Raw genomic sequence first — 57,671 nt, 5'->3', positions numbered from 1 at the left:
ACGCCAGGGATCGCTTTGTCCCACATGTCCGCAACGCAAGTCAGATCTTTCCCGGTCGCGGAGGTCCGATAAACCGTTGAATAGGCTGATATCGAGTCGGGCACAAAACCGGCGAGGTTCCTCAGCTCCACCGGAAGGTCGTCATACAGGTGTTTTGGAAGGGTGATCTTTTCAACCAAATCCAAAGCCAAATATCGAACTGCTTCGTCCATGCCTGCGCCAATGCAAGCATCGAAGATATAATTCTTCGTGTCGACCATCGACTGCATCTGGGGCAGCGGCTGCGCGGCTCGCACCACGGGAACGACCGTGATGCCGGTAGCCTCCGTGAAAGGAGTGTAAAAGAGCTCCTTATAAATCTGAGATACGGAGCCACCAGCATCTGCAATGTAGAGAGTTTCGCCCGCTGCCGAAGCGCGACCCATGATCGCGGGTGCTGCTAACGTTGCGCCCGCCAGCATTGTGGTCTTAGTAAACTTTCTTCTGTTCATTTCTGGCCTTCCGTTAGCGACTTACGCCGACCGCGGATTTCATCGAATGTCGTCGGAGGCAATCATCCCGGGGCGTTCAAAGGGATGGTCGTTGCCGATAGTGCCGATCATCATTCGTCATTTCACAAGCCACTGATTGAACAGCTCATTCGATTTCGTGAGATTCTCTCCCCAAAAAGCCACGTCCAACGGGACCATCTGCTTGAAATTATCTGGTTGCGTCGGGACGTACTCGAGCACCTTCTTGTCGATAAATTCGAAGGCACTTTTCGAGGCGCTTCCTTGCATCAACTCGGAAGCAAGCGCGGCTTGACGCTTCGGATCCAATGAGAACTCGATGAGCTTCTGCACCAAATGGACCTTTGGATTGCCTTTTGGGATGACGTACCCATAGGCAGTGTAATAACCTTCGTTCCAAAGCACTTTGAGGTTCTCACCTTGCCGGATCAGCGTTGCAGCCCGGTTCGCATACGTCGCTGTAATATCGATCTCCTGAGCTTGCAGAAGCTGAGCGCTTTGTGGGGCCGTACTCCACCAAGTCAGGATTTTCGGTTTGATCTCATCCAATTTTCGAAATGCGCGCTCCCACCCGGCTTTTGTTTTCAGCTCATTGATAATGGCCGGTCCCGCGGGAACGCCATCCGCTCGAAGCGCCCATTCTATGTTGTCGCGACCGCCAGTACGCAGCGAGCGAACTCCCGGAATGGACATGTCCCAAATATCGGCAACTCGTTTCAGATCCCGTTTTGTCGCTAACGGCCGATATACCGTCGCAAACGCTGCAACGGAGTCCGGATAGAAGCCCGGAACATTTCTGATGGAGTCAGGAAGGTCGTCATATATTGACCTCGGCAACTCAATTCGTTCGCTGAGCCCCTCAGCATCGTAGCGGACACCTTCATCGAGACCGGCGGCCCCATGCACATCGAACGTATAGTTCTGCGTTTCCACCATGGTCTTCATCTGAGCCAGCGCTTGGGCTGGCCGAACGACCGGAACGACATCAATTCCCGTGCTTGCAGTAAAGGGCGTATAGATAACCTTCTTGTAGGACTCGGTGTACGCACCGCCCGCATCCGCAACATAGAGGGTCTCACCGGCCGCCGATGCGCGTCCGACGATGGCGGGTAGTGGGAAAGTCGCGCCGGATAGCGCAGCTATCTTGACGAATTGCCTTCTATTCATTGTTGGCCTCCTCACTAACCATTGCCTCGAACTGACGGCTCTAATGTCGGCCCATCCAACCGATGCAAGCGCTACACGCGTCTGGACGTCCCGCCAACGGAATTGGCTATGAGCATAAATCCGAGAATTAACGCCAGGAGTAGCGTCGACACTGCTGCCAACTCCGGTGACGCCCCGTACACTGCCTGTTGGTATAGCTGCTTCGGAAGCGTGGTGAAGCTGCCTCCCGTGACAAACAGAGAAATCGTCACTTCGTCAAACGACTGGATGAATGCGAAAAGAAACGCGCCATAAACTCCAGGCTTGATGATCGGCAGCATGATATATCGGAAGGTCTTGAATTTTGACGCGCCCATCGTCCATGCGGCATAGTCCAACGAACGATTGTAATTTTTGAGCACGGCCATCAGTGACATCGTGGCATAGGGCAGCGCAAACACCATATGCCCCATGATCAATCCGACCCATGTGCCAATCAGCCCGAAGCGGGCATAAGCGTAGAACAGCGCGACCGCCGTGATGATATGAGGCAGAAAAATCGGAATGGTCAGCAGCAGAATTATCAGGAACTTTGCCCTCGTCTTTTGACGAACGAGAAATAGTGCCGCCGGAATAGCGATGGCAATGGCCATCAAGCTGGTGATGGCGGCGATGCCAACCGATCGCCAGAAAGCCAATACCCAGATTGGTGAGCTAAGGACCGACGTGTACCATCGGAGTGAGAAACCCTGGGGCGGCCAGCCGAACAGAAGGCTGTTAGAGAATGAAATCGGAACGATACAGAAGATCGGAAGTATCAAGAACAACGCAATTGCCAGCGAAACCATCGACAGAATGGGTCTACTCACCCTTTGCCTGAGCTTCACCGTCCGTCCCGTCAGTTTTTCGGCGACCAATCCGAAGCTGGCGGTAATCCATGAAATTCCGTTGATTAGTTTCATTCCGCCACGGCGGAGCATTCGGTTCAGTCTCGACGGATGCTGGTCGCCCTCTTCTCCGGTCAGAATGTGCATTCCAACCACCCGATCAAACAGAAAGAAGGAAATAAGTGTTGCCAGCAACAGCATGGCGGATATCGCCGCAGCGAAGTTCCAGTGCAACACCTCGGTAACTTGTTCGATGATCAATTGAGCGATCATCGTTTCCCGAGGACTCCCGAGCAGCTGCGGCGTGATGAAAAACCCAAGAGCACTCACAAAGATCAAGATACCGCCGGCCGCCACTCCCGGTAACGACAGAGGAAAATAGACCCGCCAAAAACCATGGGAGGGGCGGGCACCCAGCGTGCTCGCCGCTTTTTCCAAGTTCGGCTCGATGCCCTCCATTACGGAGTACATCGTAATAATCGCCAAAGGCAAAAGCGAGCTGCTCAGGCCGATCATCACGCCGTTCCAGTTGTAGAGGAAGGCGATCGAATGATCGAGCCAGCTCAACTTCAAGCCGGTTACGTTGATCAAACCGCGGCGACCGAAGATAATAATCAGTGACAGATTGCGGATCAGAAAGCTAGTCCAAAGCGGCACCAGAACGGACGTCAGGATTGCTGCTCGAACCCCTGCATTTGCTTTGGAGAGTGCATATGCAACGGGGTAACCGAGCGTCAGGCAGATCCCGGTGGCCCAAGCAGCGGTTTGAATCGTTCGCACGAGCACGCTAACGTATAGATTGGTCTTAAATACTCGCGAAAAATTCTCTAGCGTCAGCGCACCGTGAGCGTCAAAGAGGCTGAGAACAAGAATTCCGCCGACAGGCAGTACAAATACGACGGATAGAAACGTCAGCAGCGGTGCTATCTGAAGAAACGGCCAGCGCGCTAGCAATTCGCTCAGAGGTAGGCGCCGATCTGATCGCGGCCATGATCCCGGGATGGTCGTCCGATCTGTCACGTTCCTACATCCTTTATTTCTACCGACCGGGAGGCGGCCCAGCTCAAGATGCAACGTTGACCGTTCTCGATATCGTGAGGAGCCTGTGCATTCAGAACAAGGGCTGAAAGGACGCGATCGGACGCCGACTTGAAGAAGTACCGGGTTGTCGGCCCAATATTGATGCGCTCAATAAACGTCGCTTCGGTCCGGTGGTGCGCGGGAACGACGTCGGCGTTGACGCGAACGTATTCAGGTCGAACCATCAGTCGCGTTCCCGCCTGCATGGGCGTCACGTTGCCGCTTGCATCGCTCACTTCGCCAGCCGCCATGATATTGGACTGTCCGATGAAGTTAGCGGCGAAGACCGTCGAGGGGCGATCGTAAATTTCGTTCGGTGGTGCCAGTTGCTCGATCTCGCCACCGTTCATCAGACAGATCCGATCTGACATGGCCAACGCTTCTTCTTGGTCGTGGGTCACGTAGATGATGGTCGTCTTTAATCGCTTATGCAGATGCTTGATTTCGATCTGCATCTGCTCGCGCAAGTTCTTATCCAGCGCGCCCAAAGGTTCGTCCATCAGTACGATCGACGGCCGGTAGACCATTGCGCGTGCGAGAGCCACGCGTTGTTGCTGACCACCCGATAGCTCCTTGGGCACACGCTCGGCAACGTGAGGTAAGCTGATGATCTCCAACATCGACTTTACCCGGTCGCGTATATCAGCCTCCGGCATCTTCCGCATGCGCAGCGGAAATGCGAGGTTTTCCGCGATACTCAAATGAGGAAACAAGGCATAGTTCTGAAAGACCATGCCAATATCCCGATAAAACGCGGGCTCGTTGGTAGCTCGACGACCGTTGATGTAGATCTCGCCGGAGTTTGGAGGGGTTAGTCCGGCGATCATGGTTAGGAGCGTCGTCTTTCCGGAGCCAGAAGGGCCCAATAGAGTCAGAAATTCTCCTTCGGCCACATCGAGAGACGTCGGCTTCAAAGCGTCGAACGCACCGTACCGTTTCGAGAGGTTTTCGATCTTGAGCTTCATTCGTATGCCCGCTCTAACGATGCGCAGGAACTGAGTTGCGGGGCGGTCCCGCCAGGAATGAAATGCTGCGTACAATCGTGTAGTTCAACAACCCCTCAGCCCCACCCTCACGCGCATACCCCGAGTCCTTTGTTCCCCCAAAAGGCGTCTCCGGCAGCGATGACGTGAAGTGATTGATCGCAAGGTTTCCGACCTGCATGTGGTCGGCGATGTAGCCGGCGTAGTCAGCCGAATGAGTCATCGCGTAACCCGCAAGCCCATAGGGCAGTTCGTTGGCGCGCTTGATCGCGTCTGGCAGCGAAGTAACCGAATTTACGAGTGCGACTGGGCCAAACGGTTCTTCCTTCATAATACGCGCATCCGCGGGCACGTCGGCCAATACCGTAAGAGGCCAATAGTAGCCGTTATTCTTGATGCGCTCCCCACCGGCAACAAGCCTGGCACCTTTCGCGATCGCCTCGCTGACGAGTTCCTGTATCGCAGCAAGGCGCCGTGAATTGGCTACGGGCCCCATCTGCGTGGCCGGATCGAGGCCATTGCCGACCTCAATTTTTCGAGCCGCCTCGCCCATGTTGTTGACAAACTCTCCATAAATGGAGTCGTGGACGAACCAGCGTGTCGGTGATGTACAGATTTGGCCCGAGTTGCTGGCTTTAGCGGCAACCGACCTGCTCGCTGAATCGAGCGGATCGACATCGTCACAAATTATGACCGGCGCATGCCCGCCCAATTCCATAATGCAGGGCTTCATATGCATTCCGGCTTGCGCGGCAAGTCCCTTGCCAACTGGAACGGAGCCAGTAAACGCAACCAGTCTGATTGACGGGTGTCCTATCAAATAGCGCGAGATATCTGCGGGAATGCCGAATACCAAATTCAACACGCCATCTGGCAGTCCGGCTTTCACAAAGGCTTCCGCCAGATGCACGGCAGCCGCCGGTGTTTCCTCAGAAGCTTTCAGGACGAGACTGCAGCCTGCCGATAGCGCACCGCCAACCTTCCGGGCGACTGAACTTAAGGGATAGTTCCAAGGACTAAAGGCCGCTACAGGGCCAATCGGATAGAGTTGCACGGTGTTTCGATACCCGGGCTCGGACGGAATGGTCCTGCCGTAAAGTCGGCGTCCTTCTTCCGCATCCCATTCCAACACCTGACATGCCCGCCGAACTTCGGTCTGCGCGTCGCGTAGCGGCTTGCCTTGCTCCAGAGTGATATCGCGGGCCACCACATCGGCATTCGCACGCAGGTTCGCCGCGGCTTGACGAATTATCTCGGATCGCCGGGCCGCTGAGGTCAGTGACCAAACGTTGAAGCCGTTCGTTGCAGCATCGACGGCAGCGGCAAGATCGGCCTCCCTTGCCATAGGAACGATCCCCAGCACGGCTTCGTTTGCGGGGTTCAATATCGGAGCGCCGTTACGTTCGATCCATTTTCCACCGATAAACAGCCTTATTGGGGTGTGCCCAGTCATCGGGTCACTCCGAGGAATTTTCGTGTGTCGGCCACCACTTTTGCCGGACTACGCTTACGCCACGGCGCGCGCTGACCTGGCGGACGGTTTTCGATTTCTGGGTGGATCTTATTCCAGACGAAGACGGGCCCGTCCTTCGCCAGGATTTCTGGCAGGGCGGCAGTATATGTGGCTAGATCATCGAAAAAATAAGTGCGATTGATGCCACATCCGCGAGCCACAAGGTCATAAGCAACGTTCTTCGCGTTCGGTACGGGCTGTCCACCAGTTGTGGCATAGCATTCGTTGTCCATCAAGAAGTAGTAGTAGTTTCGAGGCGCCTTTTCGGCGATCGTTGTCAAGATGCTGAGGTTCATTAGTAGATCGCCCTCAGAATCGAAAACGACTACCGGCTTCTCAGGTTGGGCCAATGCGAGCCCAAAACTAAAGCCGGCATGACCGCCCATGGAAGGATCACCGACTGGAAGGTCCGCACCTCCTTCGCTGATGTCCAACCAATATTGACCCGAGCGACCCGAGACGACGAGCGCATTCCTGCGATGAGGTGCGAAAGCGTGGACAAGATCTTTTGTGTAAATCATCGACCCGCGCCTCAATTAAAACCGTGAAATTCGTCGGCGATCAGTACGACGACTGGGCGCTGAGTTAGTTCAGACTCGGTGAAAGCGAGCGAGATGCGATCGGCGTCCGCATTACTTTCCACCATGTAGAACTTGATTCCGAAAGCGAGCAGGAAGCGTTCTGTATATTCGGCCGCGCTATCGTGATTGACGCCGTGCCGCGTGTAACCGCGGTAACCAACCAAGAAGACGACCGGAACGTTCAGATTGAGCAGCCAGCCGCGCATGGAATCTCCCGATTCCATCATGCCGGTATTCTGCACCAACACGATCGGCTTTGCTCCTCCTGCGAAAAGTCCGGCCGCTATTGAGCAGGCATGCCCTTCGCGGGCGACGCCGACCAAGCTCAGCGATTGCTCCTCCTGCATTTTCAAGAACAGCCAGTTCGTCTCGCTATCTGGCAGCCAAACAACATGCGACACGCCGTTTTGCTTCATTTGCGCAACGACCGATTCGGGACTCAGTGCCGCGGCTTGCTCGTCACTCATCATCGTCCTCTTTTCGCCGGCCGCCATGGGAGCGAGGGCCCGCGGCCCAATTTGTATCCGAGACGTTAATTTAGGATACGATTAAAGGGCCTCCGGCACATTCGTGTCAACCTGAATGTGACGAAATCGTAATTTCCGAATGGAATCCTCATTTTCAGAAAGCCACGAACAATGCCCGAAACTCGGCAAGCCCCCCAAAAGGGCTCGGTCTGCGACAAGTCATTGGGGGGATCGCGAACGGTTTCATATGTATCCGGGAGGGATTGCTACGGCGCCCCCTCGTTCGCGGTCAAACGCTTGCGCAATCCGGAAGGCCGTTGCATCACCAAAACGGCGGACGGTAATTTGCAGACCTACCGGCATAAGGGCTGCGAGCCCCATGGGTATCGATATAGCGGCCAAGTCCATTAGATTGGCTATACGGGCGAGGAGACCAAAAGGTGCGGTTTGCTCGTGCGCCCCCTCGATCTCTGGAGTCACGATCGGAGCCGAGGGCAAGAGAAACGCTGCTGCGCCTTCCAGATAACGATCGAATTCCACCTGCATTTCGCGGCGGGTTGTAAGCAGGCCGAAATAGTCCCTCGCGCTGATGCCACTGCTTTTGCGCATTCGCTGCGCTATCAAACGATCAACTCGACTGTCGAGCCCCTCGATGTATTGCGATAGCCCATTCCAGCCTTCGGTCCCCGTGATACCGGATGCGTGAGCCGCATATTCTTCGTGACTCCGAGGCATGGGACGCACATCTATGTGAGCGCCTAGTCTCTTGAGGTCGCCCAGTGCCTTATGGAAAAGGTCCATAATTCGGGGGTCGACGAATTTGAGCTGAGAGTCAGTTGGCGCTCGCAAGATCAAGCCCTCGACGCCAGCCGTTAACTCGCCAAGAGGATTTATGCGCCCAATTCCGTAGGTCGAGGGATCCTGGGGATCCCGCCCTTGCAAGGCATCGAGTACCAACGCGGCATCCCGGATGCTGCGGGCCAACGGACCCACAGTGTCAAATGTCGGCGCCAATGGAAAGACGCCGCCCCGGCCGACCAAGCCGAGCGTACTCTTGTGGCCAACAATTCCACAAAGCGATGCGGGGGTACGAATTGAGCCGCCGGTATCGGTCCCGAGCGCAACCGGCACGAGCCCCGCCGCGACCGCGACTCCCGATCCGCTGGATGATCCGCCGGGTACTCTCGCAACCGAGGTATCCCAGGGATTCACCGGCGTACCGCAGACGGGATTGCACCCCCAACCACCAAAAGCGAATTCAACGGTGTGCGTTTTCCCGATGAGAACCATTCCTCGATCGAGGAGGCGCTGAACAGCGTGGGCTGTGTTCTCCGCAGGGGTCGATGCGGTCGCAAGCGATCCGGCCCGGGTCGGTCTCCCCTTGACATCAAATAGATCTTTGACCGCGAAAGGTATCCCGTCCAGCATATGCAAAGCGTTGCCGCCCGCACGCCGTGCATCGGCGGTCTTGGCAGCTACGCGAGCCGAATCCGCGTAGATTGCGACGAAGGCATGGAGCTGCGGGTCGAACTTCGCAATCCGCGCCAGAAAACGCTCCGTGATCTCGAGCGACGTGACCTGCTTGGTGGCCAATGCGCGCGAAAGCTCCCCGATCGTAGCGAACGCGACGTCACCAAGGGGCAATGTATGGCTGTCACTCATCGGAGTTCCCAACTAGTCCAACGCTAGGCGCGTATCTCTCAAGCAATGCATCAATCGGTCGGGCGCAGACATCAAAGCAGCCCCGCGCCCACCGAGCCCAGATCAGGGATCAACGAAGGATCCGTGAACCTGTCCATTGTGAAGACAGCCGATCCGGGCAACGGCTTATCCGCAACCCATGCGGCCGTTTGCTCTCCGACAGCGCAAGCCATCATCGTGCCAAAGCCGGAAAGACCGACGCACATATAGGAGCCTTCCGGTCCCATGGGCCCGACCAGCGGCCAATTGTCGTGGGTCCGCGTATACCAGCCGCTATAATGATGCAGACCGCGCGTCAGCCGTCCGATATAGGTCCTGAGTCCGGGGTTGAGCCTCGAAGCCCCTCGAAGCACAATTTCGGGAAAGCGGTCGTCCAGCGGAACGTCCCAGGTCGCGTTTACCTGCGCCCTCTCGTTGTAGGCCCATCCGAGCCGTAGCCAGCTGCCGCCGTCTCCTCCGTCGGGACGGCAATGAATTGCGCCGGTCATTGGTTGTGTGAGCCAGGCAGTGTCTGCACTGGCCCGAAGCAGGCTAGCTTCTTCTTCCGTCCAATTGATCATTTGATCATCGAGGTCGATCGAAAACGGCATGTCCCGAGGAATGACCTTGTGAACATCCTCGAAGGCGATTTTCTGCTGCATCACATTGAATAGGGGCAACTCGACGTCGAGCATGGCGGCAATGTCGTTCGCAAAGGGACCCGCACAGTTAATTAGCTTGACCGCTCGGAGAGTCTTAGAGGTCCCCTCGTCCTTAAAAGCGATAGTAAACCCGCCTTCTCGCTCCGCCTTAATGCCGTCGACCATGCCCTGCATGCGGTGCGCGCCGACGCTGCCCGTGTATTCCAGCATGAAGGCTCCCATCTGCTGCCCCGAAATGTCGCCGGCTTGGCGTACATGCAGGATTGTTCGCAGGTCGCGATCATAATTGGGAAACAGCGATTGGATCAGCTCGGGATTGCGAAGCAGATCGAAGCCTCGTGGCGCCAGCGTCCAGTCAGCGTCTGCGGGTCGTTGATAACTGCGGCTCGTGGTACCCTCATGGATCCGTACCTGCTCATCGAATTCCGCACCCAAGCTGAAGCGCAATCCCTCGATCAGCTCGGAGGCATCTGTCTTTCGCGACGCCAAGACATATCCGCGTCGAGTCATGTTCAGCCGATTGCCCGACTCTCGCGCGATGTCTTCCATGAGCTGGATGGAACGATCAGAGAGACGAACCATCAGTGGATGGGTCCACCAATTTCGATAATTCTCGCCAGACTGAGCGGACGTGAAGGCCATCGGAGGGCCTTGGTCGATGAGCGCGATATCAGTGATGCCGTGGTGTTTGGCCAGATAGTAGGCGACCGCGATACCAATCGTACCGGACCCGATGATAGCGACCTCGGCGCTTTTCACGCTCGCCATATTTTGCATCCCTTCTATTGTTTTTGGATACATTTTATATTGCCACACCGCAACTGATTTCGCATCGCCGATCGCGTTTTACGGAAGGGTTCCAAAGCGCCGTTTCGAGGTCACACGGTCCGTGGCGCGTGGCGCCTCAAGGAGAACGGCCTCGCGGTCACATCGGAAGGTCTTGGAAGGCAAAGCTCCCAAATCCCACAGGCAGGGGAAAGCGTTGAAACTATATGATGCCGCGCTCGGGCAGAGGGGCGTCGTCGATCAGTCGCTGCCAACCGAAACGAGTTAAATCCAGCGTTTCGTATCGTCCCTTCAGGATAAGTTCGGAAATCGCCAGACCACAGCCGGGCGCATGCATCAGGCCGTGACCTGAGAAGCCCGCCAGCATGTGGAAATTGCCCAGACCATCGGCCCCCGGCCCGATGATGACATTGCCGTCGAAGTCGTTCTGATCATAGAGACCCGGCAAAGTTGAACGGCATTTCGTCCGTTCGAACTGCGGGAAACGGTGCGCCAATGCTGGCCACACAACTGATTCGAAATAGTCGTAGTCGACCTCGAAATTATAGCCCCGCGGTTCCGCGAGCGTCGGAACACCGCCTGAATAGCCGGCGCCTTCGGGACGGAAAGCTAATCTTTCGGGGTCTTTGAGGTAAGGCAGCGGCTCGATGGGTTCTTGCGTTTCGAAGTAATGTTCGAAACGCCGCAGCGGGGTGATTGGAACATCGAACCCCAGTTGCTTGCAGATTTCCTTTGCCCACGCTCCTGCGCAATTGATGAATTGATCCGCTTCAATCTGAGCGCCGGATGCCACTCGGGCATGCGTTACAGCATGAGCGGCGCGGTCCATCCCCACCACATCGTCGGCAAGATATTTGACGCCGAGAGATTGCGATTTCTTACGAAAACCCATCAGCACACTATGCGGATCCAGCCAGCCGTCATCGGGAGAATGGACGCCGGCGCCAAGGTCCGAAACGTTCATCGAAGGGAATTTCTCTTTCAGACCGTCCGGCGTCAGCCATACGACATTGCAACCTTGATCTCGTTGAGCGTCGTAATTTTGACGCAACATCCCCGTCGCACTAAGGGGCACGATGAAGAGGTAGCCATTTTTCTTAAAGCCGATCTCGGCATCCACGCCTTCGATCGCCATCGTCTTCGGAAATGACTCAAAGAAGGGGATTGAGAAATTTGAAAGCTGGATATTCTCGGAAAGCGCGAAAAGACGTCGGACGCCACCAGACGCCCGTGGCGTCGAGGCTATCGCATAGGTCGGATCGCGCTCTATCACTATGACATCTGAAGCCGGCGCCATGAGCTTGAGAAAATAGGCAGCCGCGGAACCGATGGCTCCGCCCCCAATAATTGCGACATCATATTTCATTTTCCTACCTGCCCGAGTAGAGTAGATGGTGTGATACTATGCCAACGCCGTGCGCCGATGCCGTTCGTAGATGCCGCCTACTCCACGTCTACCGGAAGGATCTCGAACAAGGGCGCGCCGTAACTAACCGCGGCGCCTTCTTCGATAAGAATTGTGACCAACCGCCCCCGCTGCGGCGTTCTGATCGGGATTAGAATCAAATCATCCTGTAGGTAGCCGAGGATATCATCCGAGTTTAAAGACGAGCCCATCGGCACCGCCGCTGAAGCCGCCGCGGGATGCCTTGGTAAGAATCTTCCCGGCCCAACCGCGCGAACAACAATATTTGCCGTAGCCGGCGGCGCCGCTCGCACCTTCTCGTCGGTCGTCGCCGCAAGCTCAATGTTTATAAACTCGCCGCCTTCCTCATATTCCAGCCGGATCAAGCCATGGCGCCTCATGATGGCAGTCAATTGCGGAATGTAATCGCAAAGACCCGTCATGATGCCACCGCAGAAGTGGCTCTCTTCAGCCTCAGCCCAGCGGCCAACCAATTCTTCAGAAACCGGATGTCCGCGCTGCCGGCTTTGAACGCTTCAATGGCACCGCAGGCGCGCTCCATTCTAACGGCTATTTCCCCACGGTTGGCGATCAGCACCTTGTCAAACATTTGCTCACTCGAGAACGAGAAGAGTGTCACCCGCGCAAACCACCTGGCCGTCGTCGGGTAGGATTGCTCGCACCGTCCCCGCTCTGTCAGCTTCGACACGGAACAGTGTTTTCATGGACTCTACGACAGCAACGATCTGCCCCTTGGTGATTGTCTGCCCTACTTCAACCGCAGGAGAACCACCCTGGACATCCGAGCGATAAAACACTCCGTCGGTCAAAGCTCGTATCTTATGACCTTCTTGATTCGAACCGAGACTGTCAGCTTTTTGCAGTGACAGCGGCGCGCTGGTGAAAGCGGATGTCACTTCAGCGGCGGCGATCAGCAGCAGCCGAATGTCCCCTCTTTTCAGCTCAATCTTCTGCAAATTGAGCTCAGCCGCCTTCCGGCAAAAAACTTCGATCTGCTTCAGGTCCATGAAGGCCGCGGTCTCCCGAAGAACGAACTAATCGGCAACCGAAGACGGGGCTGACAGCATCAAACTGCGCCGGGCCGTTTGCGCCGATCGCGAGACAATGAGCACGACGCCCATAACAGTCAAGCACAATGTATTCTATTGCGGCCCTTTTGGATACATCATCATGTTGCGATAGATGCTGGCCGGACATATCGACCACCCAATGTTACTCAAGGATGGCATTCACGGCTTCATCAAGAGCTTTAGCGGCGCGTTCGCGAACACAACGCAGCTTTTCCTGCTGCTCCGCATCTCTGGTCTGGCTCTCGCGAGCGAGCTTTATCTGCGCGCACACATTGGCGGGCGCCGGGCTGCCGTAAGTCGAACGTCGGCCAACGAAAGCGAGTGGACTAAGGCTTTCCCGAAACAGTTGGGGGTCAAGGCTTGGTGCAGGAAAACCGAGCTGATTTGCTGCTGCATCCAAGTCGGCACTTGTCACCGTGTTTGGCATCATTCCGCAATTGAAACAGTGCGCCACGAATCCGGCGACCAATTCATGCGCTTTACGCCACCCCAACGCAGTCTCGCGCGCTATGGCCGCAGCAAGGTCCGTTGCGGTGCACCAGTTGGCACCCGCCAAATAGCTCATTCTCGCGACATCAAAGCGCACATCGCCCACAAGGCGCGACAGAGTATCCAGTCGTGCGGGAATCATTTCACCAATGGCCTTGAGCTGACTGTCCGTATTGACCCGCTCCATGGTGGTAAAACCAGTAGGTCCGCGTTCGGACATGCTTACAGCCAGGAAGGCCGATGATGCTTGCGTCGCCAAACTCTTGATGTCCTCCAGCCCATCAGGATTTTTCTTCTGCGGCATGATCGAGCTAGTACCACACAGATAATCCGGCAATTCGACATAGCCATATTCAAATGTCGACCATAACTGCAGATCATCGGCCAAGCGAGCGAGCGAATGCGTTAAACCTGCCATGAGACCGGCATATTCGATCTCCATGTCGTGGCTGATGATCGCATCGAAAGTGTTGGGCAAGGGCCCATCGAAGCCGAGGAGCTCTGACGAGCGCCGACGATCGATCGGAAAATCGCTCCCAGTCATGATGGCAGCGCCAGCAGGCGACTGATTGATGCGAGCATGAGCTTCTTGATATCGCTGCTGATGCCGGGCTGCGACCAGTTCAAACATCAGAGCCCAATGCGCCAGTGTTGTTGGCTGGGCGTGCTGGCCATGCGTGTTGCCCGCCATGACGGTCTCGATGTGTTTCGACGCCAATTCTATGAGAGAATGGCGCAGCTTCATCATGCCATCCAAGGCTGAACAGATCTGAGCCGCAAACGCCCTCCTTCGAGAAACGGCATTCAGATCTCCCGAACTGCGCCCGGTGGCGATCTGCCCACCAATTTCACTGCCATAAAGCTTTGTTAGATATCGTTCGCCCGCGTGCAGGCCCGAGTTCATCTTAGAATGAACATTTAGAACACCTTCTGCCTCCATCTGTCGCAGGCCGGCTAGAAGTTGCTGTCCGATTTTACGCTTAATTGCGCCCCCTTCGGTTAGCGCAACTAGATGGGCCTTGTCGAACGCATGAATATGCGGAGCCGTTATCGCATCGAACCGAGACTTGTAGTTGTCAAGATAATCTAGAGGAACTTGCTTCAAACGCGCTCCGGGGTTGGCGGCGCTGCGATAAGTTTGCGGAGCGTGGGTTTCCATTTAAGGATCTGCCTTAGCTTCGGGCCCGAACGAGCCGGTTTGCCGGCCACCGACACAACCAAGCAAGCCTGATGTATGCATATTAATTATACTGTATCCAGTCGCGCTGCCTGTCAATAACATGACACTGGGCGTGGCCGATAGCCTCCGGCGAAGCGGACGAAAAATCGATGGCGAGGTGGCCGCTGAGGTGACGGGTCAGAAGACAAATGGCTTGAGACGAGTTGTGCTGCGTGTTCACTTCAGTCATTGTCATTGATGCCAAGCTGCTTCTCGACTGCCGCCAGCAGAATTGAGATTGCAATTGCCTCAGCTGCAATCCGCACGTCTTCCAACGATGCAAAACTTGGCGCAATGCGGATATTGCTGTCCTTGGGATCATGCCCGTTTGGAAAAGTCGATCCTGCTGCAGTGAGAGAGATTCCCGCGTCGCCCGCCAGCCTGACAGCTCGTTGCGCTGCGCCTGCAATAGTATCGACGCTGATGAAATAACCGCCCTCAGGCCGAGTCCAGACGGCAGCACCTTTGCCTGCGAGACGTCTTTCGAACGCTTGGAGCACTGCGGAAAACTTGGGAGCAAGAATAGCGCGGTGTCTTTTCATGTGTCGTGTCACGCCCCCTGCGTCCTTGAGGAAACGCGCGTGACGAAGTTGATTAAGCTTGTCTTGACCAGCTCCACGCCGCTTGGCGCAGTCAAGAAACCAACGAACGTTCGCGGGAGAAGCTGCGAAGAAGCCGATACCGGCTGTGGCGAAGGTAATCTTTGAGGTAGACCAGAACATAAGCGGTCGATCCGCATTCCCGGCGGCCGCGCAAGCAGGCAAGATCCGTTTAGCTGGCTTGCTGTTATCGGCTAAGTGATGGACGACATACGCATCGTCCCAGAAGAGCCGAAAATCTGTGGCCGCAGCCTCCATCGCAGCCAGTCGATCAATTACTTCATCGGACCATATTTCGCCCGTCGGATTGGCATAAGTCGGCACGCACCACATGCCCTTCACACGTGGATCCCGCACATGATGCTCCACCACCTTCATGTCTGGCCCCTTGGGCGTGACAGGGACCGGAATCAGATCGATGCCATACTCGATGCACATGTTATGATGCAGTTCATAACCAGGCACGGGGCTAAGGAACGCGATTCTTCCCTGTTTCATCCAAGGGGTCGCAATTGCTGTCACACCCTTTAGAAGAGCCCACACAATTACATCATGCATGATCGCAAGGCTGGAGTTACCTCCTACCACGACTTGCTCCACTGGAACGTCTAGGATGGGAGCGAATATGCGGCGGAGTTCGACAAGTCCCTTCGGATCGCCCCCGTAATTTCGTGCATCGTCCCCAGCTTCCGTGATCCAATCATCGGGTTTCGGTAGCGAAAGCAGTTCGTTCGACAGATCGAGCTGCTCTTCTCCCGGGCGCCCGCGCGCGATGTTCAGCTTCAATTTGCGCGCGCGAATAGCATCGTATTCCGCCCTCACGTGGCGGAGCATCTGCTGAAGTTCGTCGGCGCTCATCTCGGCAAGCCGCATCATGATCCTCTCTCGCACCTGGCGAAGATGAGGCCTGTGGGACGATCCGATCCCGAGGTCTTGCATCATCGCACGTACGGCTTAGCTCTTCGCACTAATGCCATTTCGACGCCTGAGCCGATCTACTGCTCGCCTCTTGGCCATCATCGCGTGGTCTCATCCAGTTGCAGGCGAAACCCAGATCGCGCGTCACCACCAACATGGTCACGCGCTTGTTCCTCCGCATGGTCCATCCGTCGCCTCAGGCCAAAACGCAGCACTTCTGGTCGTGGCGGAGACACGGAGTTTCGGGAAGCACCCAGTTGCTCCAGCCGGCCCACAGCCGCCGCATCTTGCCGGAATTCCACCTGGAGGATTCGATCTCAGAAGCTCGGCAAAGCTGTTGATTATACACTTGACGGTGTTTGGATACGAAAATAGCGTCTGGTAGTCAAGCAGCGCTGGCGACCGCGAAGCGGAATGCCAGACTTGCGCGCCAACAGCAAGAAACCCGGAGAAGGTTGGCGATGGCAGCTCCCGTAACACGGCAACTCACAAAAATCTGCGCCTCACGGCGGCACCTTCGTCGCACTGCCCAAGCAGCTTTGGGAAGAAGCGATTTACCGCGCGACCCCTTCTCTTGCCGCGGTCTCCGCTTGGCTTCTGCTGGTCGTGCGCTCTGTGATGCTTATCGCTCACGTGACCGCAACGAGAGCCAACGCGACAGTGGTAAGGGCAATCAGGAATTCTAGGAACGCCATGAACAGAAGGACGTTTTTAAAATGGACGGCGCGCGCAACTGCCTCGTTGGCCGCGCCCACAGTCTGGAGTCCGGCGCACAGACATTATACGTTGCGGATACCGGAGGAGCGATGACTGAAGTCAATCGTGAGCTTCTCTATGGGCCATTTGAGAAAGCCACAGGAATCCAGGTCGTCCCCGTAATCCGTAGCGCTAGTCCGACCACCCAGATCAAATCGATGGTAGAGACCAAGAACTACATGTGGGACTGTGTTTTCGGGGCCGGCGCCGATGAGTCGCTGCAGTGGCAGCAGGCGGATTTGCTAGAACCGCTCAACGTGAGTGGCGAATTCGTCGATCAGATTCCCGAGGAGATGCGGCACAATCCAAGCTTTATGCCAGATATATCTCTGCCATTGCTCTGGTATGCCTTCCCTCTGCCACCAAGAAGGAGCTGACGTCTTTCGCCGACATGTGGGACTTTTCGATCCCAGGAGCTCGTTCACTTCGCAATGGCGGCCGCGACGACAGCGAAGTTGCCTTGCGGGCTGACGGGGTGCCCGGAGGCGAGGAGATCTACAAGGTTCTTGAGACTGACGACGGCTGGAAGCGCGCCTTCAACAAACTCGACAAGATCAGAAGATAGTGACTTGGTGGACGACTCCGCCACAAGGCGCTCAGCTGTTCCACAGTGGCGAGATCGATATTATGCCAACTTTTTCGAACCGGGCCTATCAATTGATCGCGCAAGGGGATGGGCTGGCGATTTGCTGGAATCAGGCATTTTACAACTCTTATGGCTGGGTCATCCCGAAAGGTAATCCCAAAGCCGAGCTGACTCGACGTCTCATCGTTTTCTCGCTGGAACCAGAGAGTCAGGCAGCTCGTTGCGCCAAGATCGGTGCCGGACCGTCTAATGTGAACGCATATCAGTTTATGAGCAAAGACGTCAGTCGATAATGTCCACCTATCCTGACAATCTGAAGCAAATGGTGCCGGTCGACAACGAATCTTGGAGCAAGAACCTTGCCGAAGGCGAGGAACGATTCAGGCAGTGGATACTCCAGTGAGCTGGCGTAACTTCGGAGCAGGCTCTTACAGGCCGGCAGTGCCGAAGGGCGTCAGAAGAGTGACCATGGTTCAGAAGGCATGGACGCAGCTACCCTGGCTTGGACCCTCCACAATCATCGGAGAAAAAGCATCCCTTTCCCCCGCAAACAGCTGAGGCGAGCATGTCACTACCATTAGTATATGTATTGACGACTGGCGGCACGATCGCGGGCAAGGGCGACTCGTCGGTTCGCCCTGCCGACTACGAGGTCGGTCTTCTTACCGGCAATGACCTCGTTCAGGCCATCCCCGAACTCGCTCAGTTAGCGGACACACGGGTCATCGAGATTGCGAACATTGGCAGTCAAGACATTTCGTTCGGTCATTGGAAAAAGTTAGCTGAGACTGCAAACGGTCTTCTCAGTTCTAAAGAAGAGAACATTGCGGGCATTGTGGTTACCCACGGAACCGATACCCTGGAGGAGACAGCCTACTTTCTGAATTTAACGATGAAATCGGACAAGCCGGTGGTCCTGGTCGGATCGCAGCGTCCCCCAACTGCAATGAGTACGGATGGACCCTACAATCTCTACAGTGCAGTTCGCGTTGCCATTCAGCCAGAGGCGGCAGGCAAGGGAACTCTGGTGGTCATGAACGAGCAGATCAACGCTGCTCGCGAGGTTGTCAAGACCAGCACCTTCCGGCTAGAGGCCTTTAAGTCGGGAGACTTTGGCCTTCTAGGCTATGTCGATACGGATAGGATTGTTTTCTATCGGGCACCTGTCCGTCGTCATGGCAACAACTCTGAATTTGATATCAAGAACATCAACGAGTTGCCGACGGTGCATATTGTTTACTCCTACGCCGATGCACCGGGAACACCGATCCGGGATGCTCTCGCTTCGGGCGCGAAAGGAGTTGTCATTGCCGGCGCGGGTGCCGGGACCCTATCCCAAAATGAGAAGGCGGCCGTCGCGGCTTATCGTAAGACAGGTGGTGAAGCCATCATCATGCGTTCCAGCCGCACTGAACGGGCGCGTCATTGAACGCGACCACTACCTAGAGCTTGGCGTCCTCAACGCAGACAATTTAAGTCCGCAAAAGGCTCGCATCCTCCTTGCGTTGGCCCTAACCAGGACCAACAAGCCGCATGAGATAAAGCGAATCTTCTCCGAGTATTGACCGACATGGACGAGTGCGCATGTCCTAGATGGCTACCTTGTCCCTCTGCGACGCGCCAGTGCGCTCATCGGATGAAGGGGACGGGTGGTGCATCATTCATGAGGGTGCTGAGACGTTCCTTGAAGCAGGCAACGTCGCACGGCACTTCTGGCGGTCATCTCAACGACCAGCATTCCCGACCACCCGCTTCATTCCAAGCCGACGGCGCAACAGCCCAATATTAGGAGGCATCCGCGCATGCTTCGCATCCCAAACGGCTTTCTCGCCATCCCAAATCCTGGGCGAGAGGCATCCCCGGCGACGGGGGTCTTTCTGTTGTGGCTTCGCGAGGTCCTGGCCGAGAGTTCTTTGGCCGCAGTCGAAAATCGCTGAAAGACCCGACCCGCCGGCTGGTCCGCCTGGTCAATATGGCGATATCTGCATAATGCGCATGGCCAAGGGCTTTGAGAAGATTACTGATTGACTCGATGCAGTCATTGACAACAAGCGCGCCGAACGACCCGAACAATTGACTTTGGGTGCTACCGTTGCGCGGAAACCAGAAGCATCATCGGTCGCTCCAACTCTTCTTCCAGCTCTGGCGTTTGTGTGATCTGCTCGGGGGACGGGGCAAACTCTTCGACGGCTAAGATCCGGAAGCCAGCACGGATCAAGGTGTTAAGCGTCGTGCCGATGGTCCGGTGATATTTGATTACGCCTTTCGCAAACCAGTCAGTCTGGCGCTCACCCTCGATCGAATAGCAATTGACTGGCCAAGTCTTGCGCCCGTCCTCGTCGGCGATCCAATGCGGATGGACCGCTGCCATAAAGATCGGATGCTCGATGGTGAATACGATATGCCCGCCGGGCGTGAGCGCTTGGTGGACCATGCGCGCGAGACGGCTGAAGTCCCTGATATAGTGAAAGGTGAGTGCACTATAAGCGAGATCGAAGGCTGCCGGCGGCAACTCCACTGTCTCCAGGTCTGCAATCCGGTATTTAATTTCTGGATCGTTGGTATCCGCCTTTGCCCGGCTGATCATGTTTTCGGAGAGGTCCAGGCCGAGCACCGAGTTTGCGCCTTGCTTGCGCATCCAGCGCGACGTCCAACCAAGGCCGCACCCCAAATCGAGGACGCGCTTGCCGAAAATCGCTGGCAAAATCGCGCGTATGGAGGGCCATTCAGGCGCACCGTCCAGACCGCGAATTTGTCTCGGAAGCTGGCTGTAACCGGCGAAGAAATCGGGATTGTCGTAGATATTCTGTGCCATGGTGTTCTCTTGTCCGGCGTAATGGGATTCGGATCATACGACAGACCGAGATTCCTTTTGTTCCCCTTTCGTCGCGTTTACGGCGCGAATTGGTTTCAACCAATTCTCACTATTTGGGGCAGTGGCGGCGGCGAGCTTCCCCTTGAACCCAGCGATGCGGGGCTCAATCTAGACCTAGGGGATGCAGCCGACACTCTGCACGCCCAAAGCGGCTGGAAGAAACGTCGGATGATGCCGGGATTATTGGGCGTCAAAAAGAACAGAGCGACTTGGAGACTCTAGACCCCATCCCGGACGCTCTATTGCCCGTCGCCAATGAGGTTTGGCAAAAGCAAAATCTGTCTCGCCTTCTCATTGCTGACTTTGTCGCCCCGGAAACGGGAGAGGTCTGCCTTACGTAAATGACGCGGTTCAAACGCTTCCAACCATTCTGCCGCCTGACATCACTCCGGAGTATTACCGTCGTCTCCAAGGGCCGCTCAACAGGAACTATCAGGACAACCGAGGCACGGCTCGTATTACTCTTCATAGCGCAAGTGTTACTCAGTAAGGCTCTAGGTAAGCCGCTTGGAAAGAGAGCTCTGGTGGGCATCACCAAAGGACCGGGTATCTCAACAGAGCGCCGTCAATTCAGATGAAGCTTGCTTTGGACTACGTGGTCATAGAGCGCTTTCGTGGAGCGGCCTGGAAGTCGCCGCCCCGTTCGCTTTCGGCTTCGCAATTCAGCGATGGCCCCCCTGACATCGCAATGCGGGACTGAGGCCGGCGTTCGGATCCGAATTGCAGTTCTCCATGGATCATTGGACTCTCGGCAGAGACTTCGCGAAATCGAGCACCCGTCCGCTTACGCTGGTATCCACCGTATTGTACGAGCTGAATTGAGAGATATGCCCATGGCCCAACAACCGGAGTAGCAGGGGGCAATGGGACGCCCGCAGCGCCAAGGTGGCGAATAGTTCTCCGGCTTGCACCTGCATCGGAACCGGATCGTATTCCGCGTAGGTGATCAAGGTCGGCACGTCCGGGGCATCTATCAGACGGGTCGTCGACATCTCCAAATATCGGGCAGTCTCCTCGCCGAAATAGGCCTGATTGCGCAGGTCGGGAGAAGGTATACCGAAAGCCGCAGCCGCGACGCGTTCGAGAGCGACGTTGTAAGACCCGGACTGCAGAACCACGCCGGCCGCTCGGAGAGGTCGCCCCTTGTGGAAGGTGGAGACGAAGGAAGCGAGAGCGACGTGCGCGGCTCCCGCCGATTCTCCGAGCAGACATATTCGTCTCGGATCTCCTCCATGATCTTGCGCATTCTCCTGGGCCCACCTCAAGGCAGCAATCACGTCGCGTGCCCCAGACGGCCACTTGCATTCCGGGGCAAGGCCATAGTTCGCGATGAAGGCCGTGACCCCGTTGCGGGCAAAGAAGTAACCCACATTGCTCCTATCGGACTTGTCGCCGCGACTGTAGCCGCCACCGTGGAAGAACAGCACCACAGGCACCGAACCCGATGTCGCAACCGGCCGATAGACGTCCAACGACTGCCTGGTCCCGTTTCCGTAGCGGATGTTGGGAATGACGTCGACTCCGTCGGTCGGCTGGTGAGCCAGGATGTCTGCGTAGATCCGCGCGGTTCCGGGCGGATCTATCACCGGCCCCAAGGCTCTTATTCTTTCTGCTATCTCGTTCGGCGGCGAAGACATCCAGCGATTGTTTTCGAATGGAGCGGTCATGCCTCCCCCTTTGCCCTTTCATCCAAAGTCCAGCCTCCGAACCTCTGCCGGCAGGCGTACGTCAGCACGCCAGCTATCAGGACGCCGAATACGAGAGGCAACGCGGCGGTTTCGAAGAAAGCGGTACCGGAGAGTTGCTTGGACATCAGGAAGCCTCCGAACAGAGGGCCTCCGATCGCTCCGAGGCGGCCGATCGCCATTCCCCACCCGACGCAGTTCGACCGGATGGTGGTTGGATATAACATTCCGAAAGCCGAGTTGATCGCGGATTGGGTACCGGCAACGCATATGCCGGTCACAAGAACCAACCACGGCAGGACTCCGCGATCGACGAACGGCTGGCCGATGAGCGCCATCGAGGGGATCGCGACGATGTAGAAAGCGACGATGACGAGAAAACCATAGCGATTGAACCCCACCGTAAGCATGAAGCTTCCGATCAATCCTCCGAGACCGAACAGGGTCGCCGTGAGCGCGGCGGCTTCGGGTGAAAGTCCAATGTCACGCAAGACCGTCGGAGCCCAGCTCGCCATCAGAAGGGTCGTGAACAAATTGACCACCGCGAGTAGCCAGAGGAGCGGTGTGATGATGTGCATGCCGTTTCGAAGCGGCACGAGCGGGGACAAGGCTCCCCTCGAGCCCGTGGACTTCAAGGCGAAAACCGCGTCGTCCGGAAGGTGGCCCCTCGGGTCGAGAGCCCTGGCGATCCTGAGAAGCTCCGCTCGCTTCGATGGAACGAGCGACAGGTACTTGATGGACTCGGGCAGTACGAAAACGAGCACCGTCGCCAGCACCACCGGAGCGGCGCCTCCTATATGGAAAAGTACTTCCCAGCCGTAGCGGGAGACCAGATACGCGGCGACGAGGCCGGGTACTATGCCTCCGATCTGCACGCCGAGCTGTACGACTATGAGGAAGGCACCGCGGACGCGGCGTGGAATGAACTCCGATACGAGCGCGGTCGCGTTAGGGATGATCCCGGCAAGGCCGACTCCCGCGACGAAACGAAGAGCGCAGAACTGCGCGACGGAAGCGGCCAGCACGGTCGAGCACGTGGCTAGGCCGAAAAGCAATGTCGACAGAACGATCAGAGGCTTCCTGCCAAAACGGTCGCCGAGATAGCCGGCTATCGGAGTGCCGATCAGCATTCCGACCAGGCTGGAGCTCAGGATGACGCCCATCGCGCTCCGATCGAAGTTCAATATCTTGATGATCTCGGGGGCGGCATAGCCCATTACGACAAGATCGAAACCATCTGCGATCGTGACCAGCAGTGGCCAAAGCACGACATTGAGGTGGAAGGCGCCGATCGATCGGCCTTCCACGAATTCGTCCAAGTCGATCCTGCGGCCGTCCGGTCGGCTATCGACCGGAGCGGACCCATCGAACGGAACGACGACTTGTCCTCCGATTCCCATATTCCCTCCCGCTTTTTCGTTCGTTTTGGTTCGTCAAGCTCCGCGCACCCGGTCGATCACAGCCGTCGGATCCTCCGGTGGAGCGTTTCCGTGCCATGCGATGTGCTGGTCGGGCCTGACCAGAACGAGTTTGGATTGGTAGGGCTGGCCAGGAGCGGGACAACGGACCACCGACAGCGGGAGCCTCCGCAGCTTCGCGGCCTCGAGCAACGCCTCGAGAGGTTCTCCGCTTTCGAAATCGACAAGGGTGTAGTCTCGACCCAACAGATCGTAGAAGCCGCGTCCGGGCGACGGCCAGAAGTGGGGCGAACGCGCTCCCGGAAAGTCGGCGGGCTTGTAGTTGCTCCATGTGTCCGGAGGCGCGGCAGTGCCATTGGCACAAACGATGGGGGAGGATTCGTACCGCTCGCCCAACTGCAGTCCGGACGTGTCGTATTCGTCGAGATCGTCTACGACCACGAAATCCCCGAACGTCTTCCGGGCACGCGCACCGGCCTCGCCTTCATCCTCGATGGTCGGCGGGATCAGCCACTTGCCTTTCCGTTTCGAGCAGTGGATGCCGATCTTCGAGTTCCTCAAACCGATGGATCTCCGCTCGGCCTCGTACGAATCCAGGAGGTTGGGACCGGCCCACCCCGAGTATGCTGCCGCAAGCTTCCAAGTCAGGTTCAGGACATCTCCGATGCCCGTGTTCATGCCGAAGCCACCTAGAGGTGTGTAGAGGTGCGCCGCGTCGCCAACGAGGAAAGCGGGACCTGCCCGGTATGCCGCGGCAACCAAAGACAAACCGCCGGTCCACGGCCCCTCCGCGAGGATTTCGTACGGAAGGTCTTTGCCGAATATCGACCGCATCACCTCGTCGCTGCGGACCTGCTCCCAGCCGAGGCCTTCCGGAACCTGATAATGAATGATCCAGCGCTCGCGGCCGTCCTGGGCAAAAACGAACGCGCGGAGGTCGTGATTTATGATCCAGGTGATGGTCGCCGGCGCACGCCTGCTCTCCTCCAGCAGAGTCGGGGCCCGAACGAAATACGTGATCATGGTGCCGGAGACGAACGCATTGTCGATGCGCCCGTCGTCGCCCGCCATGGAAATGTTGAAGTGACGACGAACCGGACTCCGAGCCCCATCGGCACCGATGACGTACCGAGACCGGATTCGTTTGCGCACTCCCGTGCGCACGTCTTCGACCGTTGCGATCGGAGCGCCGTCCTCCCCACCGAGCGCGACCAGGCGTGTACCGAAGCGCACGTCGACCGACTCCGAGGCCTCGGCATGTCGGCGCAGCAGCGGCTCCAGAAAGAGCTGGGAGATGGACAGGCCGGACTCCGGTCCGAGCTGCCCTTCACTAAGGCGCGTCTTCAGCAGATCGATGTTACCGAATTCGTGGCCGCAGAAGCGCGTGACGAAGGCTACGCGCGGATGCATTTTGGCAAGCGGCGCCGCCGCGCGAACTTCCTCCGCCAGTCCGAGACGACGGAAATGCTCCATAGTGCGTGCATTCACGAAATTGCAGCGGGGCTGGGTCGCCGTCTCGAGGTTTTCCGTAATCAGAATGCAAGGTACCCCCCTCTGCGCGAGATCGATCGCGGATGTCAGCCCGACGGGTCCTCCGCCTACGATAAGAACGAACGTTTCCTCGAAATCGCCTGTCATTTCCTCTCTCTTCGGCTTCTTGTTTGTTTTTAGGAACGCTGCCTAGCAAGGCGTTCGCGTCACGACACCGGGCTGGGCTTTTCCCTGCAACAGCAGTTGCTGCCGGCAGAGTTCGGCGGTCTCGCTGAAGTGTCGTGTCAGCAGGACGACCGCCTCGTCCGGACGGTGCGCGAGCACCGCGTCGGCGATCATCTTGTGGTCGGCGGTGCGGGCTCCGCCGACGTGTGCGGCGCGAGACATGAACCGATACCTGTCGGCGCTGTCGAACAACTGATCGCAATACGCCAGAATGCGCGGCGCGCGGCACGCGGAGAGAAGCGTGGCGTGGAAGACACGATGCGCGCGCTCCCATTCCGGGTCAACGGAAGCCGGCGTAAACGGAATGCGGGACAGCCGGTGCCATGAGAGCAGGACCTGCTCCTCCCACTCGGCCCCACCGTACTCGAACGATTTTCTGAGAGCGAACTCGTTGAGCACGATCCTGGTCTGCAAGAGGTCGTCCAAATCCTCGATGCTCAACGGCGCGACGGAAAAGCCGCGCTGGTCGGAATGCATGATGAGGCCGTCTTTGGCCGCCCGGGTCAGAGCCTCGCGCATCGGAGCTGCGCTGACCCCATAACGTTCGCACAGCGAGCGGATCTTCAGCTTTTGGCCGAAGGAAAACATCCCTCCGATCACGTCCATACGGAGCTTCTGGTAGGCGGCCGTTGCGAGCGTCTCTGATGCGTCCGACAAACTACCCCTCCTGAAATAGAAATTTCTTGCCTTGACGTATGATAATCTTTATTTAAGTCGGGCAAGTCAAATAATATATTGTTTGGAGCCGAAATGGACCTCGGTTTGGCGGCTAAACGGGCCCTCGTATGCGCGTCCTCTAAGGGGTTGGGTTTTGCATGCGCGACTTCGCTCGCCCGCGAGGGCTGCGAAATCACACTGAACGGCCGGGATGAGGAGCGCCTTCGCCTGGCCGCAAAGTCCATCGAGGCCCTCGCGGGTAAGCCAGTGGCGTTCGTCCAGGCGGACATCGCGGAAGAATCGGGTCGCCAAACGGTTATCGAGGCCTGTCCCGAACCCGACATCCTCATCAACAACAATCACGGGCCGGCGCCCGGAAATTTCCTCGAGTTCGGCCGCACGGAGTGGTTGGAGGCGATCGAGCAGAACATGCTCGCGCCCCTTCACTTCGTAAAAACCTTTCTTCCTGGAATGCGGGACCGGAAGTTCGGGCGGATCATCAATATCACGTCTGCCATGGTGAAGGCGCCGCATCCCAAGATGGAACTCTCGTCAGGCGCGCGCGCCGGGCTCACGGCGGCCTGCAAGTCGCTTGCCCGGCAATACGCCGCCTACAACGTCACCATCAACAACATGCTGCCCGAGCGCATCGATACCGATCGTCAGCGCTTCATGGCGGAAAGGATGATGTCGGAGCTGGGAATATCGCTTGAAGAGGCACGCACCAGGATCGCCGACTCGCTTCCGGCGAAGCGATTCGGAAAGCCAGAAGAATTCGGGGATGCCTGTGCCTACCTCTGCAGCGTACAGGCGGGCTTCATCACCGGCCAGAATCTTCAACTGGACGGCGGCTCCTACCCCGGCCTGATTTGAACGAAAACCAATACAAGGGAGGACTTGATGGCGATACCGCGACCCGTATTTCGTCCACCGTTCAACATGACCCGAGCAAGCCATGTCGTGCTCGCGGTGAAAGACCTGAAAGAGAGCAAGCGCTTCTACGTCGACGCGCTCGGATTCGTAGTCAGCAGCGAAGACGAAAACCGCCTCTACCTCCGAGGACTCGAAGAAGGTTGCCATCATTCCCTCGTTCTGGAACAGGGCGGCAAGCCGAGCGCGCAACACATTGGCTTTCGCGTTCTGACCGAAGAGGATTTGGATGCTGCAGAAGCTTTCTTCCGGGATCTAGGTCATCGTCCGACCTGGGTCGAGGTACCTCATCAGGCTCGTACGCTGCGTGTTTCCGACGCCGCGGGTGTTCCTCTCGATATTTGCGCCTCCATGGAAACGAGGCCTCGTCTGATCTTGCAATCCAGCCGTTTTAGCGGCGCCTGTCCGCAGCGGCTCGACCATTTTCAGATTTTGACACCACACGTGGACCGGGCGCTCGAATTCTACACTCGTCTCGGATTCAGACTGTCGGAGTACATTACGCAGGACGGATCGGAAGAACCGAGCTTCGTTTTCCTGCAGAGAAAGGGCAATCCGCACGACATAGTGTTCGCCCCAGGTCCGGGCCCAGGACCTCTCCTTCATCACGCCGCCTTCACCATCCCGGAGACCTACCATCTCATGTTCATCTGCGATCTGCTCGCCGAGATGGGCTTCGGTAGGTCGGTGGAGTACGGCCCGGCGCGCCATTTCGCTCCCGGATATGCCCGCTTCGTTTATCTCCGCGACCCGGACGGACACCGCATCGAACTGTTCAACACTCACTACCAGACGATCGACATCGAGGACGAACCGCTCAAATGGGAGATGGCGAAGGTATTGGCCGGTGGATGGGGCCCCCCTCCTCCCCAATCGTGGATGACCGAGGCAGCTCCGTTCGGCGCGGCAGAATAGTCCGGCCAAACTGGCTGCGGCAGAGGGCCACCGGCTATTCCGAATAGTACCTCTAGAAGAGGCGCACCCGGGTGGAATTCAGGACTGAAAAGCTAGAGCGACGCGAGGTTAACCATCAGCGCGCCGACTGCCTGCGTCGGGAGCTCGGTGATCAACTTGGAGCCCTAGCCTTCAAAGGGTGTATCCGACGTGCTATATAATGATACACGGCAACGGCTAGAGGATCCGGATGGCTTTCCATATTAAGAATCCTGATACTGACGCGCTGGCCCGCAGGATCGCGGCGCTCAAGAAGATCGGCCTCACCGAGGCCGTGCATACGGCGCTCACCCATGAGCTGGAGCGTGAGCAGGGTAAGCCTACCTTGGTCGACTTGGGCGTACAGTTCTGTCGCGATCTCCGGGCCAGGGGCAATCCGCAAAAAAGTAGGCCGGCAGACAAGGTGTTTCGCGACGGCCTTTACGAAGTTGACTGATGTTTATCGATGCCTCGGCGTTGACCGCGATGTCGATCGATGAAGACGAAGCGCGGGAGCTGTTGACGCGCCTTCAACAAGCGGCCGCGCGTTGACACTCGCCGCTGGCAGTGTGGGAGGCGGTGATCGCCGTAGCCCGAATACTTGGTCTTCCAATCTCGGACGCTAGCGAAGCAGTCGAGAGCTATCTGGCGCTAATGGAAATCAAGATGGTGCAAGTGCCGCCCGAAACGGCCCGGATCGCGCTCGACGCCTTTGACCGTTAAGGCAAGGGCCGACACCCAGCACGGCTGAATTTCGGGACTGTTTTGCTTATGCATGCGCCTGCCATTTAGGAGAGCCTTTGATGTTCAAAGGCACCGATTTTCCGCAGACTAATATTGAAGCTGCATGATGCCGTCCGCGCAGGAGTGCTCACGGCAAGTGTAGGCCAGGACGAGAGCTACAAATCCCGGTCAACGACCGGCCAGTGACTGGAAAGGGCAGGTGGCTTTCCGAAGAACGCGGGCAGTCTCATCTTCTTCCCGAAGAGTGGTGCATTGACTTCCAGAGCGGACGCGCCACCCTAGACTCCGTCGAGACAGAACTGTTGCAGCTCTCCCGAGTTTCCAACTCGTTCACCTCCGCGGTGGCTCATAAATATGCGCAAAACGCCTGTCGGAATACACATTCGACGCAACCATGGATGCCATCATGGAGCTCGACATGCTCACGACGGCGTTTGTCGTAGCCTATGTGCGTCTGCATCAGGGCGGAAACGGCAGCGGATTCGATCGCCATAACCTTCCTTAAACGTTTCACAAAGTTCATGATGAAATCATCGAGATGCGCAACAAGATTCGCGCATAAAGACAGCCACCTTCACGAACTCATGGGGCTCGATTTTTATGGCGAACGCTTCTTTCTTAAATGCGGCGGAGAGGATGAAGGAGGCTGCATCCGACAAGTCCGCATTGCACGATGACGTCGACCGAGGAGAGCAAAGTGAGGAATTCAAGCGCATCACCGGCGCAGCTAGTGAACGATCGGAACGACCATGCTCGGCGCTGCCGCCGAGCATCTGAGGACCGAGGTCAAATTGACCGGCATTTAGGGCAACCGGGTGCAACGCTGCCATGTCCAAGCGGCACGCCGCCTATTCGCTGGATAGTTTCGATTGTCGCACGGTCGAACGACGCCTCCTATGTCGCGACGCCGGCGGTTGTAACCGCGACACGGATTTATCACGGTAAGCGCCTTGAAGGATCAGCTCGGTTTCCCGCGGGCACCCGTGTTGGAGCGCCGATGGCGTGGCGGCCTTCCCCGATCCCGTGTTCCTGCCGACTCCGCGCTCATTTGCGGAGCACACCTACCGACATGCCAACAGGCGGCCATTTCGCAGCGATGGGAGAGCCAAAGCTGATGCTGGCCGACTTGCGAGCTATCAACGGCAGAGTCTTGGGAGAGCGCTGCTAAAGTCGGAACTCTCGCTTTCCGAAGCGCGGCGCATCACGCTTGCGGCCCAGGGCTTCAATATCCCTCGTCGCGGCGGAGCCACCAGAGCGGCGCGGCTACAACGAGCGATCAAGCGGCTCTGCCTGCTTCAAGGGGCCCATTGGTTCAGCGTTGTTTGCTCGTCCACCTGCGGCAGAGACATCGTCGATGTCCTATCTCTTGCGACGCCGCCTTCGACAATTCGCGGACAGCTATAAGCATGACCTCACTGGAAGCCCACCGAAGGCATGCCATTCACCACCAGAGGGCCAACATCGACCTTGGTTGACATGAGAACGATCTCGGCAACTGGGATCTTTCCGTCACCGATGTCGCACAGCGCCAGCGTGCGAGCCACATTTCCGAGACAAATTGCTTGACCTAATGCGCGAGCGCGCTATCCGCGATAGTTGCTTCGTGTCGGCGGCGGCTGCTACGGAGCACCACGCATATTCTCGCAAAGAAGCATCAGAACCCCGCCTTTCCGATCGCATCAGCAAACGAACGATCGACGATCTCCGCCGCAACCAGCTTCTGCTTGATGAGGCCCCAGCGGAAATACAGATCAATCGTGCCCTGCTCGTCCGCAACCACGCCGTCGTCGATCGGCGCGATCCGGATTTTTGCGCGCGAGAGCCAGTTCTGCGGTACTGATGTCGGGATGTTCATCCACTTGCCCCAGGTCGCGGCATAGCTGTCGATATTGTTCAGCGACCACGCGCGCGCCGCGGTGAGGCGACGGATGAAGTCGTTGAGCTCGGTGCGCTTGTCCCTGATGGCATCGGATCGCGCCACCTGGAAGCTGAGGCCCGGCGTCAGGCCTTCCGAGGTGATGATGCGGCGCGATTTGAACAGCACCTCTTCCTGGCTGACGTACGGCTCCCAGGTCGACCAAGCATCGACCGAACCTTGCGTGTAGGCGATTTTGGCATCGGACGGCGCCAGGAATGCGATCTGCACGTCACCGGCACTCCAGCCGTTCTTTTCGAGCGCGGCCAGGATCAGCTGATGCCCGATCGAGCCACGGCCGGTCGCGATCTTTTTACCGCGCAGGTCGGCGAAGGTCTTGATCGCCGAGCTCTCGGGCACGAGGATCGCGAGCCCCTCGCGCGTCTGCCGGATCGCGGCGATCGCCTTGACGGGCGCGCCGGAGGCGGCGGCGAAAGTGAAGGGCGCGTCTCCGACCAGCCCGGTCTCGATCGCGCCGGCGCTGAGCGCTTCCAGCAGCGGCGCCGCGGCCGGAAACTCCTTCCATTCGATCTTGTAGGGAACGTCGTTGAGCAGGCCCGCGGCTTCCATCACCGCCCGCGCATTGCCCTTCTGGTCACCGACGCGCAGCGTCGTCTGCGCGCTGGCGAGACCGGCGCCCGCAAGGGCGAGCGCCAAAGCAGCGATGAGCCGGATCATTCCGCCGCGATGCCCCGTTGCTGGTCGCGTGTCGCGATCAGCTTGCGCGTCAGCGGGATCAGCTCGCGGCCGTAGTCGATGGCATCGGGCAGCGGATCGAAGCCGCGGATCAGGAAATGGCTGACGCCAAGATCATAATAATCGGCGAAGACCTCGGCGACCTGCTCGGGCGTGCCGACCAGCGCGGTGGTGTTGCTGTTGGCGCCGGTGAGCTTTGCGATCTCGGTCCACAGCCGCTTGTCAATGCGCGCGCCCTGGTCAGCCAGCGCCAGGAGCCGCTTGGCGCCGTCGGTGGCGTGGTTTGGCCGGCGATAGCCGGTCTGGTCCTGGAGCGCAGTTGCGCGTTCGAGGATGTGCTCCGCCTTCTGCCAGGCCTTCTCCTCGGTCTCAGCGAGGATCGGCCGCACCGACAGGCTGAAGCGCGGACTCGGCCGCCCGTGTTTCGCAGCCGCTGCGCGCACCCGCGCCGTGACGTCGCGCACCTGCGCATAGGACTCGCCCCAGAGCGCAAACGTGTCGGCATACTTGCCCGAGACCTCGATCGCGGCATCCGAGCCGCCGCCGACGAAGGTGTAGATGCCGCCCTTCTGCAGCGGCTTCACCTGGGAGAAACCGTTCTCGACGGTGTAATATTTGCCGCTGTAGTTGAACGGCTTTTCGCTGGTCCATTCCAGCCTGACCACGTCGAGGAATTCGCTGGTGCGGGCGTAGCGTTCGTCCTTGTCGTCGAAGGTGTTGCCGTCCTGACGCAGCTCGGCGGCATTGCCGCCGGTGATGACGTGCAGCGAGACGCGGCCGCCATAGAGCTGGTCGAGCGTGGCGAGCTGGCGCGCCAGCAACGTCGGCGCGGTGAAGCCCGGCCGCTGCGCAATCATCACCTTGAGCTGTTTGGTGATGGTCAGCACATGCTGGGCAACTTGCAGCGCATCCGGCGTGGTGGAATGAAACGCGAGCAGCGCGCGGTCGAAACCGGCAAGCTCATGTGCTTTTGCCACCGTCTCGATATAAGCGGGATCGAGGATCGGTCCCTGGCGCACGATGGTCTCGGAAGCATTGCTGTTGGCGATAAAGCCGATGAACTCGACCGACATGATAATCTCCCTGTTGTTTTCGGAAAGGCTAGAGGCCCAATGCGGCGCGGCCGAGGCCGGTGCGCGTGGCATCGTCCTGCGGCGTGTGCACGCGCCCGCACAGGACATCGCGATAATGCCGCTCCAGCGGATTGCTGCGGGATAGGCCGTGATTGCCGGTCAGCGACAGCGCGTCCTCGACCGCGGCGACCGCATTGTTGGTGACCGTCAGCTTGATGACGTTGGATTCGCCGTTGGAGAGATCGACGCCGTCGTCGAAGTCGCGGGCGAAGGTGTCGAGCAGCCGAGCATTAACCGCGAGCCTGGCCTCGATCGCACCGAGGATTTCCTGCGCGCGCGGCAGCGTGGCAAGCGGCGCGCCGAGGCTGGCGGGCACGCGCTGCTTCAGGAACTGGACGAACCAGTCGCGCGCCGCACGGGCAATACCATCATAGATCGCGGCGACGAAGACGGTGTGGACGGTCGCCTGCGCGACGTCGGGGGCGCGCCAGTCGGCGGGCTTGCGGACATCGACCTCGGCGTCGAGCGGGATCACGACGTCGTCGAAAATGACGTCATGGCTGCCGCTGGCGCGCAGGCCGTGATGGTCCCAGGTCTCGACGATCCGCGTTCCCGGCAGGCCTGCCGGCACCAGGAACTGGCCCACCCGCGGCTCGGCTTCGTCGGTCCGCGCCCATACCAGATACCATTTCAGGATCGGCGCGCCGGTCGAGTAGATCTTGTGGCCAGAGAGCCGCCAGCCGGTCTCGGTGCGGCGGGCCACTGTCGCCGGCAGGCCGCCCCGCGCGGGCGAGCCGAGTTCGGGCTCGACCCGGAGCGCATTGATGAGCGCGAGGCCCTCGACGCTTTCGCGCGCAAGCTTGCGCGACAGCCGCGCCGGCCAGGTCGGGCTGCGCGCCATCACCAAATGATTGATGTAGTGCATCGACAGCACCAGCGCGGTCGACGGATCGGCCTTGCCGATGATGCCGAGCACACGCGCGGCATATCGTGCGCCCGCGCCGGCCCCGCCGAGAGCCGCCGACACCGTCAGTGACAGCAGGCCGGCTTCGGAGAGCTCGCGAAAGTTCTGGAAGGGAAAGCTGGCGGCGCGGTCGTGCTCGGCTGCGCGCACGGCAAAGCCCGGCGCAAGCGCCTCGGCGCGCGCGATATAGTCGGGTTCGCCATGCGCCACCCGTCCCTGAGCGATAGAAGTCACCATGTTGCATCCAATCCCAGCAGGCCAAGAATCTGGCGGCGCAGGTCCGCAAGATATGGATCGCCGCGATGGCGCGGATAGGGACGGTCGACGCGGATGTCGGCCTTCACGCGCGCCGGACGCTCGCTGAAGACGATGACGCGGTTGGCGAGCACCAGCGCCTCCTCGGCATCATGCGTGACGAGGAGCGTGGTAAAGCCCTTGCGCTGCCACAACGAGACCAGCTCGGCCTGCATGGTGATGCGGGTCAGCGAGTCGAGCTTGCCGAGCGGCTCATCCAAAATCAGGATCTTGGGATCGTTCACCAGCGCCCGCGCCAGCGCCACGCGCTGCGCCATGCCGCCGGAGAGCTGGTGCGGATAGGCATTGCGGAACGACGACAGTCCGACGAGATCGAGCGCATCATCGACACGCTGCCGCTGGCTCTTCAGAATGCCCTGGGCTTCGAGGCCCAGGGCGACGTTGTCCCAGACCGACCGCCAGGGAAACAGGGTCGGATCCTGGAACACGACGACGCGTGACGGATGCGGCCTGACGATGCGGACTTCGTCCTCGCGCAGACTTCCCGCCTTGGGCTTGTCGAGCCCTGCCACCAGCCGCAGCAAGGTCGACTTGCCGCAGCCGGAAGGCCCCAGCAGCGCGACGAACTCGCCGGGCTCGACGGCGATGCTGACATCGCTCAGCACCGGCAGCGCGGCGCCGTCGATGTCGAAGGCATGGCCGACCTGCTCGATGTCGAGCGCGGCACCGGCGGCCGGATGCACGATTGCCTCTACCATTTCACGGTCCCCTTCTGCCAGACCAGCAGACGGTCGCGGATCGCAAACAGCAGCGTGATCGCGCCGGAGCAGAGCAGCGACATCACGATCAGCGCCGCATACATGTTGGCATAGGCAGCCCAGCCCTGCGCCCATTGCAGGTACCAGCCGAGACCGGCCTTTACGCCGATCATCTCGGCGACGACGAGCACGGCAAAGGAGGCGCCGAGCCCCATGAACAGCCCAACGAAGACGTGCGGCAGCGCGGCAGGGATCGCGACCTTCAGCACCAGGAAGGACGGTTTTTCCCCGAGCGTCCGCGCGACATCGTAATAAGCACTGCTGACACTCGCGACGCCCGACCATGTCAGCACCGTGACGGGAAAACCGGTCGCGAGCGCGATCAGAAAGGTCGACGCGCTCCAGCTCGAGGGGAAGGTGAAGAACGCGATCGGCAGCCAGGCGGTTGCCGGCAGCGGCCCGATGAAGCGCAGCACCGGGTGCACCCAATAGCCGACCGCGCGCGACCAGCCGATCGACACCCCCGTCAGGAAGCCGACCGCAGCGCCAATGATGTAGCCGCCGAGCTGCAGCTTGACCGAGGCGAACAGGCTGTCGAGCAGCTTCGGCAGATCGTCGGTATAGACCTCGATGATCGCCTGCGGCGGCGGGAAGAACGGCAGCGGCAGCCAGGCAAACTTGGCGGTCGCGACCTCCCACAGCGTCAGGAACGCGCCGAGCGCGATGAGCCAGGGCGCGCGCTGGCGCAGCGCCCTGCCCGCCGTGCCCAGATAGTCGGCGCCGACGGTCCCGAACAACACGACCGCGGCAATGACGAGCGCCGCGATGCCGAGCGAATGGGTGCGCGACCAGTCGCCGACATCCTCCCACCACAGGCAGGAGAGGCCGAAGGCAATCCACGCGATGCTGGCGAAAACCCCGGCGCCGGACTCGCGCACCCAGCTGGCAAACGCCGTCGTGGTCCGCGGCGCGCCGGAGGCGAGCCCGTCAGACAGAGAATACGTCGACATAGATGCGCTCCGCGAATTTGGTCGTATCGGTGCTCTGCTTGAAGACCTGCACGCTCTTGAGATCGTCGGCGTAAGCCTTCAGTTCGCGCTTGAGCACCTCACCGGTCGGATGATGATGGTGGGTGTGGTAGCGCACCATGCCCTCGATATCGGCGAGCGTTGCGGCCTTCGGTGCGTAGGGCTGGAATGACTTTGCCGCGACGGCCGGATTCTGCGAGGTGAACATGGCGGCGTCGAGCAGCGCCTGAGTGATCGCACGCGCGACCTGGGGTTCTTCGCGAACCAGCGAGCCGCGCAGGCCGACGATGCAGCAGCTCTTGTCGCGATAGTCGCCATCGAGGTTGGAGGCGACCTCCCTGTACTGGGTGTCCTTGAGCCAGAGATAGGCAAGCGGGTCGGACGACAGGAAAGCCTGCACCTCGCCCTTCTGGACCGCAACATCGAGCAGATTGCCGGGATAGGCGCGCCAGTCGACGTCCTTGTTAGGATCAATGCCGAGTTTTGCCAACTGGATCGAGAAGAAGTTCTTGTCGGGACCAGCGAGATCGCCGACCGCACCGATCTTGCCCTTGAGATCGGCAAGCTTGTTCACGCCGGAATCGGCGCGGCTCAGCACGCGCATGCAGCCGCCATGGGTGCCGGCGGCGATCTTGACGTCAAAGCCCTGCTCGAGCGGTTTCAGCCAGCGCAGCGCCATGCCGAGACCGGCATCGCTCTTTCCGGTCGCGATGGCCTCGAGCAACTGGTCGGTCGAACCGGAATAGTTGACGAGCTCGACATCGAGATTCTGCTTCTGGAAGAAGCCGTGCTCGATCGCAACAGGCAGCGGCGCAAGGCACACCGCGCCGGCATTCCACGAGAGCTTTAGCTTGCGCGGGGCTCCCGTGAGCACAGGACCGTCCGCGGCCGTGCGGCATAGCGGGAATTCCGAGAAGTCTATGCCAGGCGCGGGCGCCTGCGGCACAAACGCCTGTGCGCCCAGGGCGCCGAACGGGGCCGCAAAGGCCGCCGCCAGTCCCGCCTGAAGCAAATGACGCCGGTCGAGGCTCGATCCGTTGCGCTTAATGTCGTTTCCCATCAGCCCCACTCCTGAGTTGGCACGCTCCGCCATCGGCACAACTGTTCGCGTTGCGGATGTTCCTGAGGGAGCTGCGTAGAGAGAATATTTTTCGCGGGTCGCTTCCTGCGTCCACGTTGATGCGATGTGCAAATCATGCGGCGCGGGTACCGCATCGTCAATGAAATGGAATTTCGAATCTGGCGCGATGCGAAGTCATTCTCTCCATCGGCACACGCAACAACGATGAAACGATTTTCGCTGACGCATCGGCTCCCAGGCAGCTTCACGACTCTGCGAGAGGATCACTGTCACCCAGTCTGAGGCATGCGCACGCCGCTTTTCTGAAAAGCACACATTCATTGAAATGTCCTTGCTCATCGCGCGCGCAATACGGTTGGCCATTTCATTGACTGCGTATCACGCGGTCATAGACTTGATCGTCTCGCCGCATCACGCGCCCACGTGTCGTAACAGGCAAGCAACAAGACAGATCACATGAGCATCAACTCTTCGGACCATTCGATCACGCACCGCCTGGCGGCCTCTCTGTTCGCCGCGGTCGTCACCTTGTCGACGGCAGCCGCGTCGTTCGCGGCCGATACAGTCGTGCTGCGCGTCGGCGACCAGAAAGGCGGTAAACGCTCGCTACTCGAGATCTCGGGTTATGCGAAGGACCTGCCTTACAAGATCGAATGGTCGGAATTCCCGGCGGCAGCTCCCATTCTGGAAGCGCTCAACGCCGGCGCGCTCGACGTCGGCTACACGGGCGATCTGTCTTTCCTCTCCGTCTATGCAGCGGGCGCGCCGATCAAGGCGATCGGCGGCACGCGGTCGGATGCCAAGACGCAGGCGATCCTGGTTCGTCAGGATTCACCGATCAAGTCGGCCGCCGACCTCAAGGGCAAGCGCCTCGCTGGTACGCGCGGCGGCTGGGGCCAGTTCCTGATCGATGCAACCCTGGAGAAGGCGCAGATCAAGCTGGACGAGGCGACCTTCGCGCCTCTCGGCCCTGTCGATGCCAAGGTGGCACTGGTGGCGGGGTCAGTCGACGCCTGGGCGGTGTGGGAGCCCTATGTCTCATTCGCGACGTTGAAGGACAAGGCGCGCGTCATCGCCGACGGCGACGGCCTGACGCCGACCATCACCTTCATCGTCGCCTCCGACAATGCCATCGCCACCAAGCGCGCCGCGGTTCAGGACCTCGTGCAACGGCTGAACAAGGCACGGCTGTGGTCGCTGGACCATATTGCGGAATACGCCAGGAGCACGGCCGAGCTGACCAAGCTGCCGGAGGACGTGCTGATCTCGGCCTACACCGCGCAGCGCACCAGCCCGATTGTGATCGACGAGGGCGTGGTGAAAGAGGTGCAGGAAGCCTCCGACCGCTCGACCCGCTACGGCATCCTGCCGAAGACGCTCGACGTCAGCAAAGCCGTCGACCGCAGCTTCACGGCTGCTGCGGCGGGATCGAATTAGGTTGGCTCAGGTGGCGGCCGTCCGGACGAACATCACCACCGATTCGCTTGAACGCGGGCGCAAAGACGCAGTGTTCGAGCTATCGGGACCTTGAGAAGGGCTCCAACTTCATCTCGATGTTCCGACTTCAAACCAGGATAAGGTAGCTTGACGTAGAGAGCGGAAAGCCTTCCTGATGAGCCTCGATCACGGCGAAGGTACGCTATTGTTGTACTATGGAATACTGCAATTCTCGGAATAGATTCGAAATACCTTCGGATTACTTTGACATACTTTAATTGGAGATTTTCTCCAGATCAGACCGCTTGCCGCACGTCGCAGCCGGCTCCAAGCGAAAGTGCCGCTGTACGTAACCACGACGGGTCTTGCGCTTGAACCAGGACTCAAGCGCCTCTGCACGTGCCCATCGAACAGATCGAGCCGCCGTTGGCCGTGCCCACCGAGGCGGCCCCATTCGCGCACCAATGCTGTATCGCCAAACAGCGTCGGCTCGATCGTCAGCACGTAGAACTTTGCGGGCTTATTGCACGGTGAGTTCGGACATGCGCCAGAATCGCAATTCCCGAATCAACCGTCCAATTAAATAAGTGAATCGACCAGGGCCGACGATTCAGAAATTTCATAACGGCATTTGTGGCAATCGCTGCTGAGCTCGCGATAGGTGACCGAGGCGAAGCCCGCAAGCTCCGGGCCTGTCGGACTTCAACGAAAACGGCGAACGCACCGCGAAACAGCGCCGCGGGTACGACAGGCACGATTTTCTGAACTGCCCCGGGCAAGCGCTGGATCAAGATCATGGCGCCCCTACTCTTCATCTACATCACTGAATATCTCGATCAACGCTCCGGAGATCTTCGGCGAAGATTTGAAAGTTTCGCTTCGCCGCGGGGAGGCCGCTGGTCCTCATCCTCGTAGATCATCTCGTCCATCCGGCGCAAAGCCGTTGACAACGCCGCTTGCAACGCGTCATCGTCCCAAAAATACTTTGCGGCGGCCTCGAGAGAATCGCGAAAGTCACGATACATTCCTGCCTGATCGCTCGAGCTGTAACTTCTTCGCGTGCGACCGACCGACGCACCAAGGTCGGCAAGCCATTCCCATTTCACGTCGGCGCAGAGCCGTTCGAATTCGTCAGAAGGCAACAGTGATCGCACACGTCCATCCTGGAAAATCGACTCGTCGAAGCATTCCAGCGTATTCCCGTATCTCCCTCATCAGGTTTCAATGTCCTCTTCGGACAAAGGACGATTTGTTTGAATCGGGCAAGCAAGCGGATGTTATTGCCGTCAGCCATCGGAATATGCAGGGGAACTACCAAATCTCTGGGCGCGCCTCGACGAAAGTGCGCAGAAATCTTCATCACAGCGCTCGGCTAGGAAGTAATGAAGGACGCTATTGATCGGCACGTCCAATAGTACCTTCTGCGCTCTATGGCGTTCTGACGCATCGACATCGCTGCGACGTCCGCAAAACACGTACGCCAGCAGTCGCTCGGATTTGGCTCCGGGCAGGTATATCTCGACGAGGTCGGGGCCTCCCGCGACGAATAGGCATCCGCGATCGTCGGATGACGAAAGGTCCACCTGTCGCCTTCCTCGTGCTCGGCTATAGCAAGGTCATCCAGCGCGCCAAGAGACGATATCGCCGCGATCATCGATTTGCCGGAAGCCGGATCCCGCGAAGCAAGACGAACCGGTGATCCAGCAGCGCTTCCACGCTCCGTCTATGCGCGTCCGTGGTCGCGAAGCAGCGCAGATTTGTCGCCCATCGCGCCGAGTAGATGTCATGCCTGAAGATAGGCTCCGCCGTCGATGAATTGTCGGAGATGCGTGAGGTTGTAGATTCGCGGAATTAGCATCCTCGGGGACGGGCGGCTCCGAAGCTGGGCCGCGACCCAGTCGCCTCCAAACACGCGACAACGCTGCACACCGGCCTTTTCGAAAGCCTGCAGATGCTTGCCTCGGCAGCTCCCGAAACCCCGGCGTTCGTAATGAAGATGTAATCGCCTGCGCGCCCCCTGGGCAGCGAGCTCCTTGGCATTGCCCGGCTGTCGCGCGCCATGGAAAACTGCCCCCTCAGTTCCGGATGGCGTTTGACACCCGGCTTCTTGGTGAGGTGCGACAGAGATAGACGGGCGGCGGCATTTCCGAAATGCTTGATCTGGATCGTGCACTTTCCGGCGCGGGGCGGCCTCGCCTCCTTCCCAAGCGCCGGGAAATGCTCGTCCGACCGCCATCGTGGGAGGCCAAAAAGTTCTGTATCGGGGACTTCAAATCTTCCGCCACGATGGCGAGGCACAAATCTTGGAATGCCTCCCGTCCGATACGAGGCAAATCGTCGATCGTACCTAAGTGGATAGGGCAGAGGGAACCCGGCCGCGCCTTCGCAAGTCTCTGGCGCATCACTACGTAGTAGTCAAATATGATATATTGAAGCAGATAACATTTCATATATGATGAATTATAGACCAAGCGCTGTGTCGCTCTGATCATGGACGAAGGCGGCTTCGTAGTCGCGCGATTGGGCACGGCCGACCCCTGCCCGTCGGAAAGTTTCCCGCCATCCATCGGACACGCGTTGAGCTGTATCTCGGATGATCTTTCGCGCGTTGGCGTCGGTGATTTCGAAAAACTCGCAGGCCTCGAGGGCGAGCTTGATTGATCGGTCGTGCGTGCCACCTTCCATGATCGCCGTCTCGAGATGCGGGTTGCGATCGGGCGCCGGGTTCACATCGAACATCGGCGACAGACGCCACCGTCCCGAACCGACGTACAGGAAGCCATGGTTCTTCAGATGATCATCCTTGTTCGAAACAAGGATAGTGAAGACCATCCGCCGATAGAGCTCCTCAAAATCGACTTGCGGATCCGGAGCTGACGTCCGCATGAAATCGACAATCTCCGTGTACGAACCGAGCTCTAAGCCTGTCTTCCCGAGCGCCGTTCGGGCGGAGATGTAGGGAATGCGGGCGCGGCCGCGTCGATCGAAACGCTGGACCAGCGCGACCGGAAATTTCGTGTCAGCGAGTTCCAGTCTGACCTCTGGAATGCGGATGCCGCACATCCTGGCAAGGTTCAGCGTCGCGACCTCGACCTGTTCGATCGGGTGCTGATCGTGGACGGAAGTGAACTTGGCAAGCCAGAGAACGTCGCCGTCACGAACGTTGGCTTTGGGCCGAGCCCCGCCCGAGCCGCCGGCTCCGGCAAGAGCTTGCATGTCCGCAGGGGAAATCTCCTTGCCTTGTTCGTAGGCGCGGGCAATCGCCGTGATCGCCTCTAGATCAAGAAGACGCGGTACCGCTTCGTTGGCCTTACCGGTAATGATCTTCCCATGTTCATCGATGAAACGCAGAGCACCTTGCCGGCATGTATCGTCGGACAGTGTGAGATATTCGAATTCAGAGAGGCCATTGCCATAGGCACGTTCAAGCAGTCTGCGCCCCCAGCTGTCGGGCGCAGCATCGGAGAAGACGCCAGCAAGCGCCTCGCGCGAATTGCCAGACTGCGCCGACGCATGAAACGGCCCGCCCTCAAAGGGCATGTTCGGCTGCAATGCGAAAGCACGCGGATCCTTCGCCCAGGCCGGGTCATAGGTGAAGATCGAAAATTGACGAGGCCCGGTCTGCGTGAAGCGTAGTTCACCGACTCGCGTTAAGCCTTCGCCAAGGGCTACTTGGGCGTAGTATTCAGTCATCAGAAGGCCACGCCGTTCGGATCAACATCGTCCGGTTCGTTTTTCCCGTCCTTGTCGCCCTGCCTCTCCTGCTTGCGCAGCCTTGCAGCGTACGATCGACCGCGCTGCGGCAACCGCTCCGACGTCAACGCCAAACCCAGATCGTCTTTCCGTATATCGACGAGATCGGCGAGATTCTCGATAAGCCCGAGAGAGACGAGCACGTCCGCGAGCGTGCCTACGGCGACTCCCGGATCGCCTTTTTCCAGGCGTGCGATGGTGCTAGGCGACGTACCCGCGCGCGCAGCCAAGTCGGCCACAGCCACACGACGGCGCAGGCGAGCCGATCGAAGGTCGTGACCAAGACGTTCAAGCGCGGCATTGGATTTGGGCGAACTCATAATATCACCATATGTGGCGACTAACACTTGTTTATATGCCATATATGACGAATTGGTTTACTTGACAACAGCCTGAGCAGCTCCATTTGGGTCCGGAAGCCGGACATTTCTTCGACGCTCGACGAGACATCGCGCAGCTCTAGCTCGGCCCTGATCACCGGCGTGACCTCGATCCTGACCTGCGCGGCGCCTCTCTGGACGGTCAGCTTGATGACAATCTTTCACCGGCGCTGACGACTTCCGTCACCCGTGCTGCCGGCAATCCTTTCCTGATGGCCGCCGCCATGCGCTCCATCGCCGCATCGATCGGGGCCAGAGATTTGGGGCGCGGAACCACCGGCAGATAGGTGTGGTCGATATCCACCGACAGGCGCGGCATGTCGCGGTGGAAAGGATTGATGGCGGCGCCGTCCTCGAGCGCAAAAGTAGGCTCCGCCGCGACGAATATTTGCTAAATGTAAGCTACTCAAAGACGCCTGGGTCCGTCGACGATCTTGTGTGTGATGAGACCAAACAAGCGGAGTAGGCCGGCAAGCAATATCTCGTCAGATTGTCAGACGTCGCAGCTACCATCTCAAAAGAAGCGATGGTGACCGACCGGACGAAACGTTTCGAAGGTCAAATTGTGGCCGGCCCGAGGTAACATCGTTCACGCTGATTGTTCGGCGAGGTTAGATCACGATCCTATATCAAGGTGACGTGACGGGCCAGATCGATTGGCTTGCCGTTCGGTATGATGCTATTCTTTCCTTTAGGCCGACCTGCGAAGCGGACGCGATGAGCCTCAGCATGTCGAAGCCGTCACCCGTTTCTCCGCGAACGCTGCGAGCACTCGCTGCAGCCATCCAAATCGATTGATGCGTCGAACTATCTAGCCGACAGGCGCGAGCGGTCTCGCTAGACACTGCCCTTTCGATGTCTTCGTAGCCAATTTGTTTCATAGCCAAGCCGGATTCCAGCGCGGATTGCGCATCGACCGTCGCCCCTCCCATGATCCATTCCGCGGCCGTCGCGGCGCCGACGATCTCGGCGAGCCTTGAGGTACCCAAGACAAGGCCGAAATTCGCTCCCGGAAAGACGAACGACGACCCCGGTAGGATCCAACGGATGGCACAGGCGCAGAACAGGTCGGCCCCGGCTCCGATCGCTCGCCCTCGGGCTATTGCCAACGTCGGGAAAGGTGCATTCTTGATCGCCTGGAGACAATATTCGATACGGACGAATCTTGCCAATAGCGTATCGTCTGTTTCCTCCTGGAGTCGCGACAGATCAAAGCCAGTGCAGAAGTTGCGCCCACTCGACTCGACGATCATAAGCCTGGCGCACGATCTTCGTGCCTCCTCTACCTCGCGCGTGAGGGCCGCGATCAAACCTGGGTTCAAGGCGTTGCCTACTTCCGGTCGGTTCAGGCGCAATCGCACGACACCGTCGGCGCGACCGACGAAAAGGTCTTCCGTCCCACTCACTGCGCTGGCGCCCAGAGGTTGGGAGTGAGAGCATTGGAATAACCCGAGACAAACTCTTGGGTCTCACCGAGATCTTTGAAGACATGACGTCGGATTCTCCCGATATTCCCACCGTAGCAGTGGATACTAATGGACACGCGGTCATCGAACGCATTTCGCACTTGATGAATGTCGCCAACCGCTTCCGACACGATTTCCACGTCGCCTGGCTCCAGTCGCTCGGAACCACCGATCGGGTCCATCCCATAGGCCGTCCGGCCGTACCTCTGGTTGATCTCGGATCCTCGCAACATGCCGATGACACCCCACACGGAATGGTCATGGACCGGCGTCTGCTGGCCCGGTCCCCAAACGAAGCTCACGACCGAAAAGCGATCAAGAGGGTCTCCATATAGCAGATGTTGCTGATAGAATTTGGGATCGGACAGCGCCATCGTCTCAGGCAACCAGTCATCCGTTGACACAAGCTCGCTCATCGCCTTCCTGACGCGCGAAACGACTATGACTTCGTCCTGAACGTTTTCGACACAGCGTGTCACCTCGGCCACAAATGCAAGCAGCTTTTGGCTCACCTCAGTCCTCCGACCTTGTTGAAACTCGGTTGAGGTCCGGCTGCCTGCGGCTGTAGGCGTCACGGAACTCCTTTGTATGTTCACCCAGCAGGGGCGGTCGGCTCCGGATTTCAAAGCTTTCGCCGCCGAACTTCAGGGGCGATGCGAAAGTCTGCGTCGTTCGTCCACCCGGCAACTGGAGTTCTTTGATCCATCCCATGTGGCGCGTCTGAGGATCTCCAAGGGCCGCGTCGTAGCTATTAATCCTTGCATGAGGCACACGAGCCTTCGCGAAGGCTCCGATCCAGTAATCGACCGGCTGGGTTTCGAATACGGCCTCCAGCAGCTCCTTGAGGGAGTGCTGGTTCGAAGCCCTGTCAGCGGTGGTAAGGAAACGCCCATCGGTGACGAGATAGTCGCGTCCGACGACACGACAGACCTCGCGCCACAGTCCGTCGTTGCCAGCCGCAATCGCGAAGAAGCCGTCCGCCGCTCGATAAGCCTGGTAGGGCGCATTACGCGGGTGGGCGGATCCCAATCTGCGGGGGAGCAGACCAGTCCCGAAAAATTCACTTGTCTGTAACGCGGCTATACCCAACGTGCAGCCAAACATCGGAACGTCTATGTGAGCGCCGTTGCCCCCCGCCCGAACCCGCACCAGAGCGGAGGTCACGGCAAAAGCGGCGTATAGACCCGACGCAAAATCCGAGATCGGAACTCCGCATTTGACCGGCGCTCCATCGCTTTCGCCCGTTACGCTCATCACGCCAGCAGCGGCCTGAATGGTGAGATCAAACCCACCTTCGTCGGCTCGAGGTCCGGTTTGACCATATGCGGATATCGAGCAGTAGATAAGATCCGGCCTCTCCGCGGCGAATTGCGGATAACCGAGCCCCAAGCGCTCCATCACGCCGGGACGATTGTTCTCGATCAGCACGTCGGCATCGAGCACAAGCCGCCGCGCAATGTCATTGTCCTCATCATTCTTGAGATCCAGGACGATCGATTTCTTGTTGCGATTGAGTGAGGCAAAGTTCTCGCTAAATCCTTCTGTCAACGGCGGCCATTGGCGTAAGCCATCTCCATTTGGCGGTTCGACCTTGATGACGCTCGCTCCCATATCCGAGAGCAGCATGGACGCGAAAGGCCCCGCTGCCGTCGAGCAGAATTCGACTACGCTAACCTGATCCAGGGGAAGTGGCTTCGACGACATATTTTTTTCCGGTCGCAGTCGTTCTGCGCTGAATGGATCACGTGAGGCCGGATGCGTGGTCTTCCGGCCGCACTCACGCGAAGCTCGAAGTGCGGAAAGCGTGGTTTGCCTTTGCTCCGAATCGCAGCAAACCGGTGAACCGGGACAGATGCCCTTCGCTCTCGATATTGTTGATGGCCTCGAAGAGCCTATCGGAGGATACCTTGTCCAATCTAGATTTGCAGCAATCGTCGAATTTTGCTTTGCGGTCGTCGAGGCTAAACGGGTATTTGAGGGTACCGACCGGAAGATCCCGCGACCGTTCCAGCGACCGGCCATTCTTCAACTTGACGGTAATGACATGAGGACGCATTAGGTCGACGTTCTTCTGCTCCTCCGCAGGATCGTAGCAACTGACGGTTGTCAGTCCGAAAAGTCGACGGTATTTTTCCTGCTTGACGGATTGCGGCGTGAAGTGACTGAGCTTCGGAGCACCGTCGACAAGAGCCACGGCCATGCAATATTGCATAGAGAATCTAGCCTCCATTTCGGAGACTGGATTTGTGTACATCAGATTTCGCGAGTTACCGTATCCAATTAGCGTGTTGATGCTTTCGACCTCGTCGGCCTCGAACTTCTCTTGCGCCCTTAGCTCGAAGAACGCGTCTAGAACCCGGTGCGTCGAGGCGCAACACGGATAGCGTTTGAACATGAGACCGCGAGACTCCGCCGTCATCGGCGCGCCCAGTTTCTCGATGTTTTTTCCCCAGCCAGCCGGTCCTTTGCCGCCGAACAATTCGAGAAAGCCCATCCCTCCTTCAAGCGCATTCAGCCGTCCCTCGACGCCGGCCGCGGCCAATTGGGCCGCCTCGATGGCGTGCTGAGCGGCAAGCCCGGCGTGCAGAGGCTTTGCCATGCTGCCAAACTGGACCTTGCACCCAGACGCCATACTCGTCCCGAGGCTGAGCGCATGCGCGAAGCGCCTGGCATCCAGCTTGAGAAGCCGCGCGCAGGCGCCGGCGGCTCCGATGCACCCGATCGTCGAAGTGGAGTGCCAACCAAAATCGTAGTGGCTACGCATCACACCGCTGCCGACCGCGAATTGGAGCTCTAGACCGACCAAATAGGCATCGATTAATTCGGCGCCCGAGGATCCCGCTTGCTCGCCAAGCGCCATGAGGGCCGAGACGAGAACCGAACTGGCGTGATTGACGCCCGGAAGGAACGTATCGTCATAGTCCAATGCATGGCCGGCCGTTCCATTTGCGAGCGCCGCCAGCTGCGGCAACACGGCCTTCTCCTCTCCGACGACCGTGCCAGGACCGGCACTATCGGAGGCGTACACCATCTTGCGGACGTTAGAGGCGCCGAGATCGTTGGATCCCGCTATGATGCAGGCAATTACGTCTTCAACAGCGTGCCGAGCGACGTCTCGCGCTGCCCTTGAATGTTCGAAGGGCGCTTCGGACCCCCACTTTGCAAGATGCTCGATGACCGTCATTGAATATTCTCCTCTCTCGGTGTCCAGTTGTCGATTTCCTCTATTGCGGTTTCCAAGCGCGGGCCTGCGCCCGGAGCTCAGCGGGATCGAAACCGCCACAATCGTTCTTGAACCGTTGGTCCGCGTACTTTGATATTTCCATCCGCTCCGGAAGGATTCCGTTCTCGTACAGCTTGTCGACGGTGTGCTGAACGGTCGGCAGTTCCTGGTAGCCGATGATGCCACCGGCTCCTCTGTGGTTCACGACGTCGAGCTTGGCTCTCAGGATGACCTCGCCTTCCCGGACCGCTTCATCAAGTGGTTTGTTCGATGGGAGCTGGCCAGGATAGACCTTAAAGTGATTGCGCACGGTCCCTTCGATGTTTCCTTCGGCGAAGAAGAACGATTCGTAGAGCGCACGGCACAGGCCTGCGACCACCTTCGGATGCTTTTCGATTTCACTGCGGGTGACAACCATACCGACCATACCAACGAGATCGTTCAGCGGGGACGGCACGTCTCTCATCTTCACGCCGAGGAGATTTCCGATCACCGCGTTCGGGCTATCGAACCCCGCGAAAGCCTGGATCTTGCCGCTTTTCAAAGCGTCCGCCGCTGGTGCTCCGAGACCGACCGGCAGGAAGGTCACGTCCTTGTCGGGATCGAGGCCGGCTTCCTTGAGGATAGCCTTGCCATACGGATAGGCCGCCGTGCCAAAACTACCGACTCCAATAACTTTACCTTTCAGGTCTAAGGGACCCTTCACCGGACTATCGGGGGGCACAATCACCCGGAGAGAATTGCCGGGGTCGAACGAGACGATAACAAGGTTCGGGTCTTGACGGGCGAGCGGCAAGAAGGACGCTAACGCCACCAAAGTATAGAATGCATTGCCGTTGCTTACGGCCTGCACCGCAGCCGTCGCGCCAGCGGTAGGTTGAAACTTGACCGTCACCCCCGCGTACTTCTCCGGCAACTTCAAGGTGGGCTGGAGCGATGAGTAAGGCGCGGACCCGATGCTCAATGCTGTATCCGAGGATGCGAAGGTCACTTCCTTCAGACTCTCGGCTTGCGTCGCACCACAGACGAAGACGGACAGATTGGCTGCAACCGCCAAACAACCTACTAAACGCAAGGACTTCCTCCATTCAATCGTGCCGAAAGGCATTGCGTGCCCATACCTGCAATCAGCCCCACGCCATTGACTGAAGAGCTCGGGTCACCGTCCTGACGATGCTTCTAAGGCTTATGCCGATTGCGGCCGTGAGAGCGAGGACCGCATAAACGGCCGCTATGTCGCCCGTGAACGACTTTTGTTGAATGACCTGCCCCAGACCTGCGGCTCCGCCGACCAGTTCGGCAGCGATTGCTCCGAGCAAAGCCAGCACGATGGCCACATCGAGAGAAGGCACGATGAAAGCCATCGCGAAGGGCAGCCTCAATTTGCGAAGTTCTTGTAGCCGCGTCGCCTTCATCGATCGCAGCAGATCGATCATGTCCGAGTTCACTTCAGTGAATCCGGCAAGTGTAGCGGTGAATACCGGAAAGAAGGCGAGTAGAGCCGAAATGATGACCTTCGGTCCTATGCCGTATCCGAACCAGGCTATCAGCAAGGGAGCGATAGCGATCTTCGGGAACGTCTGAACAGCAATGACGTAGGGATAGCCGGCACGCCGCAGGAGCCCCGAATATGCGAACGTCGCCCCCAGAGTGATGGCGACGACCGTTCCAAACAGGAAGCCAAGTACGGTTTCGTTGAATGTCACGAGGATGTCGTTCAGGAAGCGTCCGCCGACCACGCCTTCGTAGAGCGCGCCCGCTACCAGAGCTGGGCTCGGGAGGATCAGAGCGGACACAAGTCGATATTGGGACGAGAGTTGCCAGATAGCGAGAAGCAGCAGCGCAATGCCGAGCGCTAGCAGTGCTGCTCCGAATTTTCGGCCCCCCTCTAGGATCGAGGGGACTGAGCCGATCTCGGATTCGCTTCTCACGGCCTGGCTGGACACTTGCATTCTCCGTTTACAACATCGAACGATAGGTCCCGAGTCACAAATGAAGCCTATCGAAGGCATCCCGGGCTCTCGCCACCTCCCGGAAAAATTCTTGCTTCTTCCGGAGTGAGGCGTCCCTCACAGCGGGAAAGCCCTGCGCTTCGATGATGCTGTCTAAGCGCCCGGGTCTTGGGGCCATCACTCCGATGCGATCAGACAGAAAGACCGCTTCGGATATGTTGTGCGTGACGAAGATGATGGTCTTTTGCGCGCTCTTTTGCAGACCCATCAGTTCATCGTTCAGGCGCTCACGCGTGAATTCGTCGAGCGCGCTGAAGGGCTCGTCCATGGCCAGGATTTCGGGATCTGTGATCAACGCCCGAGCTATCGCCGCTCGTTGTTGCATGCCGCCGGATAACTCGTCTGGCGAGCGATTTTTGAAAGCGGCAATTCCCATCATCTCAAGCAGGCGATCGGCCCGCGATCTCGCCTCTTGCATCGAGCATGATTTCGTCACCTCGACGGGAAGGAGAAGATTCTGAAGAACCGTTCGCCAGGGTAGAAGCGTGGACTTCTGGAAGACCATACCGATCCGTGAATCCGGTCCGGTCACTTGCGTGCCATTTATGAAAACGCCACCTGTCGTGGGGGTGGTGAGGCCGGCGATGATGCGGAGCAAGGTTGTCTTGCCGCATCCCGACGGTCCGATGAAGCTGAAGAACTCGCCCTTCCGGATCGTGAGGGAAAGCGGCTTGAGCGCCACGGTCTGTTCCGAAGCGCCGAGCGCGAAGATCTTCGATACATCGCGAACGTCGATGCCGGTAGCCGACGGCGCGGCGTCTTCGCTGCGTGCCGTCGGCACTTCGCGCCTCTTCGACTCAGCCGCCCGCACGAGCTGCATCCGCCAAAGCAGCCTTGAAACGGACGCGGCACACGGCCGGATCCAGAGTTCGCTTAAACTTCGGCGGATCGGTGGGCTTGACCCGCATCAAGATGAAGACGGCATCTTCAGATTCCCGCAGCAACTTGCTGCCTTTCGGTAGCTCGGCTGCTGTACCGATAGTCAGGGTGCGCCTGATGCCGGACCCGACGGCGATCTTCTCAAGGTCTACGCCCAAACTCGTATGGCTGCGCTGGTAGCCGGTTTCGCCGTAGTGACCGTTGTCGACACAAACGATTCTCAAGTTGGGAGGATTGCGGACGCCGATGGTGGCCAGGGACCCGACGTTCATCAGCAACTCTCCGTCACCGCAAAAGGCGATGACGGTACGATCGGGACGAGCGAGAGCGAGACCCAACCCCATCATCGTCGCCGCCCCCATGGCCCCTCCGAGACCATAGGCGGACGGACCATCGTTCACCAGCGAAGTCACATCGCGCGCGGTGCCAGCCAAGCCCGCGATGAACAGGAACTCCTTGTGACCTCCCACTAACGCTGGAACGGCCTCACGTCGATCAAGGACGTAGCGCTCGTCGAACTCCGGATTGCCAACATTTGCTTTCATGATCATGCCCCCTAGAACGCCTTCGCGCCGATGAGTTTTTGAGTGAGGAGGACCGCAACTGCCTCGCCGCCTTGGAAGGCCATCGTGATGGCAGCCGAGACGACAGGCACGACGTCCTCAGGCCGGTCTACACGCAGACATCGAACCGACATCGCTTCCAGGACCGGCTCGACGGCCCTCCCCATCGGCATCTGCCAGGGATTACCCTCGCCGAAATCTCCGCGCATACTCAGGAGCGTCAAGAAAGGGAAGCGTCCGCCCGCTATCAGGGAGAGAAGGTTGACGCAATTACCCGCGCCGCTGCTCTGCATAAGCAGCACGCCACGGGCGCCGCCCAACTCGGCACCCGCCATCATCGCGACACCTTCTTCTTCGGTTGTAAGCGCGATCGACTCGACCTCGGCATCTGCGAGCGACTCGTTGATGAGAACGGTGTGGCCGGCATCCGGGACGTAGGCAAACTGCGTGAAGTTGTTTCGTCGGAGCAGGTCGTACAACTCATATTGCCAGCCCGCCCGGGCGGCTTCCTTCGCCTTAACGCGGCTCTCTGCGTGCACAGCTGCTGACAATGAACGATCCTCCTTGTATCTCCGACCAACCCGGCAACCGGGACGACGTCGTAGTGATTGCTACGATCAGTGAGCCGGAGACGTCAAGGCGAGATCGACAGCCGGTCGCTTCCCGCGCTGCACCAAACCACGGCCGTCGCGACAAATTTACTCGAAGTCCCCGAAGCTTACGCGCAGGACAAGCCTCCTCTTTCATTTTGATCATACTTCCATAACAGCTGCTGTCGTTGCCCATGCTGCTACCTCGATCTATTGAGCTGCTTGTTGCGAACGCTCAAACGGAGGAGATGGAATGCAGCACTTCGAGATGGTGATCGGAGGAAAAAAGCGCGCGTCAAAGAGCCAACGGCGATTGGAAACACAGAACCCTTTTACATCAGAGACCTGGGCGACTGTCCCGCAAGCCGATGCTTCCGACGTGAACGACGCAGTCGACTCCGCACACAGGTCATTCGTCGAAGGACCTTGGCCTCGGCTGACCGGAAAGCAGCGAGGGGTTATTCTTCACCGGGTTGGAGATCTCGTGCTGAAGAACATCGAGAGCCTGGCGCGATGGGAGATCCGCGACAACGGAAAGACTATTTCCGAAATGCGGACCCAAATGCAGACGATGGCGCAGTGGTATCACTACTACGCCGGCCTTGCCGACAAGGTCCACAGCTCCGTTATCCCCGTCGATCCGGAGAATTATTTCAACTACACACGATACGAGCCGATCGGCGTCGTCGCCGCGATCACTCCGTGGAATTCGCCGTTGAGACTTCTTTCCTGGAAGATTGCCCCGGCCCTCGCCGCCGGCAACACGGTGGTCGTCAAGCCATCAGAATTCACATCCACATCGACACTGTTGTTCGTGGATCTGCTCGAAGAGGCTGGAGTGCCGCCCGGCGTCGTGAATGTTCTTACCGGCTACGGCTCCGAGATCGGACCCGCGCTGGTCCAGCACCCACTAGTCGCCAAGATCTCCTTCACTGGTGGTGTCGACGCCGGTCGCAAAGTCTACGAGCTCGCCGCTCGCCACCTCAAACCGGTAGCCCTGGAACTGGGCGGGAAATCGCCTAACATCATTTTCGAGGACGCCGATCTGGATGCTGCGGCAGCCGGTGCCGTCGGAGGTATTTTCTCCTCGACCGGGCAAACATGTGTCGCGGGCTCCCGCCTACTCGTTCAAGAGACGGTGCTTGAACAGATCCTTGAAAAGCTGGTCCGGCGTGGAAGCGGCATGCGGCTGGGCGACCCGTTGGATCCAGCGACCGACATCGGCCCTGTCGCGACGGAACAGCAATTCCGCAAGATACTTTCGATGATTGACACAGCCAGCTCGGAGGGCGCGCGGCTAGTGCTTGGCGGCAAGCGATCCCACGCCCCGGAATGCGGCAAGGGATGGTTCGTCGAACCGACGATCTATGCCGATGTGAAGAACACGATGACGATTTCCCAGCAGGAAGTCTTTGGTCCCGTTCTTTCTGTTATCGCGTTCAAGGATGAAGAGGATGCGATCCGCACGGCTAATGCGACCAACTTCGGCTTAGCCGGGGGATTCTGGACCAAGGACGTAAGTCGCGCTCACCGCGTCGCAGCCCGACTCCAGGCCGGAACGGTCTGGATCAACATGTATCGGAAGACTGATCCTGCCGTTCCCTTTGGTGGTTACAAGACATCCGGCTTGGGGCGTGAAAGTGGGATCGACGCGATGAAGGATTTCCTTCAGACGAAGAGCGTGTGGCTCCGATTGCAGTAGACATCCCGCTGCTATTTCGGGCCTGCGTGCTTGCACGCCCGCAAGTTCTCACGTGATCGCCGGCGCTGCGAGACAGCCGCGCGTCCTCCATCCGCTCGCGGGCGCTTAGTCGATTGCTCCCGGGCCGTCGCTTATTGATAAATCGGAGCCAAAATGAGCATCTATAGTGGGCCCGTCTTCGAGATGGCTTCACGACAGTTCACCGTGATTGCCGATCATCTGGCAATTCCCATCGACGAACGCAGCCGCTTGCTTCTTCCCAAGCGCGCCATCTCGGTTTCTTGCCCCATCCATTGTGATGACGGGTCGATCTCCGTATTCGAGGGCTATCGAGTCCAGCATCACCTTACACTCGGGCCGACCAAGGGAGGAACGCGCTTTGCCGCTAGTGTTGATATCGGCGAAGTCGCCGCCCTCGCGATTTGGATGAGCTGGAAATGCGCACTGGTCGGACTACCCTATGGCGGCGCGAAGGGCGGTATTCGTGTCGATCCAGCGAAGATTTCCCACCGAGAGCTTGAGGCGCTCTCGCGCCGCTATATGCAGGAGATGATTCCGTTCGTGGGTCCGCACGTCGACGTCATGGCTCCCGATATGGGCACCAACGAGCAAGTGATGGCGTGGTTCATGGACACGTATTCCATGTACCAGGGGCGTACCGTAACGGAGATCGTAACCGGCAAGCCTGTTGGCGCGGGAGGCACCTTAGGGCGTCGGGAGGCGACAGGACGCGGCGTCGCCCATCTGGCCAAACGAGTTTTGAAGGATCTGTCGATCGACTGGTCGACGGCGACCGCGGTGGTTCAAGGCTTCGGCAACGTCGGCTCGTACGCGGCACTGGAGTTGAGCAGGAGCGGCGTCAAGATAGTAGGTGTCGGCGACCACACGGGCGCATTTTACGACCGTGCAGGCCTCAACGTCACACAGTTGATCCGTCATGCGGCGAGGCACGGAAGTCTGTCTGATTATCACGAAGCGCCCCGTCTCGATCCAGCCGAGCTCCTGCAGCTTCCTTGCGACGTCCTTGTGCCAGCAGCCATGGAGCGGGTGATCGATGATCGCGTGGCGCGGGATCTGCGATGTCGCGTGCTTGCTGAGGGCGCCAACGGCCCGACCACTCCGGAGGCTGATCTGGTCCTAGAGAGGCGCCGCAACGAGATATTCCTCATACCGGATATTCTCTGTAACTCGGGCGGCGTGATCGTGAGTTATTTCGAGTGGCTTCAAGACCTCCAGCAATTGTTCTGGGAAGAAGAAGAGGTTATGCGGAGGGAATATCAGATCCTCGATCGCGCATTCAACGATATGGTTACCCGCGCCGCTCGTGACAACGTCTCTCATCGAACCGCCGCCATGGCCATAGGTGTCGAACGAGTGCGGGCAGCGAAAACGACCCGAGGGCTTTTCCCATAATAAGCTCACCATTCTTCGCTAACGGCGAGCGGCACTCTGCCCATCCTCATCTCACGAAAATGCCGAGACCTTTGAAGGCCTCGGCGAGTCAGGGAGGAAACGCCTCATGCGAGGCCGAGATCTAAAGCGCACGCGGCGAACTCTTTGTAAACTCGTTTCTGCCGAAAGCCGCCCTCGCGGTGGGCGAACACTGGCTGATTATGTCCGCAGGGGGCCGGCATCTCCGCCGATTTCGGCGAATCGAGACCTAGTAGACCTCGCTATGTCCGCTATTAGTCTCTGCACCAGATCTGATACGGGACGATCGACCGGGAGGCAGACCACAAGATTGCGTTGGGCCCAGTTATCCGACAACTCGACAGCCCGCGCTCCTGCGTCCTTCACCGAAGAAGAGATGACGCTTACTGGGACGACGGCAACGCCGGCGCCCGCAGCCACCATGCGGCAAACACTTTCAAACCCTCGCAAACGTATGCGGATGACCAGCTCTCGACCGAGCCTTCGCGCATGATCGGCGAGATATGTCTGAATGGATGCCTGCTCATCTAGGCCGATGAAGTGCTCGTTCAACACCTCGGCGAACCCTATTGAGGTGTAGTCGGCGAGCCAATGCCCCGGAGGAACCAGTACGACAAGGCGGTCCACTCCGAATGGCTCCGTTCGCAGCCCTTCAAACTGCGCATTCTCGGCGGCAATTCCGAGGTCTGCTTCACCCGCTCTTACCGCCACCGCGATGAGATCCGACGTCTGCTCCTGGAGATCGACCGTCACGTCGGGATGCCGGGCGAGATAGCTCGCCAAGACATCCGGAAGGAAGCTTGCGATGGCATTCGAATTGGCCCGCATCCGTATCAGGCCCCGTTCGCGCTTTCTCCACGATCGGACCGCCCCGCTCAGCCGCTCTGCCTGCATAAGTATGCTGCGGGCGTGCCCGGCGAACTCCAGTCCCGCTGAGGTCGGTCGTGTCCCTTTGACCGTACGCTCGAACAACTGCAGGCCAGCCCGCTCCTCTAGCGATTTCATGCGTTCGGACAGCGCAGAAACAGAGAGGTTGGCATGTCTGGCTGCCGCGGCAAGCCCACCTCTGTCCACGACGAGCACAAGCAGCCGCAGATCCACCAGATCGAAATGCATGCCTTTCTCCAACTCCGAATGCTGTTGCTGGATAATACGACTGTTGGTCCACCAGCGATATCCAATAGGTTCGACCAGAACGAGAGGTCTAGATGGTTGACGGACACGACTACCAGGAATGGATCGGGCGCACAGTAACCCAGGAAGACATGGTGACAGCCAGTCCGATTGAGCGTCTGGATGCGACCCTCGAAACCGACCACCAGCTCTATTCAACGGGGGTTGCGCTGCCTCCGCTGGCCCACTGGTTGTATTTTCTACCTAACGAACGGCAATCGACATTAGGGCCTGACGGGCATCCCAAGCGCGGGGGCTTTCTTCCTCCCATCCATGACCTTCCCCGGCGGATGTGGGCGGGCAGCAGGCTCACCTTTAAGAGCCCGCTGCGCGTGGGCATGCATGTCAAGCGGACATCGACGATCGAAAGCGTGACGTCCAAACAAGGTACGACCGGCCCTCTGGTGTTCGTCACGGTAGGGCACGCCGTCCACGACGAGAACGGCCATCTACTTCTGACGGACCATCACGACATTGTCTATCGAGATGTCACAGCGCCCGCCGACAGAGCGAGATCAACTGCACCGAAAGGACCATGGCATCGCAGCATCGTGCCGGATACCGTCATGCTGTTTCGCTATTCGGCTCTCACGTTCAACGGCCATCGTATTCACTATGACCGAACGTACGTCTTTGCGGTGGAAGGTTATCCAGGCCTGATCGTCCATGGTCCGCTCATTGCTACTCTCCTGATCGATCTCGTTAGGCGCAGTCTCCCTTCCTCAGTGGTGGTGAAGGCATATTCCTTCCGCGCGGTGTCGCCGCTTTTCGACGGCAGCGAACTTCATCTGAATGGCAGTCCGCCGGACGAAACCGGAAAAATCCTGCTGTGGGCCACGAACGATCGGGACGAGCTTATCATGAAGGCGGAAGCTACAATCTAAGGTCGGAGGTGTCGTGACGCGGCCACTGGACGGGGTATTGGTCATCGCAATCGAGCAGGCAATCGCGGCTCCCTATTGCACGCGTCAGCTTGCCGACCTCGGCGCCCGAGTCATAAAGATCGAACGGCCCGATGGTGGCGACTTTGCTCGGGCCTATGATACGCGTGCGCGTGGTCTTGCCAGTCATTTCGTCTGGACCAATCGGTCGAAAGAGAGCGTCACCTTCGACCTGAAACGGCCGGGAGCGTTGGAAGCCGTGCAACGGCTCATCGCGCACGCAGACGTGTTTGTGCAAAATCTTGCTCCAGGGGCAGCTGCCCGCCTAGGGCTCGCCGATGGCGTGCTGCGCTCCACATACAAGCAGCTGATTACTTGCAACATATCTGGATACGGTCCGAATGGGCCGTGGGAGAAGCGCAAAGCATACGATCTACTGATTCAGGCGGAGGCCGGCTTTTTGTCAACGACCGGCACGCCGGACGCCGTTGCAAAGGCCGGCATCTCGATTGCTGACATCGCTGCGGGCACAATGGCTTTTCAGGGCATTTTGGCCTGCTTGCTGCGTCGAGCCAAAAGCGGACAGGGCGATCATGTCGAAGTCTCGATGCTGGAGGCCATGGTGGAATGGATGGGATATCCGCTTTACTATGCGATGGACGGAGCACAACCTCCGGCTCGGGCGGGAGCTGGCCATGCCACGATCTTCCCATATGGGCCCTACGAAACTGCTGATGGCATGGTACTTTTCGGACTTCAAAATGATCGCGAGTGGGCCGCGTTCACGACGATCGTCTTACAACGGCCCGAGTGGGCCAGCGAAGCACGCTTTAAGGGCAATGCGGGCCGGATGAAAGAGCGAGCTGAGATCGATGCCGTCATCTGTGACACGTTCCGCAAGCTGCCGTCGAACGAAGCCATCTCGCGCCTCGAGACCGCCGGGATCGGTACGGCTCGCGTGAATGACATGTCCGCCGTGTGGGATCATCCGCAACTGCGCAGCCGCAAGCGCTGGGCTTATATCGAAACCCCGGCGGGCCCGATGCCATCTTTGCGACCAATTAGCGGTGAGTCCTGGCAGCCGCGTATGGACCCGGTGCCGTCCCTCGGACAACATACCGAGGCCGTCTTGAAGGAATTCGGTCTGACCGAGTTCCGCGAGAGCTGATATCTTCCTGGGACCCGAGCCCGAAGTCATCGACTCGATCGGACGCGATCTCGCACTGCACGAATTCGCCCAAGGCTGCCCGCCTTTGATGCGTGCTCGATTGCACATTAGGTTCGACGGGCCGTCGCCTATCACGCTCACCGTCGATCGGACGAGGCGCGCCGTCGAAGGATGTCTTCCAAGGAGTGGATGCTAAGGCGCGCGTCCCGAAAGGACGCGTCCTTCAATACCACCGAGTGAAGCTCGGTGTTCAACCGGATACCCTCTGCGCGCAGGTCTGCCAAGGCCGAAAGCATGCGCTCGATACACTCCGAACGATCCTCGCCCCTAGCGATCACCTTGGCTATCAAGGAGTCGTAGTGTGAAGGGACTTCCGAACCTGCCACGATATGGGTATCGACCCGAATTCCCGGTCCGCCCGGAGCCAGCCAGCTCTCAACACGACCAGGAGAAGGAATGCCGTCGAAAGGATGTTCCGCATTGATCCGGCACTCAATAGCATGGCCTCTGCAGGTGACCTCGGATTGACGAAGTCCGAGCGGCTCGCCCAATGCCACCCGAATCTGCTCGCGCACGATATCGATGCCGCTGGTTTCCTCGGTTATTGGATGTTCGACCTGTATGCGCGTATTCATCTCGATGAAAGCGAATATCCCGTCCTGGTAGAGAAATTCGAAGGTGCCTACGCCGCGATAGCCGATCGCCCGGCAAGCGGCTACACAGCGCTCCCCAAGTTCGGCGATATTGGCCTCAGGCACGCCTGGCGGCGGCGCCTCTTCAATTAATTTCTGGTGGCGGCGCTGCATCGAGCAGTCGCGGGCGCCGAGCCATACTCCCTCGCCTCCCCCATCGCAGATGACCTGGATCTCGACGTGCCTCGGGTGCTCCAAAAATTTCTCCAGGTAGATCGTCGGATTGGCAAATGCCC

The 57,671-nt window shown here is 58.7% G+C and carries 55 protein-coding genes and 1 pseudogene (2 of these 56 cut by a window edge); 13 read left to right on the top strand and 43 right to left on the bottom strand.

Annotation, left to right across the window (positions count from 1 at the left end; all coding sequences use genetic code 11):
- The 15 genes from L6637_RS28475 to L6637_RS28405 all read right to left on the bottom strand — a co-directional run.
- Positions 1-491, bottom strand: partial view of an extracellular solute-binding protein gene (locus L6637_RS28475; RefSeq protein ID WP_128929621.1) — the beginning only. It extends 577 nt beyond the left edge of the window; only the first 491 of its 1,068 coding nucleotides appear in the window; it begins with the start codon at positions 489-491; its stop codon lies off the left edge, out of view.
- Positions 492-608: 117 nt separating this feature from the next.
- Positions 609-1,676: an extracellular solute-binding protein gene (locus tag L6637_RS28470; protein ID WP_128929622.1), complete on the bottom strand. Its 1,068-nt coding sequence runs from the start codon at positions 1,674-1,676 to the stop codon at positions 609-611.
- A 71-nt stretch (positions 1,677-1,747) separates the two neighbouring features.
- Positions 1,748-3,562: an ABC transporter permease subunit gene (locus tag L6637_RS28465; protein ID WP_164933842.1), complete on the bottom strand. Its 1,815-nt coding sequence runs from the start codon at positions 3,560-3,562 to the stop codon at positions 1,748-1,750.
- Positions 3,559-4,587 carry an ABC transporter ATP-binding protein gene (locus L6637_RS28460; protein WP_128955179.1) on the bottom strand — a complete coding sequence of 343 codons (1,029 nt, stop codon included), beginning with the start codon at positions 4,585-4,587 and terminating at the stop codon, positions 3,559-3,561. Before L6637_RS28460 ends, L6637_RS28465 begins: the two co-directional genes overlap by 4 nt.
- A gap of 13 nt (positions 4,588-4,600) precedes the next feature.
- Positions 4,601-6,058, bottom strand: a complete 1,458-nt coding sequence (locus L6637_RS28455; RefSeq protein WP_128955180.1) for an NAD-dependent succinate-semialdehyde dehydrogenase — start codon at positions 6,056-6,058, stop codon at positions 4,601-4,603.
- The gene (locus L6637_RS28450; protein ID WP_128929626.1) at positions 6,055-6,639 is read right to left on the bottom strand and encodes a thiamine pyrophosphate-dependent enzyme; all 585 of its coding nucleotides are present in this window, start codon (positions 6,637-6,639) and stop codon (positions 6,055-6,057) included. The genes L6637_RS28455 and L6637_RS28450 overlap by 4 nt, the downstream gene beginning before the upstream one ends.
- 11 nt (positions 6,640-6,650) lie before the next feature.
- Positions 6,651-7,166: a thiamine pyrophosphate-binding protein gene (locus tag L6637_RS28445; RefSeq protein ID WP_164933841.1), complete on the bottom strand. Its 516-nt coding sequence runs from the start codon at positions 7,164-7,166 to the stop codon at positions 6,651-6,653.
- 243 nt (positions 7,167-7,409) lie between these two features.
- A complete protein-coding gene (locus L6637_RS28440) occupies positions 7,410-8,828 on the bottom strand; it encodes an amidase (protein WP_128929628.1) in 1,419 nt (472 codons plus the stop codon).
- 71 nt (positions 8,829-8,899) lie between these two features.
- A complete protein-coding gene (locus L6637_RS28435) occupies positions 8,900-10,276 on the bottom strand; it encodes an NAD(P)/FAD-dependent oxidoreductase (RefSeq protein WP_128955181.1) in 1,377 nt (458 codons plus the stop codon).
- 220 nt (positions 10,277-10,496) lie between these two features.
- The gene (locus tag L6637_RS28430) at positions 10,497-11,660 is read right to left on the bottom strand and encodes an NAD(P)/FAD-dependent oxidoreductase (RefSeq protein ID WP_128955182.1); all 1,164 of its coding nucleotides are present in this window, start codon (positions 11,658-11,660) and stop codon (positions 10,497-10,499) included.
- 77 nt (positions 11,661-11,737) lie between these two features.
- Positions 11,738-12,142 (bottom strand): acetyl-CoA carboxylase biotin carboxyl carrier protein, encoded by a 405-nt coding sequence (locus L6637_RS28425; RefSeq protein WP_128929630.1) that lies wholly within the window; start codon positions 12,140-12,142, stop codon positions 11,738-11,740.
- Positions 12,139-12,309 (bottom strand): biotin carboxylase N-terminal domain-containing protein, encoded by a 171-nt coding sequence (locus L6637_RS28420; RefSeq protein ID WP_164933826.1) that lies wholly within the window; start codon positions 12,307-12,309, stop codon positions 12,139-12,141. The genes L6637_RS28425 and L6637_RS28420 overlap by 4 nt, the downstream gene beginning before the upstream one ends.
- A gap of 4 nt (positions 12,310-12,313) precedes the next feature.
- Entirely contained in the window at positions 12,314-12,727 is a 414-nt protein-coding gene (locus L6637_RS28415; RefSeq protein ID WP_128929632.1) for an acetyl-CoA carboxylase biotin carboxyl carrier protein, read from the bottom strand.
- Between the two features lie 205 nt (positions 12,728-12,932).
- Positions 12,933-14,438, bottom strand: coding sequence for an argininosuccinate lyase (locus tag L6637_RS28410; protein WP_128929633.1), 1,506 nt, complete (start codon positions 14,436-14,438; stop codon positions 12,933-12,935).
- 242 nt (positions 14,439-14,680) lie between these two features.
- Positions 14,681-15,973 carry an aspartate aminotransferase type Ic gene (locus L6637_RS28405; protein ID WP_128929634.1) on the bottom strand — a complete coding sequence of 431 codons (1,293 nt, stop codon included), beginning with the start codon at positions 15,971-15,973 and terminating at the stop codon, positions 14,681-14,683.
- 848 nt (positions 15,974-16,821) lie between these two features.
- Here L6637_RS28405 and L6637_RS28400 point away from each other — a divergent pair.
- The 4 genes from L6637_RS28400 (at position 16,822) to L6637_RS42830 (ending at position 18,922) form a co-directional block, all read left to right on the top strand.
- Positions 16,822-17,148, top strand: a complete 327-nt coding sequence (locus L6637_RS28400; protein WP_128929635.1) for a type 2 periplasmic-binding domain-containing protein — start codon at positions 16,822-16,824, stop codon at positions 17,146-17,148.
- 145 nt (positions 17,149-17,293) lie between these two features.
- Positions 17,294-17,650 (top strand): extracellular solute-binding protein, encoded by a 357-nt coding sequence (locus tag L6637_RS28395; RefSeq protein ID WP_128929636.1) that lies wholly within the window; start codon positions 17,294-17,296, stop codon positions 17,648-17,650.
- A gap of 272 nt (positions 17,651-17,922) precedes the next feature.
- Positions 17,923-18,786, top strand: a complete 864-nt coding sequence (locus L6637_RS28390; RefSeq protein WP_128929637.1) for an asparaginase — start codon at positions 17,923-17,925, stop codon at positions 18,784-18,786.
- On the top strand, positions 18,698-18,922 hold the full coding sequence (locus tag L6637_RS42830) for a hypothetical protein (protein ID WP_371746378.1): 225 nt from the start codon (positions 18,698-18,700) through the stop codon (positions 18,920-18,922). Before L6637_RS28390 ends, L6637_RS42830 begins: the two co-directional genes overlap by 89 nt.
- 521 nt (positions 18,923-19,443) lie before the next feature.
- On the opposite strand, the gene L6637_RS28385 is transcribed toward L6637_RS42830, so the two are convergent.
- From L6637_RS28385 to L6637_RS28365, 5 genes are all read right to left on the bottom strand, one after another.
- Positions 19,444-20,172: a class I SAM-dependent methyltransferase gene (locus L6637_RS28385; protein WP_128929638.1), complete on the bottom strand. Its 729-nt coding sequence runs from the start codon at positions 20,170-20,172 to the stop codon at positions 19,444-19,446.
- A gap of 797 nt (positions 20,173-20,969) precedes the next feature.
- Positions 20,970-21,899: an alpha/beta hydrolase gene (locus L6637_RS28380; RefSeq protein WP_206733167.1), complete on the bottom strand. Its 930-nt coding sequence runs from the start codon at positions 21,897-21,899 to the stop codon at positions 20,970-20,972.
- Positions 21,896-23,236 (bottom strand): MFS transporter, encoded by a 1,341-nt coding sequence (locus L6637_RS28375; RefSeq protein ID WP_164933839.1) that lies wholly within the window; start codon positions 23,234-23,236, stop codon positions 21,896-21,898. Before L6637_RS28375 ends, L6637_RS28380 begins: the two co-directional genes overlap by 4 nt.
- Before the next feature lie 114 nt (positions 23,237-23,350).
- Entirely contained in the window at positions 23,351-24,973 is a 1,623-nt protein-coding gene (locus tag L6637_RS28370) for an FAD-dependent monooxygenase (RefSeq protein ID WP_128929640.1), read from the bottom strand.
- Positions 24,974-25,015: 42 nt separating this feature from the next.
- On the bottom strand, positions 25,016-25,708 hold the full coding sequence (locus L6637_RS28365) for a GntR family transcriptional regulator (protein WP_128929641.1): 693 nt from the start codon (positions 25,706-25,708) through the stop codon (positions 25,016-25,018).
- Between the two features lie 93 nt (positions 25,709-25,801).
- Here L6637_RS28365 and L6637_RS28360 point away from each other — a divergent pair, with 93 nt between their 5' ends.
- The 4 genes and pseudogenes from L6637_RS28360 (at position 25,802) to L6637_RS28345 (ending at position 28,422) form a co-directional block, all read left to right on the top strand.
- Positions 25,802-26,581, top strand: coding sequence for an SDR family oxidoreductase (locus tag L6637_RS28360; protein ID WP_128929642.1), 780 nt, complete (start codon positions 25,802-25,804; stop codon positions 26,579-26,581).
- A gap of 27 nt (positions 26,582-26,608) precedes the next feature.
- Entirely contained in the window at positions 26,609-27,553 is a 945-nt protein-coding gene (locus L6637_RS28355; protein WP_128955087.1) for a VOC family protein, read from the top strand.
- A 229-nt stretch (positions 27,554-27,782) separates the two neighbouring features.
- Positions 27,783-28,028, top strand: coding sequence for a type II toxin-antitoxin system VapB family antitoxin (locus L6637_RS28350; protein ID WP_128929644.1), 246 nt, complete (start codon positions 27,783-27,785; stop codon positions 28,026-28,028).
- A pseudogene (locus tag L6637_RS28345) lies at positions 28,028-28,422 on the top strand (type II toxin-antitoxin system VapC family toxin). Before L6637_RS28350 ends, L6637_RS28345 begins: the two are co-directional and overlap by 1 nt.
- 423 nt (positions 28,423-28,845) lie before the next feature.
- Here L6637_RS28345 and L6637_RS28340 read toward each other — a convergent pair.
- From L6637_RS28340 to L6637_RS28310, 7 genes are all read right to left on the bottom strand, one after another.
- Positions 28,846-29,151, bottom strand: coding sequence for a hypothetical protein (locus L6637_RS28340; RefSeq protein WP_164933838.1), 306 nt, complete (start codon positions 29,149-29,151; stop codon positions 28,846-28,848).
- 818 nt (positions 29,152-29,969) lie between these two features.
- On the bottom strand, positions 29,970-30,908 hold the full coding sequence (locus L6637_RS28335) for an ABC transporter substrate-binding protein (RefSeq protein ID WP_128929645.1): 939 nt from the start codon (positions 30,906-30,908) through the stop codon (positions 29,970-29,972).
- On the bottom strand, positions 30,905-31,999 hold the full coding sequence (locus tag L6637_RS28330) for an LLM class flavin-dependent oxidoreductase (protein WP_128929646.1): 1,095 nt from the start codon (positions 31,997-31,999) through the stop codon (positions 30,905-30,907). Before L6637_RS28330 ends, L6637_RS28335 begins: the two co-directional genes overlap by 4 nt.
- Positions 32,000-32,027: 28 nt before the next feature.
- Positions 32,028-33,200 carry an acyl-CoA dehydrogenase family protein gene (locus L6637_RS28325; protein WP_128929647.1) on the bottom strand — a complete coding sequence of 391 codons (1,173 nt, stop codon included), beginning with the start codon at positions 33,198-33,200 and terminating at the stop codon, positions 32,028-32,030.
- Positions 33,194-33,976 carry an ABC transporter ATP-binding protein gene (locus L6637_RS28320; RefSeq protein WP_128929648.1) on the bottom strand — a complete coding sequence of 261 codons (783 nt, stop codon included), beginning with the start codon at positions 33,974-33,976 and terminating at the stop codon, positions 33,194-33,196. Before L6637_RS28320 ends, L6637_RS28325 begins: the two co-directional genes overlap by 7 nt.
- Positions 33,970-34,986, bottom strand: coding sequence for an ABC transporter permease (locus tag L6637_RS28315; protein WP_128929649.1), 1,017 nt, complete (start codon positions 34,984-34,986; stop codon positions 33,970-33,972). Before L6637_RS28315 ends, L6637_RS28320 begins: the two co-directional genes overlap by 7 nt.
- A complete protein-coding gene (locus L6637_RS28310; RefSeq protein ID WP_128929650.1) occupies positions 34,964-36,064 on the bottom strand; it encodes an ABC transporter substrate-binding protein in 1,101 nt (366 codons plus the stop codon). The genes L6637_RS28315 and L6637_RS28310 overlap by 23 nt, the downstream gene beginning before the upstream one ends.
- A gap of 477 nt (positions 36,065-36,541) precedes the next feature.
- Between L6637_RS28310 and L6637_RS28305 the strand changes: the two genes are divergently transcribed.
- Positions 36,542-37,522 (top strand): ABC transporter substrate-binding protein, encoded by a 981-nt coding sequence (locus tag L6637_RS28305; RefSeq protein WP_128929651.1) that lies wholly within the window; start codon positions 36,542-36,544, stop codon positions 37,520-37,522.
- Positions 37,523-37,735: 213 nt separating this feature from the next.
- Here L6637_RS28305 and L6637_RS28300 read toward each other — a convergent pair whose 3' ends face one another.
- From L6637_RS28300 to L6637_RS28235, 14 genes are all read right to left on the bottom strand, one after another.
- Positions 37,736-38,026: a WGR domain-containing protein gene (locus L6637_RS28300; RefSeq protein WP_232995584.1), complete on the bottom strand. Its 291-nt coding sequence runs from the start codon at positions 38,024-38,026 to the stop codon at positions 37,736-37,738.
- Between the two features lie 332 nt (positions 38,027-38,358).
- Positions 38,359-38,676, bottom strand: coding sequence for a hypothetical protein (locus L6637_RS28295; protein ID WP_128929652.1), 318 nt, complete (start codon positions 38,674-38,676; stop codon positions 38,359-38,361).
- A gap of 1,306 nt (positions 38,677-39,982) precedes the next feature.
- On the bottom strand, positions 39,983-41,215 hold the full coding sequence (locus L6637_RS28290; RefSeq protein ID WP_128929653.1) for a type II toxin-antitoxin system HipA family toxin: 1,233 nt from the start codon (positions 41,213-41,215) through the stop codon (positions 39,983-39,985).
- Positions 41,215-41,595, bottom strand: coding sequence for a helix-turn-helix domain-containing protein (locus L6637_RS28285; protein WP_128929654.1), 381 nt, complete (start codon positions 41,593-41,595; stop codon positions 41,215-41,217). Before L6637_RS28285 ends, L6637_RS28290 begins: the two co-directional genes overlap by 1 nt.
- 202 nt (positions 41,596-41,797) lie before the next feature.
- Positions 41,798-41,974 (bottom strand): hypothetical protein, encoded by a 177-nt coding sequence (locus L6637_RS28280; protein WP_232995585.1) that lies wholly within the window; start codon positions 41,972-41,974, stop codon positions 41,798-41,800.
- Between the two features lie 310 nt (positions 41,975-42,284).
- A complete protein-coding gene (locus L6637_RS28275) occupies positions 42,285-43,016 on the bottom strand; it encodes an enoyl-CoA hydratase/isomerase family protein (RefSeq protein WP_232995649.1) in 732 nt (243 codons plus the stop codon).
- Between the two features lie 41 nt (positions 43,017-43,057).
- Entirely contained in the window at positions 43,058-43,633 is a 576-nt protein-coding gene (locus L6637_RS28270; protein WP_164933837.1) for a cysteine dioxygenase family protein, read from the bottom strand.
- Between the two features lies 1 nt (position 43,634).
- A complete protein-coding gene (locus tag L6637_RS28265; protein WP_128929657.1) occupies positions 43,635-44,825 on the bottom strand; it encodes a CaiB/BaiF CoA transferase family protein in 1,191 nt (396 codons plus the stop codon).
- Positions 44,826-44,898: 73 nt separating this feature from the next.
- Positions 44,899-46,305 (bottom strand): MmgE/PrpD family protein, encoded by a 1,407-nt coding sequence (locus L6637_RS28260; RefSeq protein WP_128929658.1) that lies wholly within the window; start codon positions 46,303-46,305, stop codon positions 44,899-44,901.
- A 40-nt stretch (positions 46,306-46,345) separates the two neighbouring features.
- Entirely contained in the window at positions 46,346-47,452 is a 1,107-nt protein-coding gene (locus L6637_RS28255; protein WP_128929659.1) for an ABC transporter substrate-binding protein, read from the bottom strand.
- 19 nt (positions 47,453-47,471) lie between these two features.
- Positions 47,472-48,290 carry an ABC transporter permease gene (locus L6637_RS28250; RefSeq protein ID WP_164933836.1) on the bottom strand — a complete coding sequence of 273 codons (819 nt, stop codon included), beginning with the start codon at positions 48,288-48,290 and terminating at the stop codon, positions 47,472-47,474.
- Between the two features lie 40 nt (positions 48,291-48,330).
- Complete coding sequence (locus L6637_RS28245) at positions 48,331-49,137, bottom strand: ABC transporter ATP-binding protein (RefSeq protein ID WP_164933835.1); 807 nt, start codon at positions 49,135-49,137, stop codon at positions 48,331-48,333.
- A 16-nt stretch (positions 49,138-49,153) separates the two neighbouring features.
- A complete protein-coding gene (locus tag L6637_RS28240; protein ID WP_206733166.1) occupies positions 49,154-49,786 on the bottom strand; it encodes a thiamine pyrophosphate-dependent enzyme in 633 nt (210 codons plus the stop codon).
- Positions 49,787-49,791: 5 nt separating this feature from the next.
- A complete protein-coding gene (locus L6637_RS28235; RefSeq protein WP_232995587.1) occupies positions 49,792-50,349 on the bottom strand; it encodes a phosphonopyruvate decarboxylase in 558 nt (185 codons plus the stop codon).
- A 292-nt stretch (positions 50,350-50,641) separates the two neighbouring features.
- On the opposite strand from L6637_RS28235, the gene L6637_RS28230 reads away from it, so the two are divergent.
- Both L6637_RS28230 and L6637_RS28225 read left to right on the top strand, forming a co-directional pair.
- A complete protein-coding gene (locus L6637_RS28230; RefSeq protein WP_128929662.1) occupies positions 50,642-52,090 on the top strand; it encodes an aldehyde dehydrogenase in 1,449 nt (482 codons plus the stop codon).
- A gap of 153 nt (positions 52,091-52,243) precedes the next feature.
- On the top strand, positions 52,244-53,503 hold the full coding sequence (locus L6637_RS28225) for a Glu/Leu/Phe/Val family dehydrogenase (RefSeq protein WP_128929663.1): 1,260 nt from the start codon (positions 52,244-52,246) through the stop codon (positions 53,501-53,503).
- Between the two features lie 198 nt (positions 53,504-53,701).
- Here the strand turns inward: L6637_RS28225 and L6637_RS28220 are convergent, their stop codons facing one another.
- Positions 53,702-54,637 carry a LysR substrate-binding domain-containing protein gene (locus L6637_RS28220; protein WP_128929664.1) on the bottom strand — a complete coding sequence of 312 codons (936 nt, stop codon included), beginning with the start codon at positions 54,635-54,637 and terminating at the stop codon, positions 53,702-53,704.
- A 92-nt stretch (positions 54,638-54,729) separates the two neighbouring features.
- Between L6637_RS28220 and L6637_RS28215 the strand changes: the two genes are divergently transcribed.
- Both L6637_RS28215 and L6637_RS28210 read left to right on the top strand, forming a co-directional pair.
- Entirely contained in the window at positions 54,730-55,578 is an 849-nt protein-coding gene (locus L6637_RS28215; protein WP_128929665.1) for an HTD2 family dehydratase, read from the top strand.
- Positions 55,579-55,591: 13 nt separating this feature from the next.
- Positions 55,592-56,743, top strand: a complete 1,152-nt coding sequence (locus L6637_RS28210) for a CaiB/BaiF CoA transferase family protein (RefSeq protein ID WP_128929666.1) — start codon at positions 55,592-55,594, stop codon at positions 56,741-56,743.
- 137 nt (positions 56,744-56,880) lie between these two features.
- Here the strand turns inward: L6637_RS28210 and L6637_RS28205 are convergent, their stop codons facing one another.
- A protein-coding gene (locus tag L6637_RS28205) for an acetyl-CoA carboxylase biotin carboxylase subunit (RefSeq protein ID WP_128929667.1) crosses the window boundary here: on the bottom strand, positions 56,881-57,671 show its 3' portion. It continues 574 nt past the right edge of the window; the window shows 791 of its 1,365 coding nt (coding positions 575-1,365); its start codon lies off the right edge, out of view; it ends in the stop codon at positions 56,881-56,883.

Origin of the sequence: Bradyrhizobium zhengyangense, assembly GCF_022012435.1 — a bacterium.
In the GTDB taxonomy this organism is placed as follows: Bacteria; Pseudomonadota; Alphaproteobacteria; order Rhizobiales; family Xanthobacteraceae; genus Bradyrhizobium; species Bradyrhizobium zhengyangense.
The sequence above is the reverse complement of the archived record's forward strand: the minus strand, read 5'-3'. Positions and strand labels throughout refer to the sequence as shown.

Bases quoted from the DNA above. Each gene is read 5' to 3' on its own strand.
- L6637_RS28470 (WP_128929622.1), bottom strand. From the start codon at position 1,676: ATGAATAGAAGGCAATTCGTCAAGATAGCTGCGCTATCCGGCGCGACT.
- L6637_RS28460 (WP_128955179.1), bottom strand. From the start codon at position 4,587: ATGAAGCTCAAGATCGAAAACCTCTCGAAACGGTACGGTGCGTTCGAC.
- L6637_RS28455 (WP_128955180.1), bottom strand. From the start codon at position 6,058: ATGACTGGGCACACCCCAATAAGGCTGTTTATCGGTGGAAAATGGATC.
- L6637_RS28450 (WP_128929626.1), bottom strand. From the start codon at position 6,639: ATGATTTACACAAAAGATCTTGTCCACGCTTTCGCACCTCATCGCAGG.
- L6637_RS28445 (WP_164933841.1), bottom strand. From the start codon at position 7,166: ATGAGTGACGAGCAAGCCGCGGCACTGAGTCCCGAATCGGTCGTTGCG.
- L6637_RS28440 (WP_128929628.1), bottom strand. From the start codon at position 8,828: ATGAGTGACAGCCATACATTGCCCCTTGGTGACGTCGCGTTCGCTACG.
- L6637_RS28435 (WP_128955181.1), bottom strand. From the start codon at position 10,276: ATGGCGAGCGTGAAAAGCGCCGAGGTCGCTATCATCGGGTCCGGTACG.
- L6637_RS28430 (WP_128955182.1), bottom strand. From the start codon at position 11,660: ATGAAATATGATGTCGCAATTATTGGGGGCGGAGCCATCGGTTCCGCG.
- L6637_RS28425 (WP_128929630.1), bottom strand. From the start codon at position 12,142: ATGACGGGTCTTTGCGATTACATTCCGCAATTGACTGCCATCATGAGG.
- L6637_RS28420 (WP_164933826.1), bottom strand. From the start codon at position 12,309: ATGTTTGACAAGGTGCTGATCGCCAACCGTGGGGAAATAGCCGTTAGA.
- L6637_RS28415 (WP_128929632.1), bottom strand. From the start codon at position 12,727: ATGGACCTGAAGCAGATCGAAGTTTTTTGCCGGAAGGCGGCTGAGCTC.
- L6637_RS28410 (WP_128929633.1), bottom strand. From the start codon at position 14,438: ATGGAAACCCACGCTCCGCAAACTTATCGCAGCGCCGCCAACCCCGGA.
- L6637_RS28405 (WP_128929634.1), bottom strand. From the start codon at position 15,973: ATGATGCGGCTTGCCGAGATGAGCGCCGACGAACTTCAGCAGATGCTC.
- L6637_RS28400 (WP_128929635.1), top strand. From the start codon at position 16,822: ATGACTGAAGTCAATCGTGAGCTTCTCTATGGGCCATTTGAGAAAGCC.
- L6637_RS28390 (WP_128929637.1), top strand. From the start codon at position 17,923: ATGTCACTACCATTAGTATATGTATTGACGACTGGCGGCACGATCGCG.
- L6637_RS42830 (WP_371746378.1), top strand. From the start codon at position 18,698: ATGAGAAGGCGGCCGTCGCGGCTTATCGTAAGACAGGTGGTGAAGCCA.
- L6637_RS28385 (WP_128929638.1), bottom strand. From the start codon at position 20,172: ATGGCACAGAATATCTACGACAATCCCGATTTCTTCGCCGGTTACAGC.
- L6637_RS28380 (WP_206733167.1), bottom strand. From the start codon at position 21,899: ATGACCGCTCCATTCGAAAACAATCGCTGGATGTCTTCGCCGCCGAAC.
- L6637_RS28370 (WP_128929640.1), bottom strand. From the start codon at position 24,973: ATGACAGGCGATTTCGAGGAAACGTTCGTTCTTATCGTAGGCGGAGGA.
- L6637_RS28360 (WP_128929642.1), top strand. From the start codon at position 25,802: ATGGACCTCGGTTTGGCGGCTAAACGGGCCCTCGTATGCGCGTCCTCT.
- L6637_RS28355 (WP_128955087.1), top strand. From the start codon at position 26,609: ATGGCGATACCGCGACCCGTATTTCGTCCACCGTTCAACATGACCCGA.
- L6637_RS28350 (WP_128929644.1), top strand. From the start codon at position 27,783: ATGGCTTTCCATATTAAGAATCCTGATACTGACGCGCTGGCCCGCAGG.
- L6637_RS28335 (WP_128929645.1), bottom strand. From the start codon at position 30,908: ATGATCCGGCTCATCGCTGCTTTGGCGCTCGCCCTTGCGGGCGCCGGT.
- L6637_RS28330 (WP_128929646.1), bottom strand. From the start codon at position 31,999: ATGTCGGTCGAGTTCATCGGCTTTATCGCCAACAGCAATGCTTCCGAG.
- L6637_RS28325 (WP_128929647.1), bottom strand. From the start codon at position 33,200: ATGGTGACTTCTATCGCTCAGGGACGGGTGGCGCATGGCGAACCCGAC.
- L6637_RS28320 (WP_128929648.1), bottom strand. From the start codon at position 33,976: ATGGTAGAGGCAATCGTGCATCCGGCCGCCGGTGCCGCGCTCGACATC.
- L6637_RS28315 (WP_128929649.1), bottom strand. From the start codon at position 34,986: ATGTCGACGTATTCTCTGTCTGACGGGCTCGCCTCCGGCGCGCCGCGG.
- L6637_RS28310 (WP_128929650.1), bottom strand. From the start codon at position 36,064: ATGGGAAACGACATTAAGCGCAACGGATCGAGCCTCGACCGGCGTCAT.
- L6637_RS28305 (WP_128929651.1), top strand. From the start codon at position 36,542: ATGAGCATCAACTCTTCGGACCATTCGATCACGCACCGCCTGGCGGCC.
- L6637_RS28290 (WP_128929653.1), bottom strand. From the start codon at position 41,215: ATGACTGAATACTACGCCCAAGTAGCCCTTGGCGAAGGCTTAACGCGA.
- L6637_RS28285 (WP_128929654.1), bottom strand. From the start codon at position 41,595: ATGAGTTCGCCCAAATCCAATGCCGCGCTTGAACGTCTTGGTCACGAC.
- L6637_RS28280 (WP_232995585.1), bottom strand. From the start codon at position 41,974: ATGCCGCGCCTGTCGGTGGATATCGACCACACCTATCTGCCGGTGGTT.
- L6637_RS28265 (WP_128929657.1), bottom strand. From the start codon at position 44,825: ATGTCGTCGAAGCCACTTCCCCTGGATCAGGTTAGCGTAGTCGAATTC.
- L6637_RS28260 (WP_128929658.1), bottom strand. From the start codon at position 46,305: ATGACGGTCATCGAGCATCTTGCAAAGTGGGGGTCCGAAGCGCCCTTC.
- L6637_RS28255 (WP_128929659.1), bottom strand. From the start codon at position 47,452: ATGCCTTTCGGCACGATTGAATGGAGGAAGTCCTTGCGTTTAGTAGGT.
- L6637_RS28240 (WP_206733166.1), bottom strand. From the start codon at position 49,786: ATGATCATGAAAGCAAATGTTGGCAATCCGGAGTTCGACGAGCGCTAC.
- L6637_RS28230 (WP_128929662.1), top strand. From the start codon at position 50,642: ATGCAGCACTTCGAGATGGTGATCGGAGGAAAAAAGCGCGCGTCAAAG.
- L6637_RS28225 (WP_128929663.1), top strand. From the start codon at position 52,244: ATGAGCATCTATAGTGGGCCCGTCTTCGAGATGGCTTCACGACAGTTC.
- L6637_RS28220 (WP_128929664.1), bottom strand. From the start codon at position 54,637: ATGCATTTCGATCTGGTGGATCTGCGGCTGCTTGTGCTCGTCGTGGAC.
- L6637_RS28215 (WP_128929665.1), top strand. From the start codon at position 54,730: ATGGTTGACGGACACGACTACCAGGAATGGATCGGGCGCACAGTAACC.